At 60.4% G+C, this 57,671-nt stretch carries 49 protein-coding genes and 2 pseudogenes (1 of these 51 running past the window's edge); 27 read left to right on the top strand and 24 right to left on the bottom strand.

Annotated features, from left to right (window positions below):
* The 8 genes from FSO04_RS26435 to FSO04_RS26400 form a co-directional block, all read left to right on the top strand.
* On the top strand, positions 1–449 hold the 3' portion of the coding sequence (locus FSO04_RS26435) for an acyl-CoA carboxylase biotin carboxyl carrier protein subunit (RefSeq protein ID WP_154564061.1). It extends 211 nt beyond the left edge of the window; the window shows 449 of its 660 coding nt (coding positions 212–660); the start codon falls outside the window, past its left edge; it ends in the stop codon at positions 447–449.
* A gap of 86 nt (positions 450–535) precedes the next feature.
* A complete protein-coding gene (locus FSO04_RS26430; RefSeq protein WP_154564059.1) occupies positions 536–1,813 on the top strand; it encodes an MFS transporter in 1,278 nt (425 codons plus the stop codon).
* A 265-nt stretch (positions 1,814–2,078) separates the two neighbouring features.
* Positions 2,079–2,792, top strand: a complete 714-nt coding sequence (locus FSO04_RS26425) for a GntR family transcriptional regulator (RefSeq protein WP_166618251.1) — start codon at positions 2,079–2,081, stop codon at positions 2,790–2,792.
* A gap of 61 nt (positions 2,793–2,853) precedes the next feature.
* Complete coding sequence (locus FSO04_RS26420) at positions 2,854–4,443, top strand: class I adenylate-forming enzyme family protein (RefSeq protein WP_154564055.1); 1,590 nt, start codon at positions 2,854–2,856, stop codon at positions 4,441–4,443.
* Entirely contained in the window at positions 4,440–5,324 is an 885-nt protein-coding gene (locus tag FSO04_RS26415) for a TauD/TfdA dioxygenase family protein (protein ID WP_154564053.1), read from the top strand. The genes FSO04_RS26420 and FSO04_RS26415 overlap by 4 nt, the downstream gene beginning before the upstream one ends.
* 25 nt (positions 5,325–5,349) lie before the next feature.
* Positions 5,350–6,393, top strand: coding sequence for a biotin synthase BioB (bioB, locus tag FSO04_RS26410; RefSeq protein ID WP_154564051.1), 1,044 nt, complete (start codon positions 5,350–5,352; stop codon positions 6,391–6,393).
* 936 nt (positions 6,394–7,329) lie between these two features.
* Entirely contained in the window at positions 7,330–8,703 is a 1,374-nt protein-coding gene (locus tag FSO04_RS26405) for an FAD-binding oxidoreductase (protein WP_154564049.1), read from the top strand.
* A 31-nt stretch (positions 8,704–8,734) separates the two neighbouring features.
* Complete coding sequence (locus tag FSO04_RS26400; protein WP_154564047.1) at positions 8,735–10,162, top strand: cytochrome P450; 1,428 nt, start codon at positions 8,735–8,737, stop codon at positions 10,160–10,162.
* A 670-nt stretch (positions 10,163–10,832) separates the two neighbouring features.
* Here FSO04_RS26400 and FSO04_RS26395 read toward each other — a convergent pair.
* Positions 10,833–11,837, bottom strand: coding sequence for a trypsin-like serine peptidase (locus FSO04_RS26395; RefSeq protein WP_154564045.1), 1,005 nt, complete (start codon positions 11,835–11,837; stop codon positions 10,833–10,835).
* 313 nt (positions 11,838–12,150) lie between these two features.
* The gene (locus tag FSO04_RS26390; protein ID WP_154564043.1) at positions 12,151–12,369 is read right to left on the bottom strand and encodes a hypothetical protein; all 219 of its coding nucleotides are present in this window, start codon (positions 12,367–12,369) and stop codon (positions 12,151–12,153) included.
* Between FSO04_RS26390 and FSO04_RS26385 the strand changes: the two are divergent.
* A pseudogene (locus FSO04_RS26385) lies at positions 12,326–12,572 on the top strand (transposase); the annotation flags it as partial. The gene FSO04_RS26390 and the pseudogene FSO04_RS26385 overlap by 44 nt on opposite strands.
* A 282-nt stretch (positions 12,573–12,854) precedes the next feature.
* Here FSO04_RS26385 and FSO04_RS26380 read toward each other — a convergent pair.
* Positions 12,855–14,519, bottom strand: a complete 1,665-nt coding sequence (locus FSO04_RS26380) for an alpha-amylase family protein (protein ID WP_154564041.1) — start codon at positions 14,517–14,519, stop codon at positions 12,855–12,857.
* A gap of 48 nt (positions 14,520–14,567) precedes the next feature.
* Here FSO04_RS26380 and FSO04_RS26375 point away from each other — a divergent pair, with 48 nt between their 5' ends.
* Positions 14,568–16,145, top strand: a complete 1,578-nt coding sequence (locus FSO04_RS26375) for an alpha-amylase family glycosyl hydrolase (RefSeq protein ID WP_154564039.1) — start codon at positions 14,568–14,570, stop codon at positions 16,143–16,145.
* A gap of 565 nt (positions 16,146–16,710) precedes the next feature.
* Here FSO04_RS26375 and FSO04_RS26370 read toward each other — a convergent pair.
* Positions 16,711–17,673 (bottom strand): 2-hydroxyacid dehydrogenase, encoded by a 963-nt coding sequence (locus FSO04_RS26370; protein ID WP_154564037.1) that lies wholly within the window; start codon positions 17,671–17,673, stop codon positions 16,711–16,713.
* Between the two features lie 310 nt (positions 17,674–17,983).
* Here FSO04_RS26370 and FSO04_RS26365 point away from each other — a divergent pair, with 310 nt between their 5' ends.
* The 4 genes from FSO04_RS26365 (at position 17,984) to FSO04_RS26350 (ending at position 21,882) form a co-directional block, all read left to right on the top strand.
* A complete protein-coding gene (locus tag FSO04_RS26365) occupies positions 17,984–18,742 on the top strand; it encodes an SDR family oxidoreductase (RefSeq protein ID WP_154564035.1) in 759 nt (252 codons plus the stop codon).
* Between the two features lie 54 nt (positions 18,743–18,796).
* Positions 18,797–20,113 (top strand): MFS transporter, encoded by a 1,317-nt coding sequence (locus FSO04_RS26360; protein WP_154564033.1) that lies wholly within the window; start codon positions 18,797–18,799, stop codon positions 20,111–20,113.
* A 26-nt stretch (positions 20,114–20,139) separates the two neighbouring features.
* Positions 20,140–20,529, top strand: a complete 390-nt coding sequence (locus FSO04_RS26355; protein ID WP_154564031.1) for a VOC family protein — start codon at positions 20,140–20,142, stop codon at positions 20,527–20,529.
* Positions 20,530–20,637: 108 nt separating this feature from the next.
* Complete coding sequence (locus FSO04_RS26350; RefSeq protein ID WP_154564029.1) at positions 20,638–21,882, top strand: citrate synthase; 1,245 nt, start codon at positions 20,638–20,640, stop codon at positions 21,880–21,882.
* A gap of 406 nt (positions 21,883–22,288) precedes the next feature.
* On the opposite strand, the gene FSO04_RS26345 is transcribed toward FSO04_RS26350, so the two are convergent.
* The 4 genes from FSO04_RS26345 to FSO04_RS26330 all read right to left on the bottom strand — a co-directional run bounded on the left by FSO04_RS26345 (position 22,289) and on the right by FSO04_RS26330 (position 25,236).
* The gene (locus FSO04_RS26345; RefSeq protein WP_154564027.1) at positions 22,289–23,719 is read right to left on the bottom strand and encodes an IS1182 family transposase; all 1,431 of its coding nucleotides are present in this window, start codon (positions 23,717–23,719) and stop codon (positions 22,289–22,291) included.
* A 415-nt stretch (positions 23,720–24,134) separates the two neighbouring features.
* Positions 24,135–24,446 carry a hypothetical protein gene (locus FSO04_RS26340; protein ID WP_233464988.1) on the bottom strand — a complete coding sequence of 104 codons (312 nt, stop codon included), beginning with the start codon at positions 24,444–24,446 and terminating at the stop codon, positions 24,135–24,137.
* Positions 24,447–24,703: 257 nt separating this feature from the next.
* Complete coding sequence (locus FSO04_RS26335; RefSeq protein WP_154564025.1) at positions 24,704–24,988, bottom strand: H-NS histone family protein; 285 nt, start codon at positions 24,986–24,988, stop codon at positions 24,704–24,706.
* 5 nt (positions 24,989–24,993) lie between these two features.
* Entirely contained in the window at positions 24,994–25,236 is a 243-nt protein-coding gene (locus FSO04_RS26330; protein ID WP_154564023.1) for a hypothetical protein, read from the bottom strand.
* A 156-nt stretch (positions 25,237–25,392) separates the two neighbouring features.
* Between FSO04_RS26330 and FSO04_RS26325 the strand changes: the two genes are divergently transcribed.
* Together FSO04_RS26325 and FSO04_RS26320 are read left to right on the top strand one after the other, a co-directional pair.
* Positions 25,393–27,270 (top strand): recombinase family protein, encoded by a 1,878-nt coding sequence (locus FSO04_RS26325; protein WP_233464987.1) that lies wholly within the window; start codon positions 25,393–25,395, stop codon positions 27,268–27,270.
* A 70-nt stretch (positions 27,271–27,340) separates the two neighbouring features.
* Positions 27,341–28,234, top strand: a complete 894-nt coding sequence (locus FSO04_RS26320) for a hypothetical protein (protein ID WP_154564021.1) — start codon at positions 27,341–27,343, stop codon at positions 28,232–28,234.
* A 5-nt stretch (positions 28,235–28,239) separates the two neighbouring features.
* Here FSO04_RS26320 and FSO04_RS26315 read toward each other — a convergent pair whose 3' ends face one another.
* On the bottom strand, positions 28,240–28,602 hold the full coding sequence (locus tag FSO04_RS26315; protein ID WP_154564019.1) for a hypothetical protein: 363 nt from the start codon (positions 28,600–28,602) through the stop codon (positions 28,240–28,242).
* Between the two features lie 278 nt (positions 28,603–28,880).
* Between FSO04_RS26315 and FSO04_RS26310 the strand changes: the two genes are divergently transcribed.
* Positions 28,881–29,051 (top strand): recombinase family protein, encoded by a 171-nt coding sequence (locus tag FSO04_RS26310; RefSeq protein ID WP_154564017.1) that lies wholly within the window; start codon positions 28,881–28,883, stop codon positions 29,049–29,051.
* Positions 29,052–29,621: 570 nt separating this feature from the next.
* Here FSO04_RS26310 and FSO04_RS26305 read toward each other — a convergent pair.
* From FSO04_RS26305 to FSO04_RS26285, 5 genes are all read right to left on the bottom strand, one after another.
* The gene (locus tag FSO04_RS26305; RefSeq protein ID WP_154564015.1) at positions 29,622–31,274 is read right to left on the bottom strand and encodes an AMP-binding protein; all 1,653 of its coding nucleotides are present in this window, start codon (positions 31,272–31,274) and stop codon (positions 29,622–29,624) included.
* 14 nt (positions 31,275–31,288) lie between these two features.
* On the bottom strand, positions 31,289–32,053 hold the full coding sequence (locus tag FSO04_RS26300; RefSeq protein ID WP_154564089.1) for a nitroreductase: 765 nt from the start codon (positions 32,051–32,053) through the stop codon (positions 31,289–31,291).
* 82 nt (positions 32,054–32,135) lie between these two features.
* Positions 32,136–33,494 carry an MFS transporter gene (locus tag FSO04_RS26295; RefSeq protein ID WP_154564013.1) on the bottom strand — a complete coding sequence of 453 codons (1,359 nt, stop codon included), beginning with the start codon at positions 33,492–33,494 and terminating at the stop codon, positions 32,136–32,138.
* Between the two features lie 624 nt (positions 33,495–34,118).
* Entirely contained in the window at positions 34,119–35,807 is a 1,689-nt protein-coding gene (locus tag FSO04_RS26290; protein ID WP_154564011.1) for a tannase/feruloyl esterase family alpha/beta hydrolase, read from the bottom strand.
* Positions 35,808–36,361: 554 nt separating this feature from the next.
* On the bottom strand, positions 36,362–37,378 hold the full coding sequence (locus FSO04_RS26285; protein WP_154564087.1) for an AraC family transcriptional regulator: 1,017 nt from the start codon (positions 37,376–37,378) through the stop codon (positions 36,362–36,364).
* A gap of 367 nt (positions 37,379–37,745) precedes the next feature.
* Between FSO04_RS26285 and FSO04_RS26280 the strand changes: the two genes are divergently transcribed.
* A complete protein-coding gene (locus FSO04_RS26280) occupies positions 37,746–38,513 on the top strand; it encodes an SDR family NAD(P)-dependent oxidoreductase (RefSeq protein WP_168435853.1) in 768 nt (255 codons plus the stop codon).
* Positions 38,514–38,665: 152 nt separating this feature from the next.
* Positions 38,666–39,874 carry an acetyl-CoA C-acyltransferase gene (locus tag FSO04_RS26275; RefSeq protein ID WP_154564009.1) on the top strand — a complete coding sequence of 403 codons (1,209 nt, stop codon included), beginning with the start codon at positions 38,666–38,668 and terminating at the stop codon, positions 39,872–39,874.
* 746 nt (positions 39,875–40,620) lie between these two features.
* Here the strand turns inward: FSO04_RS26275 and FSO04_RS26270 are convergent.
* The 3 genes and pseudogenes from FSO04_RS26270 to FSO04_RS46470 form a co-directional block, all read right to left on the bottom strand.
* Positions 40,621–40,872 (bottom strand): hypothetical protein, encoded by a 252-nt coding sequence (locus FSO04_RS26270; protein WP_154564007.1) that lies wholly within the window; start codon positions 40,870–40,872, stop codon positions 40,621–40,623.
* A 32-nt stretch (positions 40,873–40,904) separates the two neighbouring features.
* Positions 40,905–41,104, bottom strand: a pseudogene (locus tag FSO04_RS47705) (DsbA family oxidoreductase); the annotation flags it as partial.
* 356 nt (positions 41,105–41,460) lie between these two features.
* Positions 41,461–41,637 (bottom strand): hypothetical protein, encoded by a 177-nt coding sequence (locus FSO04_RS46470; protein WP_166618250.1) that lies wholly within the window; start codon positions 41,635–41,637, stop codon positions 41,461–41,463.
* Between the two features lie 672 nt (positions 41,638–42,309).
* Here FSO04_RS46470 and FSO04_RS26260 point away from each other — a divergent pair.
* Positions 42,310–42,783, top strand: coding sequence for a helix-turn-helix domain-containing protein (locus FSO04_RS26260; RefSeq protein ID WP_154564005.1), 474 nt, complete (start codon positions 42,310–42,312; stop codon positions 42,781–42,783).
* A gap of 122 nt (positions 42,784–42,905) precedes the next feature.
* Here the strand turns inward: FSO04_RS26260 and FSO04_RS26255 are convergent, their stop codons facing one another.
* Both FSO04_RS26255 and FSO04_RS26250 read right to left on the bottom strand, forming a co-directional pair.
* Positions 42,906–43,835 carry a helix-turn-helix domain-containing protein gene (locus FSO04_RS26255; RefSeq protein ID WP_166618249.1) on the bottom strand — a complete coding sequence of 310 codons (930 nt, stop codon included), beginning with the start codon at positions 43,833–43,835 and terminating at the stop codon, positions 42,906–42,908.
* A 411-nt stretch (positions 43,836–44,246) separates the two neighbouring features.
* A complete protein-coding gene (locus FSO04_RS26250; protein WP_154564001.1) occupies positions 44,247–44,549 on the bottom strand; it encodes a hypothetical protein in 303 nt (100 codons plus the stop codon).
* Positions 44,550–44,982: 433 nt separating this feature from the next.
* On the opposite strand from FSO04_RS26250, the gene tnpA reads away from it, so the two are divergent.
* The 5 genes from tnpA to FSO04_RS26225 all read left to right on the top strand — a co-directional run bounded on the left by tnpA (position 44,983) and on the right by FSO04_RS26225 (position 48,243).
* Positions 44,983–45,405 (top strand): IS66 family insertion sequence element accessory protein TnpA, encoded by a 423-nt coding sequence (gene tnpA / locus FSO04_RS26245; RefSeq protein WP_154563999.1) that lies wholly within the window; start codon positions 44,983–44,985, stop codon positions 45,403–45,405.
* A complete protein-coding gene (gene tnpB / locus FSO04_RS26240; protein ID WP_154563997.1) occupies positions 45,399–45,746 on the top strand; it encodes an IS66 family insertion sequence element accessory protein TnpB in 348 nt (115 codons plus the stop codon). Before tnpA ends, tnpB begins: the two co-directional genes overlap by 7 nt.
* Positions 45,747–45,805: 59 nt before the next feature.
* A complete protein-coding gene (tnpC, locus tag FSO04_RS26235; protein WP_168435852.1) occupies positions 45,806–47,320 on the top strand; it encodes an IS66 family transposase in 1,515 nt (504 codons plus the stop codon).
* A gap of 15 nt (positions 47,321–47,335) precedes the next feature.
* Positions 47,336–47,827, top strand: coding sequence for a hypothetical protein (locus FSO04_RS26230; RefSeq protein WP_154563995.1), 492 nt, complete (start codon positions 47,336–47,338; stop codon positions 47,825–47,827).
* 113 nt (positions 47,828–47,940) lie between these two features.
* Positions 47,941–48,243, top strand: a complete 303-nt coding sequence (locus FSO04_RS26225; RefSeq protein ID WP_154563993.1) for a hypothetical protein — start codon at positions 47,941–47,943, stop codon at positions 48,241–48,243.
* A gap of 98 nt (positions 48,244–48,341) precedes the next feature.
* Here FSO04_RS26225 and FSO04_RS26220 read toward each other — a convergent pair whose 3' ends face one another.
* From FSO04_RS26220 to FSO04_RS26205, 4 genes are all read right to left on the bottom strand, one after another.
* The gene (locus tag FSO04_RS26220) at positions 48,342–49,004 is read right to left on the bottom strand and encodes a DUF1345 domain-containing protein (RefSeq protein WP_154563991.1); all 663 of its coding nucleotides are present in this window, start codon (positions 49,002–49,004) and stop codon (positions 48,342–48,344) included.
* Positions 49,005–49,485: 481 nt separating this feature from the next.
* A complete protein-coding gene (locus tag FSO04_RS26215) occupies positions 49,486–50,994 on the bottom strand; it encodes a DUF4331 domain-containing protein (protein WP_233464986.1) in 1,509 nt (502 codons plus the stop codon).
* Positions 50,969–52,108: a HupE/UreJ family protein gene (locus FSO04_RS26210; protein WP_154563989.1), complete on the bottom strand. Its 1,140-nt coding sequence runs from the start codon at positions 52,106–52,108 to the stop codon at positions 50,969–50,971. Before FSO04_RS26210 ends, FSO04_RS26215 begins: the two co-directional genes overlap by 26 nt.
* On the bottom strand, positions 52,105–53,277 hold the full coding sequence (locus FSO04_RS26205) for a tetratricopeptide repeat protein (protein WP_154563987.1): 1,173 nt from the start codon (positions 53,275–53,277) through the stop codon (positions 52,105–52,107). The genes FSO04_RS26210 and FSO04_RS26205 overlap by 4 nt, the downstream gene beginning before the upstream one ends.
* Before the next feature lie 1,234 nt (positions 53,278–54,511).
* Between FSO04_RS26205 and FSO04_RS26200 the strand changes: the two genes are divergently transcribed.
* Positions 54,512–55,090, top strand: a complete 579-nt coding sequence (locus tag FSO04_RS26200; protein ID WP_154563985.1) for a hypothetical protein — start codon at positions 54,512–54,514, stop codon at positions 55,088–55,090.
* A 722-nt stretch (positions 55,091–55,812) separates the two neighbouring features.
* A complete protein-coding gene (locus tag FSO04_RS26195; protein WP_154563983.1) occupies positions 55,813–56,856 on the top strand; it encodes a Vgb family protein in 1,044 nt (347 codons plus the stop codon).
* A 72-nt stretch (positions 56,857–56,928) separates the two neighbouring features.
* Here FSO04_RS26195 and FSO04_RS26190 read toward each other — a convergent pair whose 3' ends face one another.
* Positions 56,929–57,348 carry a DUF1810 domain-containing protein gene (locus FSO04_RS26190; protein ID WP_154563981.1) on the bottom strand — a complete coding sequence of 140 codons (420 nt, stop codon included), beginning with the start codon at positions 57,346–57,348 and terminating at the stop codon, positions 56,929–56,931.
* Positions 57,349–57,671: the final 323 nt, after the last annotated feature.

Here is a 57,671-nt window from a genome sequence, read left to right as displayed (position 1 = left end):
GCGACACCTCTTTCGGAGCCTCCCCTGTGACCACCGCCACATATTCAGAACAGTCTGAACAATTCGACGCCCGCGTGCGCCATGCCCTGGCGATGGGAGGCAGCGCCAAGCTCGAGCAGCGGCGCGCGACCGGCGCGCTGAACGCCCGGGAACGTGTCGAACGTCTGCTCGACGAAGGTTCGTTCAAGGAAATCGGCACGCTTGCCACGTCGGCAGTAGCCGCCGATCGCGAGTCGACGCCGGCTGACGGCAAGATCACCGGCCTCGGCCGGATCGATGCGCAACCCGGCGACAGCATGGATGAAGATCAGGTTGTTCTGACACTGGAATCGATGAAGATGGAAATTCCAGTGATAGCGCCCGAGACCTGCCGCCTGATCTCCGTACTCGTCAAGGAAGGCGAAGCGGTGCGTGAAGGCCAGGACCTCTCGGTGATCGAACACGACTGAGGACGCACGGCTCTGCTAAGGTATTTGGGGGCCAATGTGTCGACAATCATACGAATTCGGCCAATGTCGCCGAAAAGGAGACACGCATGAACTGGAAGAACAGGCCGGGCGCTGTGCTCGCCACACTATTGACGATTCATCTTCTGGGTCAAATCGACCGCAACATGCTGCTGGGCTTCTCGCCGCAGATCACGCGGGACCTGGCGCTCAGCAACGCGCAGTACGGCTTCCTGGTCGGTGCCGTGTGGGTCTTGAGTTACGGTGTGATGTCGGTGCTCATGGGAACACTCGCCGACCGCTTCAGTCGCCCCCGCCTGATCGCCGTCGGTCTCGTCATCTGGAGCGTATGCACCGCGGCTTCCGGCACGGCACACACGTTCGGGGAGATGGTAGCAGCACGCTTTCTCGTCGCCAGTGGCGAGGCCGCCTTGATCCCGGCCGCCGTGGCGCTGCTGTATGAAGTCTTCGCCTCTCAGCGGCGAAGCGCGGCGATTGGCCTGTTCTTCATGGGCATTCCGGTTGGCATCGGCTGTAGCTTCCTGCTCGCCGGCTCGTTTGGCGCCGAGCATGGCTGGCGCACGACCTTTTTTGCGCTGGGCGCGATCGGGATGGCTCTCGCGCTGCCGCTATCGCTGCTGCGCGAGCACCGCGACGAGCGGCCGCAAGACGCGCGCGGCGAACCTTTCGCCGCGCAGGTGCGTGCCGTCGTTGCCCTGCTGCGAGGGAACCCGGCGATCGTGCTGACGATCGCTGGTTTCGTACTGGTCCATATGGTCGCGGCCGGGCTTTCATTCACGCAACTATGGCTGGTGCGTGAGCGCGGCTTCGATGGCGCCGGTATCGCCAGGACGATCGGGATGCTGCAGATCGTCTTCGGCACGCTGGGTTCGATCGCCGGTGGCGCGCTGGGCGACCGCTATGCGCGCCGCCTCCCTGGCGGGCTCGCTACGTTCATGCTGATACTGGTGCTGCTGGCAGCGCCGCTGATGATCGCTTACCGCCTGGCGCCGGCCGGCTCCCCGCTGTTCTACGTGGGGATGTGCGCCGGATTCTTCCTCCCGCTGGCGCTGTATGGGCCGGCCATCACGGTCATCCAGAGCCTGACCCCGCCGCAGATGCGTTCGACCATTACCGGTTGCTGCATGCTGCTGATCAACGTCTTCGCCGTCGCCATCGGCAGCTTTGCCATTGGCTCGGTGAGCGACGCGCTGGCGCGCGCCGGCGTAAGCGCGCCGCTCACGAAGGTGTTGTTGGGGGCGGATATCGTGGCCATCGCGTCGGCGCTGTTCTTCCTGATGGCGGCGCGGCGCCTGTGTAGCAAGGCCCCGACGCCTCAGGGTGCCAGCGAGGCCGTGCTCCCATGATTTTCATGGTCACGCGTCCCGGGTTGGCGGCCTGGTTGACGCCAGCGCCGGAATCAGCATGAAGACGCGACTGAAGAAACTTGCGACCGTGAGCTGGAAGCCGATCCTGGCGAAATGGTGGTCCCTGAGGCATCGATTCAAGGGCGGTAGCAACTCGCGCAGCGGTCGGCTTGACGCCCAAGCAATATTGTAATATTGTCAACACGAATACGTTATGATAGACTGCTGGTGCAGTACTACAACCCTACATAAGCTAAACGGAATCATGTCGACCACTGACGACAACATTGCCGATGTTGCGGTCCCCACCGGTTCGCGCGGAGGCCGCGGCAGCCCGCGGCCCCTGACCATGCCGGAACAGATCGCAGAGAGCATCACCGACGCGGTGTTACGAGGCGACTACCAGCCAGGCGATCGCGTGCGCGAGCAGGAGCTGGCGTCGCAGTTCCAGGTCAGCCGCGGCCCGATCCGGGAAGCGCTGCGGATCCTCGAAAAGAGTGGCGTCGTGCGCATCTTGCCACAGCGCGGCGCGCACATCACGCAACTCAGCGCAAAGGAAGTCAACGACCTCTTCGAGGTTCGGCGCTCCCTCATCGGCCTGCTTGCCCGCAAGATCTGCCCTGCGCCGCCGGCACTGATCAAGGCGGTGGATCAGCAAGTTCGTGCTCTGGAAGCGCTCGGCGGTCAGGAGAGCGCGACGGAAGAGCACGCGAAAATCAGCATGCTGCTCAGCCGGCTGCTACTCGCCGCCTGCGACAACCATCGGCTGGTGGAGATGCTGGAGTCGCTCGTCAACCAGACAGCGCGATATACCCGGCTCGGATTGCGCGAACCGCAACGCCGCACACAGTCGGCCGCCAGCTGGCGCAGCTTCGTGATCGCCCTTGAGGCCGGCAACGCCGACCTCGCCGCAGCGGCTCTCGAAGGCCTCGTCGAGGCGTCGCGCGTCGCAGCCGTGAAGCACCTTCAGCAAGGCTGACGTACCGCACCGATTTTCGGTGCTTTGCCACCTACTATTGTAGACAATCGGACAATTTTATATGAGCACTCAGATTGCGGGCCGCATGATTTCCTGGGCATCGGCTCAGCACGCGAGCCGAACCGCCCTCGTCTTTCAGGGCCGCAACATCACGTTCGATGAGGTCGAACGACGCAGCAATCGGCTGGCCAACGCCCTGATCTCGCTCGGGCTGAAGCCCGGCGAGCGCATCGCGGCGCTGCTTGCCAATTCAGAAGAGACCGTAGACAGCTTCTTCGGAGCGGAGAAGGCCGCGCTGACCTACGTGCCACTGAATGCCCGCCACACACTGCATGAGCAGGTGGATATCCTCAACGACTGCGAAGCTGCCATCGTGATCGTAGGCCCGGAGTTCCGCGACGTCGGCGCGCGGCTGGCCGCCCGCCTGCCGTCAGCCCCGGCGCCGGCGCTCAGGCACGTCGTCGCGCTCGGATGGTCGGCACCGGGAACGATCGAGTACGAGACACTTGTCCGCACCGCGAGCGAGACAGCACCCGCAATCGAGGTCGGCTCCGAACATCTGCTACGCCTCGCCTATACCTCGGGCACGACCGGCAAGCCCAAAGGGGTGGCCTACTCGCTCGCGCGCTGGCAGGCCCGCCTCACCAATCACTTCGACGCGATGGAGTATCGGCTTGGTCCGGACGACGCGATGTTGCACGTCGGCCCATTGACGCACGCAGCCGGAGTCCACTTGCTGCCCTGCTACATGTGCGGGGCGCGCAACGTGATAGAAGACGGGTTCGACGTGGGGGCGGTGCTCGCATTGATCGAGCGGTACCGCATCACCCAGATCATGCTCGTGCCCACGATGCTGAACCGCCTGGTCGACGCAGTGGAAGGCGGCGCCAAGGCGGATCTGTCATCGTTGCGGCGCATCCACTATGGCACTGCACCGACGCCGCCCGCGCTCATCAAGCGTGCGATCGCCGCATTCGGGCCGATCCTGCGCCAGCAGTACGGCATGACGGAAGCGGCGCAACCGCTGACTGTGCTGTACCCAGACGATCATCTGGTCGGTGATGTGACGCAGGAGCACCGCTTGCTGTCGTGCGGACGGCCGACGGCCAACGTACACATCGTGATCCGCGACACCAGCGGCGCCGCGCTGCCGCCGGACGAGATCGGCGAAATCACGATCGAGCATCGCGGCATCGGCGAGGTGCAATTCTGGCGCCGGCCCGAACTGCTTGCCGAAACGGTACGTGACGGCTGGTACTACACGGGTGATCTCGGCTACTTCGACAAGGCCGGCTTTCTGTACATCGTCGGCCGCAACAAGGACATGATCATCTCGGGCGGTTTCAACGTCTACGCGCGCGAAGTCGAAGATGCGCTCGTCAGCCATTGCGCAGTGTCGGAAGCCGCCGTGCTGGGGCTGCCCGACTCCGAGTGGGGTGAGACGGTCGCGGCCTTCGTGGTCACGCGCACCGGCACGACGACCACGGCCGAAGAACTGCAGCGCCACTGCGCAGAGCGCATCGCCGGTTATAAGAAACCGCGCCTGGTGGAGTTCGTCGACGCGCTGCCGCGCAACGGCGCGGGCAAGGTCACGAAGAACACCCTACGAGACACATACCTGGCATCACGAAAGGAAGGAAGCAAACAATGAACGACTATGGATTAAGCGCCATCGAGGCGTGGAACAGCCGTCCTCGCCGGCACTACGAAACCATCAGCGTCAAGCCGCTGACGCACACGATCGGCGCGGAAATCGGCGGCGTGGATCTGTCCACCGAACTCTCGGATCAACAGTTCGACGAGATCCGTCATGCGTGGCTGGAGAATCTGGTCGTCATCTTCCGCGACCAGCAGATGACGCCCGAGCAGCACAAGCGCCTCGGCCGGCGCTTCGGCGCGTTGCACGTGCATCCGCTCAACGCCGTAAAGCCGGGCAAGGACCCGGAGATCTTCGAGGTCAAGGCTGGCAAGCACTCCAGGAGTGTGGCCGGCGAAGGCTGGCACACGGATGTGTCGTGCGATGCCGAACCCCCAATGGGCTCAATGCTCTACGTCACGCAGATGCCAGAGGGAGGCATCGGCGGCGACACCATGTTCGCCAACATGTACCTCGCCTACGACATGCTGTCGGATCGACTCAAGAGTTTGCTCGAGGGCATGACCGCCATTCACGACGGCGCGATTCCGTACGTCGGCAACTACAAACACAAGGCGCCGGAGGGAGGCTTTCCGACCGCCGAGCATCCGATCGTGGTGCGCCATCCCGAGACCGGCCGCAAGCTGCTGTTCGTCAACCGGGGCTTCACGTCCCGCATCGTCCAGCTCACCAGCTACGAGAGCAGGTGCGTGCTTGAGATGCTCTATCGAATGATCGAACTGACGCCACCGCTCGTCTGCCGGATCCCCTGGACGCTGAACTCGATGGTGTTCTGGGACAACCGATGCACACAACACCACGCGGTCTGGGACTACTACCCGCTCAACCGCTACGGGCAGCGCGTCACCATCGCCGGTCAGGCGCCGGGCGTCTGAGAAAGCTACGTAGAACGGAATAATCATGAAACCCATTGCCATCGTCTCCCTTGCCTCGCTGCGCGCCGGGGCCGCCGCAGTAACCGCCGCCACTGCCGCCGCGCAAGCGCGCGAGTCAGGTACCGTTGCGCGGTGGAGCGTGGAGGCCATCCTGGCGCTCTACGGCCTGCCCTTCATGGACCTGATGTTTCGTGCCCAGGAGGTGCATCGGCAGCATTTCAACTCCAATGAGGTGCAGTTGTCGACGCTACTTTCGATCAAGACCGGGGGATGTGCGGAAGACTGCGGCTATTGCCCTCAATCGGCTCATTTCGAAACGGGCGTAGAGGCCAGCAAGCTGATGCCGCTTGAAGAGGTCGTTGCCGCCGCCAACGCGGCCAAGGCCCAGGGTGCAACGCGCTTCTGCATGGGGGCGGCCTGGCGCAGTCCCAAGGAGCGTGACATGGAACGCGTTTCCGCCATGATCCGTGAGGTGAAGGCGTTGGGCATGGAGACCTGCGTGACGCTCGGCATGCTCAACGCGGACCAGGCGAATGGGCTGAAAGAGGCAGGGCTGGACTACTACAACCACAACCTCGATACCGCGCCGGAGTTCTATGAGCGCATCATCAGCACGCGCACCTACCAGGATCGCCTCGACACCCTGACGCACGTGCGCGACGCCGGCATTCATGTGTGTTGCGGCGGCATCGTTGGGCTGGGCGAATCGCGCGAGCAACGCGCCGGGCTGATTGCGCAACTCGCCAATCTCGACCCCTATCCCGAATCGGTGCCGATCAACAACCTGGTGCAGGTGGACGGCACCCCGCTGGCCGGCACCGCGCCCATCGACCCGTTCGAGTTCGTGCGGACCATCGCCGTCGCCCGTATCACCATGCCGCAGACCATGGTGCGGCTGTCCGCCGGCAGGGAGGCAATGCACGAATCCATGCAGGCGCTGTGCTTCCTCGCGGGCGCAAACTCCGTCTTCTATGGGGACAAGCTGTTGACCACGGCCAATCCGCAGTCACAACGGGACCAGGCCCTGTTCGCCAGGTTGGGGATGCGCACCTCGGGACAGGCCGCATGAGAGCCGCGGTAGTTGCCACCCGGACAGATCTGCCGGCTGCCTGCCGCCCATTGTCAACGCCGCTTTCCTGAACGATCCCTACCCCGCATATCGTGATCTGCGGGAAGCTGAAGTGCCCGCGCCTTGATTTAGTGGCGCCGCCATCACCATTGAAGGTGGCCAACCATACACGGCTTTTTCAGTCCCTTACGTTGCCCCTCCGAGATTCGCGCGCAGAGCGCCGGCGCCTTGAGTCTGCTGACAAGCGGAAACTTCGCCGGCGAGGAAAATTTGCGCGGTCCGTGCACTCGGAGTGCGGCGTTATCATGCATATGTCCAGTGTTGATCATAGAGCAGCCATTCAAGCATGCGTTCCGAACGGCGGGTCGTGGCCGAACTGAGCCGCATGACGTCCGGCTCAGTTCGACCCACTTCGGCCGAGCGACTCAACGCGACCATAACGGCGGCTTCTAGCATTCAACAGCCGCTCGCGGATTGGCTGAGTACCGGACATGCGAGTACGCCCGTCGCGAAACCCAAGTCCTTGCGGGCCAGCCCTGCCGCGTCTGCAAAGGGAGGGGTCTCCCCGCGGCAACAATCGGCGCGATTGTGAACATTAGTGTGAGCGTGGTTTCTGAACCTTTTTATCCCTGCATGCCGCTTCCAATGGCAGCGTGAGCCGACGAGTGACGAGCTAAGTGCTGGCTACTGAGACGGAACATTACTCTTCGATTTTGAGCCGCAACCATCGATCGGTACCGTGGTCGATCTGCACGATGCGGACCACGTGCTCCAAGGAGAACTACGTCTGACGTCTGTTCCTGAGAGCGGAGAAACGAGTGGCGGATTGCGGCTCGCATTAGTCTGCATGTGCTGTCGGTGGCGCCCTATAACAAACAAGCTACACAACTTCAACGCGACCGCATATGACTTGGGGCGGCTTCGAGGAGAAAACCCATGCTACCGATCCGATCCCTGGCCGACGCAGAGGCCGAGCTTGCTGCCACCTTCCGGGGGCAGATTCTGAAACCCATGGACGCCGGTTACGAAGATGCGAGAAAGGTTCACAACGGCCTGGTCGACAAGCGCCCCGCCTTGATCGCCAGATGTCAAGGCGTGGCCGACGTTGTCGGAGCCCTCGATGTCACCCGCAGGCTCGGCCTTGAGGTTGCAGTTCGCGGCGGCGGGCACAACGTGGCGGGACGGGCGACGATTGATGATGGGGTGGTGGTCGATCTCTCGTCGATGAAAGGCATCCACGTCGATCCAGAAAGCAGAACAGTCTGGGCGCAAGGCGGCGTTACCTGGGGCGAGCTCAATCGCGAGACGCAGTTGCATGGCCTGGCCGTCACCGGTGGCGTCGTCTCAAGCACGGGCATTGCCGGGCTTACTCTCGGGGGTGGGGTGGGCTGGCTGATGGGCAAATACGGCCTGGCACTCGATAATCTGCGAGCTGTGGATCTCGTCACAGCCGACGGCAAGGTGTTGCGGGCGAGCAAGGACCGGGAGCCTGAGCTGTTCTGGGCTCTTCGAGGCGGCGGCGGAAACTTCGGCGTCGCCACGAGCTTCGAGTATGAACTTCACCCAGTTGGGCCGACCATTATGGGCGGCCCGATCGTCCACCCGATCGAACGCGCGCGCGCCCTGCTGGAATTTTTCCGCGACATTGCGCCATCGCTACCTGATGAGCAGACGTTGTACGCAACACTGACGCATGCGCCGGACGGGTCCGGCAAGGAAGTGGCTGCCTTGGTCGCTAGCCATTGTGGGTCGTTGGAAGACGCCGAAGGAGCCATGCGGCCGCTGAAACAGTTCGCGCATCCTATCGTGGATGCCGTTGGGCCGATGCCTTACTGCCAGCTCAACAGGATGCTCGACGCCAATTTCCCGAAAGGCGCTCTTAACTATTGGAAGTCCAGCTTCCTCACAGAGCTGAGTGACGCCGCGATTGAGGCCATGATCAGATGCTTCGCGCGATGCCCGACGACGAAGGGTCAACTGCTTCTCGAACATTTCCACGGCGCGGTAACCCGCGTAGATGTTAGCGACACCGCGTTCCCGCACCGCCGCGAGGGCTATAACTTCCTGGTGCTCGCTCAATGGTTGCAAGCGGAGGAGTCCCACGCATGCGTCGCGTGGGCTCGCGAAACGTACGAAGAGATGCAGCCTTTCTTTGCCGCGGGTCGCTATGTCAACTATCTGGACGACGATGACACGGGCGAGCCGATTGCAGCATACGGTCCCAATTACCGACGGCTTCAGCAGATCAAGGCCAGGTACGATCCGACAAACTTCTTCCACATGAATCAGAACATCCGGCCGCTGGCCTGATGGGGGCGTGGCGGGCAAAGCGGAGGAAAGCATGGCAGACCTTCATCTCAACACGAATGAGGTTTCGCGAACTGTCGCAGATCTGCCTGGCCCACCCGGCTTGCCCCTGCTGGGAAACCTGTTTCAGATGGCGCCCGCAAAACTCCACGTGACCCTGGAGCGATGGGCCGGGCAGTACGGTTCACCGTTCAGGGTCCAACTCGGCACGATTCCGATAACAGTCTGGACGGAGGCGGAGCTGTTTCAGACTGTCATGCGCGAGCGTCCGAACCTGTACCGGCGTTTTTCGCCGATAGAATCCGCAATGACAGAACTTGGCGGAAACGGGCTCTTCTCTGCCGAAGGCCCTGCCTGGGAACCGCAGCGCCGGCTGATCATGCGTGCGCTGTCCTTTTCCAATATCAAGTCCTTCTATCCGGCGCTATCGTCGATTACCCAGCGTTTCCTCGTTCGCCTCCAGAGCGCCGCAAAGGATAATAGAACGGTAGAAATGGCGGACGAACTTAAGCGCTATACCGTGGACGTGACAAGTACGCTCGCCTTCGGCGAGGATCCGCATACGCTTGAGCAGGAGCGCGGTGTGATACAGGAACAGCTGGCGCTGATACTGCCGGCGCTCATGAGACGTGTCACAGCGCTATTTCCATACTGGCGCTATGTCTCGCTACCGGAAGACCGGCGGCTCGCGCGTGCAATGGTGGAAGTGCATGGTTACATTAAAAAAATGATTGAACGAGCACAGGACCGTATGCGACAGTCTCGTGATTCGCCGCCGCACAATCTGCTCGAAGCCATGCTTGCGGCGCGCAATGAGCCCGATTCAACGGTAACCGACGAACTGGTCTCGGCCAACGTCCTGACGCTGCTGGTCGCGGGCGAAGATACGACGGCAAATGCAATTGCCTGGGCGCTAATGTACATTGCTGCGGATTTACCTTTGCAGCATCGGCTCTTTGAACAATCATCTGCAGCACTCGGTGGATCCCCGGTCTGTCCGGACTACGATGCACTAAAGCACCTCGATCTTTGTGAGGCGGTGTGCAGCGAGGCCCTACGACTGCGGCCCGTTGCAGCGATACAGACGTTCGAGCCGCTATCCGATGTGTGCTTAGATGGTGTTGCCATACCTGCGGGAACGCGCATGTTCTTCCTAACGCGCCCGAGCATGCTGGACCCGCAGAATTTCGTGCATCCGGAGGTATTCAACCCTGACCGCTGGAAGCATCCCCGGGATCCGTCTGACGGTGCGCATGAACAGAAGGCTTACCTGACATTCGGCGCGGGCCCACGAGTTTGTCCGGGCCGCTATCTGGCAGGCGTCGAGATGAGACTCGTGATATCAATGTTGATGAAGCATTTCAGAGTCGAACTGGCAATCGACCCGGAGGAAATTGAAGAGATTTCTGCCTTTACGATGGTGCCGAATAGAATGCCAGTGAAGCTTCACCCCGTCACCTGAGTTGCCGACGGCTGACAGAGATCGGCTGAATCATGCCTCGGCTCATGCCACGTGCTCCAAACCGTTGGACCTAGGGCAGTTCAGACTCACGAAATGAGGGAAAATCTGGCATCGCAAACCTGCGATTCATCTAGTTGCTGGACTGAAGTCAGCAAAGCCCGTCAAGGCCGTCGGCGAATGGTCGCGCCAGCGGCTGCTAAGGCCGAATTGTGCGCGTACCTCGTCCGTCAGGTTCCGGAGTAATGCAGCCATTCCAACTGCAAGTTTCCCCGCTCGCCGAACGTCTGGATGTGGCCGCGTTTTGCCTTACGTTGCTTGTTTCCCGCCACGAGTCTGCCCAGTCTTTAAGAGCTTGGTCTTGGAAGACTGTACGTCCCGAAAACCTATGAGATCTCTAGACACGGACATGGTTGATGCGGTAACCCGGCCAGCGACGGCTTCCGCCGAGAGGAAGTGTCGCGCCAGTTGAGAAGTTGTCTCGGCTACGTTGAACGACGCGAGCGTCCTGCGACGAGTCCCGGGCGGCGCTGCGGGCGCACGCATCCTATGTAAATTGGCGCAACGGACGCGGCTCAACCGGCCACGCCATGAACGGAGCCCCCTTCATTTGCCGGCGACGTGTGTTATTCCCGGCCCGCTCTCATCGCGCGTGAATCAGACCGACCGCGTGTCAGGGGAACGCGGTAAGCGCCTCCTTCACCAAATTGACGATGTCGACTCCGCCACCGGCAAGGTTGGTGCTCGGGTTCTGCGCGCTCTGCACGCCTGTCACGCTCGGGCCCTTGTCACCGGTCCACCAGCCGAAGAACGGCCCGCCGGACTGCCCCGGGAAAACGTCGGCGCGTTGCTCCTCGGCCTCGTCCGTCGTGCTTCCGTCCGTTTTGTCGATAGCGATGCCGTTCTGGAATGTAGGTCGCCTGCCGCCGCTGATGTCCGCCGGATAGCCGATATGACTCCAGACCGTCTGGCCGTTCCAAGCGGGCGAATATCCTCGCGTGCCCATCCAGCCACAGACGTCTCCGAGGCGATTGCTCAGCACGAGGACGACGTAGTCCTCCTCGATGTCGTCGATGCCAACGTTCGGGCCGACCACCTTGCGATACGCGTACCAGTGCACGATGGCGGAATTGCCGAACGGCGCGTTGCCGTCGAACGATGACGGCGTGAACGTCACCTGATTGACTGTGCCGTCAGCGTTCCAGGTCATCATGTGCGAGGCGCACAGCAAATGGCGCGGGCCGACCAGACATCCGCTGCCGAAGCCGCCGCCGAGGTCCACCTTGCCGACCGTGCTCCACGGGTACGCCGTGTCGGAAAAGACAATTCTCTGATCCGGGGGAAATATGGTGGTCGTGCGGTATTTTCCCGGGGGCAGGTCAAGATGGAGATCGAAGAATCCGTGACGCCGGAATCGCTCGTCGAGCGCCGGACGGTGCGGATTGAAAGCAATGTGCTCCGGCACATGAGGCGCGAGCACCGCATCGCCGGACGCCTGAGCGCGCACTTCCGCGCGGTTGAGCAACGTGCCCTTCACTGGTGCGGGAAAAGCCCGCTCTCCCGCTATGGCGGGGATCACCGGCGGCTCGAATGAGATCGGCGCCGCCGCCCGGCGCGCCGCGGCGCGAGGCTTTAATTGCTGCTCGAGTTCGCTCATGGTCATGGGTTTATCAGTCATGTCAAGTCTCGCATAGTGAGTTGCTCGTGTGGCAAGCCCCCGTTGATGTCGGGCACCGCCGCGACGAGGCGTCGGGCCGGGCCGCGTGTGCGACCCGGTTCGGCTCCGCCTCGGACTGCGGCCAGTCAGACAACGCCGCGGTCAGCCTTAGAACGATGGATGCGCACGCGTTTTGAACAAGAGCCTGCCCGACAATGAAACACTATCCGTCGTCGTGCCGAAGATCGTCGGAATCCCTGGCATCGGGATCCTAAGCGTTCGACCGTTCGCTCGCGAGCCATCGCGCTACGCCGACGATCGGAGTCTCATCGCATCACGGCGCGAGAATGAAAATCCGGCTTACGGAAACCATCTGCACCTGCGACAACTGAAACACCATCAGCATGCCTGATTTATCGCCCGCTCCTGATTTGCCACTGTCACCCGATCGTTCGCGGAACGTATTGCGGTCATTCTTGTTGGTCTCCACGAACGGCTTGACGTAGTGCGGACTGTCGATGAAAGAAGGCCCGGTGGTTGACGCGACGATCATCGAAGCGCCACCGTCGACCAAGGACGCCGAGAAGAGTCGTGACCCTAGATGCATCAAACGAAGAAGGGAAACGAATGGCACTTTGGGATGAAGCCCACATTGGCGTCGATGCCGATTCGGGCCTGATCGACGGTGTGGTTGGCACGGCGGCCAACGATGCAACTGTTCCGGCAGCAGATTCCGCTGCCTTGCATGGGAGCGAAACCACTTCGACCATTCTGATGTACGTCGCTCGGTGTTCCCGCTGTTACGCGCTGACGCAACAGCCTCCTTCGCGGGTCACTTGCCGGTGACGCAATGTTATTCAGGGATATGGTCGAAATTCTCGCGTTCAGCATCGGGCGGCTTTCGGAGTTAACCAGCCGTTCGAAGGACCGCTCTATGTGACGCACGAATGGCAGAAACTGGCCCGGTCCCCGCCCGCCGGCAACAAGCAGACCTCGACCTCCGCTAGCCATTCGCTCGACTGGCGGACGGTCACACACCTAAACCTCGCTTCGCTTCAGCAGGTAATCGAGGCCGCCCACCCGATACCATCGATACCCGTACGGCTCGAGCACTACGGTATGCCGCCCGCCATCGGCTTCCACACTGTGGTCGTCGGAGAGGAGGTTGATGAGGCGGTTTTCGCCCTGCCCGCTGCAGCCCGAGCGGAACTTCACCGTGCAGGCCTCGGGTCCGAAGTTATGCACGCAGATCACCGAGTTGTTTCGCCAGTCGTAGCGCAGCGCGAGGACCTCGTTGCGCGATGTACGCAGGACCGCGAAATCGCCCCAGCTTATTTCCGGCACTTCCCGGCGCATGCGGATCACGCGCTCGGTCCAGTTCAGGAACGAATTCGGGTCCCGCCGCTGGCTGGCGACGTTCACTCGCTCGAAACCGTAAGCGCCGCCCGATATGACCCGGCACGACGGCTTCGGGTGCTTCGTGAAGCCGCCATGGGGTTCGGTCGACCATTGCATGGGGGTGCGCGTACATTCGCGCTCCGGCAGGCGCAGGTCGTCGCCCATGCCGATTTCATCGCCGTAGCGAAATACCGGCGTACCTGGCGAGGTCAGCATCAGGCTGTAAGCGAGCTCGAGACGGCGCCTGTCGCCAGAGAGCATCGGCGCAAGCCTGCGGCGAATGCCGCGCTCGTATAGCTGCATGTCGGGGTCCGGGCCGAACGCGGCGAACACGGCGGCGCGCTGGTCGGGCGTCAGACGGCCCAGATCCAGTTCGTCGTGATTGCGCAGGAATACACCCCATTGAGCGGTCGCGGGACGTGGTTTCGTCGCTGTCAGCGCTTTCTTCAAAGGACCCGTATCGCCGGTCGCGAGGGTGTAAAACGTGTTCTGGTTGACCTGGAAATTGAACATCATCTGCAGGCGCTCGCCGTCGTCGCCGAAATAATCGAGGTCGGTATCGGGCAATACATTCGCTTCGGCGAGGATGATCGCGTCGCCCTTGCGCCATTGCAGAAACTCGCGGAAGGTCCGCAACATGTCGTATTGCTCGACGGGCTTGCGTACTTTCGGGCCCTTCGTGGCAATCACGAACGGCACGGCGTCCATCCGGAATCCCGACACGCCGAGCTGGATCCAGAAGCCCATCACCTGGAGCAACTCGGCCTGCACATGTGGGTTCGCGGTGTTCAGGTCCGGCTGGAAGTCATAGAAGCGATGGAAAAACCAGCGTTTGGCCTGCTTATCGTAGGTCCAGGTCGATTTCTGAACGCCGGGAAATACCACCCCGTCTTTAGCGTTCGGCGGTTGCTTGTCGGCCCATACATACCAGTCGCGATACTTCGAGTCAGGATCGCTGCGTGCTTCCTTGAACCACGCGTGCTGATCGGACGTGTGATTGACCACGAGGTCGATCATCACGCGCAAGCCGCGCTCGCGGCACGCATGCGAGAACTCGGCGAAGTCCCCCAGGGTGCCGTATTTCGGGTCGACGTTGTAGTAATCGGAGATGTCGTAGCCGTTGTCGCGGCCAGGCGACGGCTGGAAAGGCATCAGCCAGATGGTCGTGGCGCCGAGCCCCTGAAGGTAGTCGAGCCGGCGGATCAGGCCTTGGAAATCGCCGACGCCATCGCCATTCGCGTCCATGAAAGTGCCGACGGAGAGACAATAGACGATTGCATTCTTGTACCAGAGGTCATTTAGCATACGGTCCGCGCGTGGCTCCAAAACAATCGATCAGTGAGAGGAACAGCAATGCCTGAACTGGTGTGGTGGCAACGCGGCGTGATCTATCAGGTCTATCCGCGCTCGTTTCAGGACACCAATGGCGACGGCATCGGTGACCTGGCGGGCATAAGTGCGCGTCTGGCGTATCTCGCGCTGCTTGGCATCGATGCAGTCTGGATCTCCCCAGTCTACCCGTCACCCATGGCGGATTTCGGTTACGACGTCGCCGACTATTGCAATATCGACCCAATGTTCGGCACGCTCGACGACTTCAAGCAACTTGTGGACCGCGCCCACGGACGCGGGTTGAAAGTGCTGCTCGACTTCGTGCCGAATCATTCGTCGGACCGGCATGTGTGGTTCGAAGCAAGCCGGTCCTCGCGCGACGACCCGAAGCGCGACTGGTATTTGTGGCGCGATCCCGTGCCCGGTGGTGGGCCGCCGAACAACTGGCTGAGCCGGATGGGAGGGTCCGCGTGGCAATGGGATGCGCACACTGGCCAGTATTACTATCACACGTTCTTGCGCGAACAGCCCGACTTGAACTGGCGCAATGCCGAGGTGCGTCGCGCGATGGACGATGTCCTGCGCTTCTGGCTGGATCGCGGCGTGGACGGTTTCCGCGTGGACGTGCTGTGGCTGCTGATCAAGGACGCCCAGTTCCGTGATAACCCGCCCAACCCCGCGTTCCGGCCGGGCGAGCCGGATCATCACCGGCTATTGCAGACTTACACTGAGGATCAGCCGGAGGTGCATGAAATCGTGCGGTCGATGCGTGCCACGCTGGATGAATACGGCGAGCGTGTGTTGATCGGTGAAATCTATCTGCCCGTGCCGCAACTGATGACGTACTACGGCACGAACGGCGATGGTGCCAACATGCCTTTCAATTTCCAGCTCCTGAACCCAGCGTGGAATGCGGCCGATATTGGAAGGATGGTGTCGGATTACGATCGCGCATTGCCGGAGCACGCCTGGCCAAACTCGGTGCTATCCAATCACGACAACCCGCGCGTGGCGTCGCGGCTGGGGGCGGCGCAAGCGCGCGTGGCCGCTGTGCTGCTGTTGACACTGCGCGGGACACCAACGCTCTACTACGGCGATGAAATTGGCATGATCGACGGCGAGATTCCGCCCGACCAGGTTCAGGACCCGGCCGAGCTTCGGCAACCGGGTATCGGTCAGGGCCGAGATCCTGAGCGTACGCCGATGCAATGGGACTCATCCCTGCCCCATGCCGGTTTTACAAGCGGCCAGCCGTGGTTGCCGGTAAGCGCGGCAACCAGCGTTAGCGGCCAGGACGGCGAGGCGTCGAGCATGTTGTCGCTGTATCGCCGGCTGTTGTCAATTCGGCGGAGCAACGCGGCACTCCTGGAAGGCGCGATTGAAAACCTCACCGCGCACGGCGACGTGCTCACTTACGAGCGGCGTTCTGGCGATCAGCGGCTTTTCATGGCGCTAAACACGGGCGCCGCCGACGCCACCACCCCGTTGCCATCAGGCACGGTGCTGTTATCGACTTTCCCCGGCCGCGACGGCGAGTCGATCACGGAAGGCGCAAATCATCTCGCCGCCGGCGAAGCACTGATCATCAGGCTCGCCTGATCGCCGATGGTAGACAGCCCCCGTGCTGGCTCGCTCGTCTGGGCTCCAGGGCTGAACGGCGAGGTATAACGCGCCCGCCGAATTGTTGGCGTTCCAGAAGACGGCGTGCAACGGCCGCTTCTGGCCACGAGGGGCGCGCTACGACGAACTTCCGGTACCGACCCACTCCCGCCCTTCGGCGCGGTGCGAAACCAACGGCTGCTTGCGGTGTACAACGGCCGTTAGTCGATTTTATCGGGAGACGGGCGGTCAGTTCTTCGCCACCGCTCGGAATTAACTTGCGATCGTCTGTCGCGCGCCGTCCTTGACCAGATGGCCATCTCTGCCCAAGGCGCAGACAGACGTGGCAGGTTAGACGGCGTTCAAATCGATTTCGGCCATTACCCCGGCTGGCCGCCTGACATAGGCCGAGCATTAATACCGGGTTGATGCCGATCAACCTCATGAAAGCGGGAAAACGGCGGCACGCTCAAGAACGCTGCAGCGGTGGCCAATCATGCGTCGATGCGTACCACGCCGTTTTTCGACCGGCGTCGCAACGTTACTGCCCCGATGAGGCCGAGCCTTAGACAGGATTCGAGGCGGGCCGCCCTTCCAGCACGGCGGCGACATTATCCAGCGCCGTAAAGCCCATCTGGTCGCGGGTCTCAATCGTTGCGCTGGCCATATGGGGCGTCAGGAACACGTTGTCGAGTTCAGCGAAGCGCTTGTCGACATTGGGCTCGTTCCGGTACACATCCAGACCCGCGCTGAATAGATGACCCGAAGTCAGGGCGTCATAAAGCGCATCTTCGTCCACCAGGCCGCCACGCGCCGCGTTGACAAAAATCGCGCCTGCGGGAAGGAGTCCAAACTCTCTTTTCGTCATGAGTGGAACGGCTCCGCCCGGCACGTGCAGCGTGAGCACCTGGCAGTGCGGCAGCATTTCGTCGAGAGTGGCATAGAAGGTCGCGCCATTCTCCACCGACGGACCCGCACGGTGCATGTCCGTGTAAATCACGCGCATGCCGAATGCCTGCGCACGCTTGGCGACTGCCCGTCCAATACGCCCGAATCCAACGATGCCGAGCGTCTTGTCGTTCACTCGCGTACCCAGCATCTCGGTCATGCCGAACGATTTGCCCCATCCGTTGCGCATGATCCGTTCGTATTCTGAGGCGCGACGGCACGCAGCCAGCAAGAGCAGCATGGAGAAATCGGCCGTGCACTCGGTCAACGCATCGGGTGCGTTCGTGACGACGATTCCCCTTTCACGGGCCGCCGCTACATCCATGTGATCGAAGCCCGCGCTCGCGTTCGCAATGATCTTGACCGTCGAGGGCAGCGCGGCAATGTGTTCCGCCTGCAGGCCGGATTTTTTCCCGATGAGTACGGCCGGCACATCGTGCTTCTTGCAGAAGTCGACGACAGACCACGAGTCCATATCGGCCTCGGTCACGAAGGCATGGAATTCGGCTGCGGCGCGTTTCGCCACGGCTGTGGGAACCCTTCGCGCAATCAACAGGCTGGTGCGTTTATCTTCCGACATGGTTTTTCCTTTGGTAGGCAGACGTCGAGAGACTACGAAATCGCAGACCGGACCGTCAATGTTGATTGGACGAATCAACTCCTCGGTAATGATTAGCCCCTTATTGTTCGCGGCGCCTGCGCGTTGCGATTCGTTTCCGTCTTGCCCCTCTTCCATCTTGCTCGCGGCAACACGCGCATCAGGAAAACCCTGATGCGATCCCGGTCCGCAAGGCCCTCGGATGTTGATTCAATGAATCAAGATTGCTCACCGCATAGCGCGGATGCAACTCTCTTTCCCGTGTTCAATTGAATCGTTGAGAGGAAGTCAAATGTCTGCATCAAAGAAGTTCGCAGCCGTTACGGGCGCCGGCTCCGGCATCGGCCGCAGCGCCGCCCTCGCGCTCGCCAACGCGGGATTCGCCGTCGCGCTGATCGGGCGCAGAGCCGAGCCGCTGCTGGAAACGAAAGAGGCCATCGGCATTGCCGGCGGAGAATCACATGTTTTCCAGGCCAACGTTGCCGACGCCGCGTCGGTCCAGCAGGCGTTTTCGCAGATCGCCGAGGCATTCGGCCGGCTCGACGTGCTCTTCAACAACGCAGGCCGCAACGCGGGGGCCGTCCCCCTTGAGGATTACGAGGTCGATTTCTGGAACGACGTCGTGGCCACCAATCTGACCGGCGTCTTCCTGTGCGCTCGGGCAGCTTATCGCCTGATGAAAGAACAGTCCCCTCAAGGCGGACGAATCATCAACAATGGATCGATCTCAGCCCACTCGCCGAGGCCGCATACCATCGCCTATACGGCAACGAAACATGCGGTCACCGGCATCACCAAATCGATCGCGCTGGACGGACGCGCGTTCAATATCGCCTGCAGCCAGATCGATATCGGCAACGCGGCGACATCGCTCACGGAACGCATGAACCGCGGCGTACTGCAAGCGGATGGCAGCATGGCACCCGAAGCAAGAATGGATGTGACGCACGTGGCGAATGCGGTCGCACACATGGCCAGTCTTCCGCTCGAGGCCAATGTTCTCAACATGACGATCATGGCGACCACGATGCCGTTCGTCGGCCGCGGATAAATCACCCTCGCGCCAACAATAAAAAAACAACTGGCGAATGTTCTGGAGACACCGATGAAAGCCGTAGAGGAACAAACATTGCCGGGCCGAAACCTGGTTTACGCGGATACTGCGAAACGCTCCAGGGTGCGGTACGTCGTGCTCTCGATGCTGCTCGCGGCAACCATCCTCAATTACGTCGACCGGTCGGCGCTGGGCATCGTTGCGCCAGGCCTCTCGAAAGGCCTCGCGCTCGACAAGATGGAGATGGGCGAACTGTTTGCCGGTTTCGGCCTTGCCTATTCCATTGCTCTCGTGCCCGGCGGCATGCTGACCGATATTCTCGGCTCGCGCCTCGCCTATGGGTTGTCCCTCCTCGGCTGGTCATTCGCCACGTTGACGCAGGGTTTCGCGAACGGCTATCAGATGTTGCTCGGATCGCGGCTCGCAATCGGCGCAATGGAGGCGCCGGCGTTCCCTTCGAATGCGCGCTCCGTAACGTTGTGGTTTCCGGCCCGGGAACGTGGCTTCGCGACCAGCGTATATGTCATGGGGCAATACATCGGGACCCCCTTGTTCACCGGCTTGTTGCTGTGGATCTCCGCCGCGTACGGTTGGCGTGCTGTCTTTTTCGTAACGGGCGGCGTCGGTATTCTGTTCAGTCTTCTCTGGTACGGGGTTTACCGCGATCCGCATCAGCACACGGGTGTGAATGCGGCCGAACTGCAGTACATCAATGAAGGCGCCACTGCGGCGCGCAAGCCCCGCGAGAAGTTCGATTGGCGCATGGCACTTAAGCTGCTCGGCTACCGGCAGATTCTCGCGATCTGCATCGGCAAGTTTTGCAACAACACCTTGCTGGTCTTCTTCACCACGTGGTTCATGACCTATCTGATCGAAGCGCGCCACATGTCGATGATCAAGGTCGGGATCTTCCAGGCACTCCCATTTATCGGCGCGACAGTCGGCATTCTGCTTGCTGGTTTCCTCTCGGACTTTTTCATTCGGCGCGGGGTGTCGATTTCCACTGCGCGCAAGGCGCCGCTCATTATCGGCACGCTGCTCGGCGCGTCTATCGTGCTCGTCAATTTCGTCGAGTCTAACGAGGGGGTGATCGCCATCCTGACTATGGCGTTCTTCGCGCAGGGCGTCGGGTCGATGTCGTGGGCCGCCGTCTCCGAAATCGCGCCTCGACAGTACGTGGGACTGACCAGCAGCATCACCAGCCTCGCGGCCAACATCGCGGCCGTCACCACGCCGCTCATGATCGGCTACATCACCCACCACACCGGCCACTTCTATTGGGCGCTCAACCTGATGGGCGCGATATGCCTGCTCGGCGCGCTCTCGTACTCCGTGCTGCTGGGGAAGCTTTCCCGCATCGAACTGTGACGCTTTTGACTATACGGTGAAATCGAATGATTGAATTCAAGTGGGACCATCTGCAACTGTGCTCGGCGGACGCCGAAGCCACTGCCGCGTGGTTTGCGCGCTGCCTGAACGCCGAGATCGTGCGTCGCCCGGGGCGGGTGGATTTGCGCATCGGCAGCATCAACCTTTTCATCACGTCGCTGACGAGCGCCCAAACCGGGCGCCCTCATGGCGAGCGGCAGCAGGGCATTGATCATTTCGGTGTGGTCGTGGACGATATCGACGCCGCGTTCGAGCATCTGTTGCGCTGCGACGCGGAAATCGTCGAGCCGATCAAGCAGGTTCGCCCCGGCGTCAGGGCCTGCTTCGTGCGGTCGCCGGGTGACATTCTCGTCGAGATCCTGGAGCGGCGACCCGTCGAGATGACTTTTACCTGAAAAAACGTCAATATTGGCGCTGGATCGGTCGTGCTCGAATGCACGGCGCGATCCACGTCGTCACTCCCCTGTTGCTCCGTTCCGCTGCAACTCCTTGCTTGCCATCCCATGCGAAACTGGATCACTCTGACTGAAGCGGCTCGACAACTCGGAGTGCAAGCGCAGACTGTCTATGCGTACGTAAGTCGAGGCACCATCGCGGTCATGCCGGATCCGCTCGACCCGCGCAAGAGCCTCTACCGTGCGGAGGACGTCGCCGGTCTGTGCCGCAAAAAGCAGGTGGGACGCAAGCGCGAAGCGCTCGCCGCCGGGACCATATTCGGTGCGGAACCCTGCATTTACAGCAGCATTACCACCTTCTCAAAAGGTCGGCCGTACTACCGGGGGCGGGATAGCATCCGGCTTTCGGACACGGCGACGCTTGAAGCCGTGGCGGCCATTCTCTGGAATGCGCGCGAGCCCGTTTCCTTCGAAACGGGTGACATGCCGCTACAGGGCGACGAACGAGGCAGGCAATGCGCGTTTACATCGCTGGCGGCGCTCGCGGCCTGCGGGCACTCGACCCTCGGACGCACGGACAGCGCACTGCACGTCGAGGCCGGCCGGCTTGTGGCGCTCATCGCGCAAGCGTTTGGCGCGCGCTGTGACGCGAATGCACAGAGAATGCATGAACGATTCGCGCTCGGCTGGGGCCAGGACCGCGATGGCGCTGAGCTCATCCGCCGTGCCTTGGTCCTCGTGGCCGACCATGAGATTACGAGTTCGGCGTTCGCCGCCAGGATTACCGCCTCCACCGGCGCGTCGCTGCCGGGATGCCTGCTTACCGGACTCGCGACTCTCTCGGGCCCGCTGCACGGCGATGCGTCGGGCCGCGTGCGGGCCGTGTTCGACGACGTCGGAAGACTCGGTGCGGAGCACGTGGTTGCCCATCACTTGCAGTCGGCCATTCCGATCCCTGGGTTTGGACATCATTTGTATCCAGACGGCGATCCGAGGGCGGCCGCATTGCTCGAAGTGCTGAATCCGCCTCAAGAGCTCATGTCGTTCATCAACAAGGTGGTTGAGCTGACCGGGCTCAAGCCAAATATCGACGTTGCGCTTGCGGCCCTGGCGGCTCAGCTGGCGTTGCCGCGCGATGCATCGTTCGCGTTGTTCGCAACAGCCCGGAGCGTGGGTCTGCTCGCGCACTGTATTGAGCAACTCCGGGTGAGCAAGGTCATACGGCCACGAGGGCGCTATACCGGGCCCGCGCTGGAAGACGCCGCCCCCGCCTCGCCAGCGGAAGGCGGCGAGAATACGCTCGATCCAGTCACGCTCGACAAGAATCGGGTATTCAAAACGGTTGGGCGCTGAGAGGCCCGTCAAAGCGGATCTTTCCCGAAACGAAATAAACCTCGACGCCAATCGGCTCTCGCCGAAAGGACCGGCTTGTTCCTGCGGACGTACACACTTTGAGCGAAGCGGCGTCGGTAGCTTCGAAAACGTTGCCAGAATGCTTATGACGATGGTGCATGCGACGCCAGACCATGGCCAGACTGCGGACGGAAGGTCTGGAGTCTGCACTGGAGCCGACATTCCAAGCGTTGCATCGAAGTGCGCCCGAGCGGCCGCTCATGGCCCAGAGTGTGTCAAAACGCACAGCCGGCGGAAATTTGAGGGCGCGCTGGCTCGTTGGTAGATTGGGGCGTATCGATTGTGGCACGACAAACGTCAATTCAGTGCCGAATGTATTGCGGAGACGGTGAGTCACATACGGGTTTCACACCCGCATCGCTTTCATAACCGTTTCTGAACCGAGAAGCTTGATAACCCGCTTCATGTTGTAGGCAAGCACGTGCAAGCTCATCTCCGTGCTCACCGGTCCGATAGTACGGGTCAGGAAATGAGTCGCGCCCATCCAGCCCTTGATCGTGCCGAAGGGATGCTCGACGGTCTGTCGTCGGATACGCATCATGTCGGGGGCGAGATCAAGCCGGGCCTGCATCTCTTCGAGCAATCCTTCGTGCTCCCAGCGCGTTACCCGGCGTTCGGTGCTCGGAGTGCATTTGTCTTTCAACGAGCACTGTTGGCACTGCGAACTCCAGTAGCGATCAAACTTCAGGCTACGTTCGGTTGTTGTATAGCGCCATACGAGACGCTCGCCTGCCGGACATCGATACTCGTTCTTCTCGGCATCGTAGATAAAATCGTCTTTGCTGAAGCGGCCGTCAGCGGTCGCGCCCGAGGTCTTTGTCTTAGGAACAAACACCGTGATGCCGGCCTCGTGGCATGCGAGTATCTCTTCGCTCTTGTAGTAACCGCGGTCGGCAACTGCCGTAAGTTTATCAACGCCCATTTCCGTACGCGCCAGCCTGGCCATCGACGTGAGTTGGTCTCGATCAATTCCATCATTGGTGACCTGGTGCGCGACGATCAAATGGTGCTTTGCATCGACCGCTACCTGGACGTTGTAGCCGACGACTCCGGTTCCCCGAGTCTTCATCGAACGCGCGTCCGGGTCCGTGAGCGACACCTGCTTGTCCGGTGCCGCGTCGAGCTTGACTTCGACCTGCTTGAGGATTTGCATCTGCTCCTTGAGAGCCGCAATCTTGTCTTGCAGCCGTTCTGTCTTCGCCTTCGCGATCGTCGGCTCCTGACGATCGGCGGTGTCCATTTCTACCAGATAACGGCTAATGCTTGCCTCGATATCCCGCATGCGGCGTTCCAGTTTCGCGCTCGTGAAGTTGCGATCGCGATGGTTCACAGCCTTAAACTTGCTGCCGTCTATCGCAACGAGCGCCTCGGAGAACAGGTTCAGGCGTTGGCACAGCACAACGAACTGGCGACAGACGCTGCGGATCGCCTTGCCATTATCTTTGCGGAACCTCGCAATGGTCTTGAAGTCGGGCACCAGACGACCCGTGAGCCACATCAATTCGACGTTGCGCTGTGCCTCGCGCTCAAGCCGTCGACTGGATTGAATTCGGTTCAGATAGCCGTAGATGTAGATCTTAAGCATCACATCCGGGTGATACGCAGGTCGTCCGGTAAGCGCTGGTTCGACGCCCTCAAATCCAAGCTGATGAAGATCCAGCTCATCGACAAAGACGTCGACTACGCGGACCGGATTGGTATCCGCTACATAGTCGTCGAGCGATTCAGGAAGAAGGATTGTTTGAGTACGATTGTCGCCTTGAACGAACCGCTTCATCTCGCTCGCCTCCGCTATCGGACGAGATATTTTAGCAATTCAAAAAGGTGTTTTGACACACTCTGGGCCGGTTGTCGCCGATCATTAATTCCGGACACCTCGATGCGATCGCGGATTTAGTTCGAAGCGATTTGCCTGTACACGCGGCCCCGCTCGCGCGCGACGTCTGCATGTAGTTTGGATTCCTATCCGGTCAGCATCGTCGATGTGACGATGTTTGCATCTGTAGCGTGTTCTGCCCGATCAACGCACTCGCTGCGATCCTGCTGCCGGCACGCGTACACGCGGCGCGACTGCGCTTGTCGAGGCAGTCGCTCAGCGTAGGGGCAGACACCTCGACCGGTACGGTCGCATATGTGCGGCCGTTTTCAAGTCCTGCGCGCGGTGTGCGGACTGAATGTCTCTGATTGACTCGCTATTGAGTTGCTGTGAGCTTGAGTCCCGGCCGCGACACCTGTGAGGATTCGTGCTGACCTTTGCGCTGATCGGCTACCTGCTCAATGCCGTTTTTTATGACCTCTTCGCAAAAGGCCAGACGTGCACGGTAGTAATCTGCATGCAACTGCGCATCGAGGATTCGCTGCTCCGCCTGGAAAAGCTCCAGACGCAGGTCCCGCAACGCTTTTCGGCCTGCTTCTCCGGGGTGAGTGCGTTGTGCACAGCCCAGTTCGCGATCCATCTCAGCATGGCGAAGTCCTCCCGTCGTTGGATGCTCGTCCTCTGCCACGACCCAAGCCTATCAAAATACGATCCAGGTGTGTGTTAAATAAAGTTTGAGCGTCGCCTGTGACAAAAACGACACACTCCTGCTTCGAAGTGTTCGTATTGCATACACGGTCCTTCGCGGCGAACGCCGTGCCCTACCTGCACCGGAAGCTCGGCGAGTAGCCCGTAAGTGCTCACTGACACGCGCCCCGGAAGAGACAGTCGACTTGCTCTATTGCAGCTACTCCCTGAGTTGCACCCGCCAAGAACGTCGAATTATTACCGACGACCGATAAGAAACTCCTTCGAGTCCTTCCCGAGCAACCAGACAGGGCGCGCGCCCCATCCAGTCCAGGTTTGCCCCGTTTCCGGATTTCGGTATCGCGGCGGTGCGGGAGTCCGTCCTCGCTTGCGTCCGACGAGTTCACTGGGCGTGATGCCGTAGTCCCTCATCAAGCCACGGATCTGCTCAATAGCTGCGACGCGTTCAGTGCGCCATGCGAATTGAATCTGTTTATCGAGCGCGGCGAGGTCAGATACAAGTTCCAGGTAAGTCTTGTTCATCGCACTTATTGCAGGTTTTTCGCGAGTTGGGCACGCAAGGTGATGGCCATCTGTTGAAGAATATCCGGGAGCAGAACCTGTGCGTCAAGCGGACCGACTACCGAGTATCCCGAGCCAGAAACACCGTCGATGACTATGACGGCAGCGCAGCGTGCGCCGGTTGACTGCCGCACGTGATTGCAGGCAGCTTCGAATTGACCCGCCGCTTCACCACCTTGCTCGACCTTTGCGTCAATGTTGCCGATCATGAGATTCTCCGCGTGTCCAGATGGGCCCGCGGAACATTCTAAGCCCACCAATCGGATTGGACGTTGCTTACGGCCACCAACAGGTGGTCCACCGGGGCACCATGCCACTGGAACGTGGCGCTAACGGATAACTGCACTGCGTTACCTTTTGGACGATTGCTCAGCGCGAACTCGTTCACCCAACGTAGTGACGCAGAGATCGGCAAGTTCCTGCCGGATGTTGGCCAGCAACTCGCCATGCTCGTTGCGACTGAGGATTCGCAGGGCTGCGAAAACCTGGCAGGTACGATTGGCAGCCAGGCATCTGATGGATTGAACTGCCGTTGCTTGCTAGACACGGCTTGCCGCACGCGTGAAACCTTATTATCGCGAGAACACCAATCAAGTGGCCTTGACTTTCAAGGCAGCATCGCTATCAATAATCATTGTTGTCAACCGGTAAGCCGAATGCCGTCCACTCAGGACCGTCGGTCCGGCTTCACCGCGCCGATACGAGCCGCGCAATACGTGCGCATGTCTACCGACCATCAGCAATGCTCGCCGATTTTCCAGAGGCAGGCGATTGCTGAGTACGCAGCCGCTCACAATATCCGCATCGTTCGGGACTATGAGGATGCCGGTATCAGTGGCCTCACGCTGCGCGAGCGCCCGGCACTCATCCGGTTGCTGGTGGACGTTGAAGATCCAGCCCGCAAATTCTCCACAATATTGGTCTACGACGTAAGCCGGTGGGGGCGATTCCAGGACGTTGATGAAGCTGCGTTCTACGAATACACCTGCCGCCGTGCCGGTGTGAAAGTGATTTACGTCGCCGAGCCATTCGAGAACGACGCCAGCCCGACAACATGCGTCATGAAAGCGCTTAAGCGCGCGATGGCGGGCGAATTCAGTCGCGAAATCTCGCGCAAGGTTTTCCTGGGTCATTGTGTCAACGTTCAGCGCGGCTACCACTCCGGCGGGCCACCTGGGTATGGTTTGCAGCGTGTGCTGGTGGACGCCCATAGCGGCACCCGCCGACCGCTGGCACCGTACCAGTACAAAAACCTACAGACCGACCGTGTGATCCTCGCGCCGGGGCCCCCGCATGAGGTCGCCATCGTGAGAAAAATGTTCGAGTGGTACGCCGCCCGTGGGACCACCGCTACGGACATAGCGCGCCGGTTGAATGACTTCGGTATCGGCAACGGCGCGGGACGGCCATGGTTGCCCCGGAACATCCTCCAGATTCTGCGCAACGAAAAGTACATCGGGACCAACGTCTACAGCCGGACGTCTTCAAAGCTGGACGCCCCATGGGTGCAATTGCCCACGGCGGAATGGATACGTGTAGCCAGTGCCTTTGAGCCCGTGGTCGGCAATCAACTCTTTGCGGCCGTTCAGCGCAAGCTCACCCGCATCAGACAGATTCCCAGCCGGGACGAAATCGTCTCAGGCCTGCGCAAGGTCGTCGAAAGGACCGGCAACCTGAACCAGGCAACGCTGCGGCGCTACCGAAGCGCACCCTCAGTTGAGCGCGTCATGCGGGAATTCGGCAGCATGTACGAAGCGTACGAGGCAGTCGGATACGCACCTCGCCTGAATCCTGAGAGATCCCGGAACAGGTATGTCGAACGACGAACGGAGCTTTCAATAGCCGATATCACGACGGAGAAGTTGCGCAGGTTGGGACATGACGTCAGATTCGAAAAGCACACCAATGTCATGTGCGTGGACAACACGCTTCGGTTTCAGCTTCTAGTGAGGAGTTCATGGCTCATCCACAGGCATTCCCCGTATTGGGTTGCGCGCTGGCCAGACTGCTTCGCCATCGACTTTCTGGTGTACGCCCGCATTGAGCGCGCGAACCCGAACCTGCTCGACTTTCACGTCTTTCCTCGGGGTAGCCTCACGCCCGGCGCGTACACCGTGATCCACAGAAACGGCGCTTCGAGATTTGAAGATTTCCGATACCCCGACCTGAAGTCGATCGTCGAGCTTTCTGAGGTGGTACCCCTCGAAGTGCTGGGTTACGCCCCACGTGCTGGTGCCACATGAATCCTCGCACCTCAAAGTCCGGCTCAGAAGACGCAGTGGCAAGAGTCTGCTCACGACATCCGGAGGCAGCGTGCACGACGAAGTAGCGGCACCTGAACGGTCTCGGGACAAGCAGGTTGAACGCAGGCCCGCTGGAATCAGAATACGGGAAGCGATCGAGGATGAGTGTGAACGACAACGTGCCGCACTCGCGCGTAAAGAAGCCGCAAACGCTCAAATGACGCTGCTTGGAAGTATTCTCGGAGAACTGTTATCTCAGGCCGACTTCGTTGCCGTGCTCAAGGTCGCGGGATTTACAGCCATACCCTGTCTCGTTCAGCAGCGCCTGCAGCCGCGATTCCCAGAATTCCGAGAAACCTGTGCTGTTCCGGCGAAACAGGACACGGGTTCAGATACCGCCCCTTTCACGCAAGGCAAGGCGGTCGATGCGCCTGAGGACGCCGCTGCGATCCTCGCGGGACAAGCGCTACCCGTAAGGACAATTCACGCACTTGACCGGATGGTGCCGGCGCGCCGGTCAGCCATCGCCAATCTGATGTCCGCCGTGGGTAACCTGACGGGAGATTTTGCCCGCGCGCTTCTGGCGGCTACACCTGAGGGCATGAGAGCAACCGTCGCGCGGTCGCAGCGAGTCGACAACAGCCATGCGAGGAGCTTCGCGAGGATTGAAAAACGACTGATGGGCTTACACACGAAAAACCAGATGCTGTCCGCCGGACACAATGACAATCTCCGCTGTCTGGCGGTCTGCGCCAGCTACGTCCGTAGCTGGACTCACAATCGTCACGTACTCGCCTGGCTACGTTTGCATTATCCGGTTCATGCCGCATCGCTTGAGCAGATCGCAGAGGAAGCAGATTGTGCAAAAGAACCGAAGCGGGCAATGAAGCTGCCTTACGCACGCGACAGGACCCCCGGTGCTACGAAGGAAATCAGGCGGCGAGTTCGTTCACGCGGGTCGTAATCACGTCAATACCAGCGGGTATGAAGGAGGTGGGTCAGGCAGTGCTGGTAGATGTCCCTTGCGATCGGCGAACGAAAATCGAGCCGCAGATTCTCGCAGAACATCGAAGTGACCTGTCCGGGATCGAAAGTGAGCGGCGATATCAGCTCCATCTGTTCGGCGATCTCGCGGGCACGACTCGCAAGCATCACACGCTGCAGGATATCGGCACCCCCGCCGTTTGCATCCAGCCAGATTTTCGTCGATTCCACAACGTGATCAGACGACAGCCATTCCCCCGTCAGCTGCCGGGCGACAAAGTGAGATGCGACCAGGTACGTAAGCAACTCGGCGCGAGCGCGAAAGTCAAGGTTAAGCGGATTGGTCAAGGTAACGTCGTCCTCGCATAAGCGACTATGCGAGTTTAACGCGCAGACGGATACGGCTAACTATTTGAGGCATGCCGGGATCATCTCTGTAACCACACACGCGACAGACACGCCGCAGTTGCGACCCGAGCACGAAACTAACTTCTACGACCAACCGGAGCGCCAGCATGCTCCCGAAGATAGGGCCGCACAGCGTGTCTTGCGGACATTCACCGTTGTGCCTTGACGTGGCGTATCGCCGACCTATGACTAAGTGCAGCGGCAGACTGGAGACGACGATGCCACAAGCCGCCGGTGCATCGACCTTTCTTGCTGGCGCGCGTGCTGCGCAGTATGTCTGCATGTCCACGGACCACCAGCAATACTCAACCGACAATCAGAAGCGGGCAATCGCCGATTTCGCCGCATCGCAGGACGTAATGGTTGTTGCCACGTACGAAGATGGCTGAGCAGGAGCGCGCCGATCCAATGCGCGGACGAACCGCCGGAGATGGTCGAACTGCTGCAGATACCGACCGTCTCAGTTCGACCCATAGGCGCCCCTCCCGCTTTCATCGTCTCAATGTCAGCTATTGGACGGGGAGCCGCCCGTCACACCGCGTTTGGCAGGTGGGGGTGTCTCGGTTTTGTGTGGCACATAGATTCGATTCGGGGTTATGCAGCCGTGTCTGTCGCCTGTCGCTTCGAACGGTATCGGCTCCCGGTTTCGTTGGCGGCTGATGATGCAAGGCCGCTATAAGATCAAACTGCGCTTGCCCTACGTCCCGAGCAGAGCGATTGCTTCTCGTGACCGGATTTGCGGGCGGCGCCATTCCGTCGCTCCGGGTCAATCTCGCGCGTCAAGAGCACCCCCCTGCTGGAATCGATGTGCGGTATTTCCTGGCGGACCGGCCGGAAATGGCACGGCGTGTACGCACTGCGCTGCTCCATGATGAACCCGCACGAATACGCGCGACTACAGCCGCACTTGACCGTAGTCACACTTTACAGCGCATGGCGCGCTCAGCGCACCAACAGCTTCATCCCGCCAACCTCGTGATCGCTACCTGGCTGCCCGCTTGCTCCCGCAGACGAAACTTCTGGATCTTGCCTGTAGCGGTCTTGGGCAATTCCCCGAAAATCACGCGGCGCGGGCATTTGAAATGCGCCAGTCGCTCCCGGCAGAACAAGATGACATCCTTCTCCGTTATGTTAGACGCATCCGGCTTCAGTTCGACAAACGCACAAGGCGTCTCGCCCCATTTGTCATCCGGCTGAGCGACCACGGCCGCGTTGAGCACGCCTGACATGCGATAAATGACCTCCTCCACCTCGACGGACGAAATGTTTTCTCCGCCCGAGATGATGACGTCCTTGGAGCGGTCCGTGATCTGGATGTAGCCATCTGGATGAACGACAGCAAGATCTCCGCTATGAAACCAGCCGCCGGCGAAAGCTTTTGCCGTTGCGTCGGCATTCTTGAAATATCCCATCATCACCGTATTCCCCCGGACGAGAACTTCGCCGCAAGACTTGCTATCGGCGGGCACTGGTTCGAGCGTCGCAAGATCGGCGACCGACATGTTCTCGAACGCTGCCGCACGTACACCTTGTCGCGCTTGCAGTTTCCCTTGCTGCTCGGGCGGCAATGTATCCCACTCGTCGTGCCAGGCACAGCTGATGGGCGTGCCGGAGATCTCGGTAATGCCAAAGACGTGGTCGACGTCGAAACCCATTGCGTCGACGGCCTCCAGAACCGCTGCCGGCGCCGGCGAGCCGGCGGTAAGAACCCGCACACGGCGCGGCAGCGGCTGCCTTTCCGATTGAGGCATGCTCGCAATGCCTGAGAGCACGATCGGCGCCGCACAAAAATGATCGACACCGTACTCGACGATGGCGGAGAGAATATTCGCGGCATTCACCTTGCGCAAACAGACGTGCGTTCCCGCCGCGGCAGTAATCGCCCATGTGAAGCACCAGCCGTTCGCGTGGAACATAGGAAGCGTCCACAGGTAAACCGGCGCACGCGGGAGCGGCCAGTTCGTCATCTGCAACAGGCTCATCAGATAGGTGCCGCGGTGGCTCGGAACGACGCCCTTCGGATCCCCGGTCGTCCCGGACGTGTAGTTCAATGCAATGGGCGTCCACTCGTCGAGCGGGCGGCGGCCCGCAAATGCCGGATCACCGCTCGCCAGCAGCGACTCATAATCAGTTTCCCCGATGGTGGGGCCATCGGGCGCTTCGTGATCGTTGATGTCGATCACACGCGGCGGATTGGGAACTGACTGCAATGCTTTCTCGACGAGCGGTGCAAATTCGCGGTCTACGAGCATGAGCTTGCATTCGCCGTGGCGCAGAATGAAGGCGACACCGTCAGCATCGAGTCGGCAATTGATGGCATTGAGAACCGCCCCCGAGAGCGGTACGCCGAAGTGGGCCTCAAGCATGGCCGGGGTGTTCGGCGCAATGATCGACACCGTGTCGCCCGGTTCGATGCCCAACTGAACGAGCGCCGACGCGAAGCGATAGCAACGCTCGCGCGTCTTCGCCCATGTCTGCCGGAAGTCGCCATGAATGATCGCGGTTCGATTCGGATAGACGTCGGCGGTTCGATCAAGGAAGGTCAAGGGCGTCAATGGAACGTGGTTTGCCGCGTTCTTCTCAAGTCCTCGAGAATAGGCCGTTGCACTCATGACTTTGTCTCCATTCATTCTTGGTAGAAAGTAGTGAAATCGCCGACCGCACTGCGCTCCGTGACCAGAGTGTTCTCGATGCAGTTGGGATCCGCATAACCCAGACTCATTCCGCACACCAACATGTGGTTGTCGGGAATGGACAGTTCGTTAGCGATGACACGGTGGAACTTGTTGAAAGCCGCCTGCGGACACGTGTCGAGGCCCCGCGCGCGGGCGGCGATCATGACGCTTTGCAGGAACATGCCCGTGTCCAGCAGACTTCCTTCACGCATGATCCGGTCAACCGTGAAAAACAGGCCCACCGGTGCATCGAAGAAGCTGTAGTTGCGACCGTGCTGGACGTGCATCCGCTCCTTGTCACCCTTCTCGATGCCCAGCAGGCCATACAGGTTCCAACCAACCTCACGCCGGCGGTCCACATACGGTGCGATCCATTCGCGCGGGTAGTAGTCATAGGGCTCGTCCAGGTCGGAGCTGCGAACGGGATCGTCATTGATCTCGTTGATGGCGGCAGACAGGCGGGACTTCATGGCGCCTGTCACGACATGCACATGCCAGGGCTGGATGTTGACGCCGGTTGCGCTGAAGCGAGCCACGTCGAGGATGGACTCGATCTGCTCGCGAGGAACCTGCGTGGGCAGGAAAGCACGGACGCTGCGCCGCGTGACGAGCGCCCAATCGACGGCTCGGTTCACGTCGGCAAACGAGCTCAAGGGAGGAGGAGATAGACGGTCCATTTCGATGCCGGGATTGAAAGTTGCGCTGCACTGAATCATGTAGCGTTTGTTGAGGGTAACGCCCGTACGAGCCGCGTTGTTCGCAAGAATCTCGGCCACGAAGCTGCATATGGCGGAAATGTCAGCGCCCCGCGCCGCCCTGAACCGCGACAACAGGCACGCTGTTTGAGCGATGCGAATCGGCACGTGTCTGGTTGATCAGCGTCACCGCCGCCGCGCCGATGAGGCCGGCCAGGCCGATTGCCATGAAATTCTGTTCCAGCGGCAACTTCAGGGAGACGAGCCAACCAATGAGCACCGGAGCCACAATCGCGCCGATCCGGCCCACGCCAGAAGCAAAGCCAACACCGGTAGACCGGATCGCATGTGGATAGAAGTCACCCGCATAAGCGTAGGCAAGCAATTGCGTACCGAGCGTCGATGCGCCGACAACGAATACGACGGCAAACAACGATACGGTCGACTTCGTGTAGCCCATCAGCGACAGCGCAACCGCCCCGACGATGTAGAACGCAATCAACACCCGCTTGATGTTGACCTTGTCGCTGAGCCAACCGCCGAAGATCGCACCGGCGATCGCGCCGACGTTGAAGACGATCACGAAGTTCAAAGCTGAACCCAGGCTATACCCAGCCATGGCCATCAGCTTGGTCAACCACGAACTGAGCGCGTAGACCATGAAGAGGCCCGTCATGAACGCGACCCATATCATCGTGGTACTGAAGCCGCGGCCATCCTGGAAGAGTCGTCGCACCGAAGCGTCGCTGGCTTTGTCTGACAAGGAACCTGCAAACTGCTCTCGACCGCTCAGCGGATAGTCGGGCACCAGCCGCTTCATGACTGTGCGCAGTTCGTCGTGCCGGCCGCTTTTGAGCAGGAAAATCATTGAATGGGGCATCGTTTTGATGATGAATGGGATCAACAGGACAGGCAGGCCCGCGGCAAAAAAGACCGATTGCCAGCCGTAGCTGTCGATAAGCTGCTTTGCAGTCAGCGCCACCAGAATCCCGCCAATCGAATAGCCTGCGAACACCAGCGTGACCAATCGGGTACGCAACGCATTGGGCGAAAACTCCGCCATCTGCGCGGTGACAATCGGCAAGACTCCGCCGATGCCCAGGCCGGCGACAAAGCGCGTCACGCTGAAACTGATTGGATCGCTCGTCAACCCGGCGGACGCCGTGAAAAGACTGAAAAGGGCCACGCAAACGCACATCATCGTTGGTCGTCCGAAACGGTCCGCCAGCGTGCCAAGGAAAATGGCCCCGAGCATGACCCCAACAAGTGTCGAACCAGCCATGATGCCCGCGCTGGTCGCGCCGATGTGCATGTCTTTCATGATCGATGGCAGCGCCGCGCCGACGACGGCAAGATCGTAGCCATCGAGTATCAACATCAAGACACACCAGAACAGGACAAGGGTATGAAAGCTATTGAATCTGGCCCGGCCGGCGAGTGAATACACGTCTATCTGGTTCATGTCGTCTCCTTGGTTTTAATCTCGTGCGTGAAATCCGCGCGAGCTGTGGGCGCCATCGATGGGGCGCCTTTATCGCGCCCCAATCAACCGCTGCTGTCGTGCTGCCACCAGTGTCAGGCGGACGCAAGTGGCAGTCCATGTCCATCAACTTCAACCTGGATGAGGTCATCGAACACCAGCGATTCCGGCGTTGCGCCGCCGGCGGTAGCCCAATCTCTGTTAGGCGAGGGCACCGATTTCCAGTTGGAGAAATCGCTTCTCGTGACGACGGATTGACGCAGTCCCTCGGACAAACCATGCCCCCGTTGCGACTGTCCGCAGCGCACTGGTTATTCGTCTGAGTACGGGCGTAAAGATGGACGCTGCGGATCAGCTCGGCGGGATAGTCGAGCCGCGCGCTATATAGCGCAGGATCCGCGAGCAGCGGATCGACGCAAAGTTCCTGCGCAACGAAATGCGGTGAGCCCGCTCAGTGTGGCCGCAAGCCGGATGCCGTTGCAGGTCGTTAACGGGGTGGGGCTTTGCATCGGGCCGGAACGTGCGCACCCAGTCGCGTCAGCGCTGGAAATTCCGGGTGGAAGGTGGCCGTCCGGCACGGCCAATGGGTGCGCACGGCGAACCGGACTAATTCGAGCACAAGAAGCTCGCCGCCAGATTCTGGTCGCCACCGATGTATTTGGGCCACTGTGGGTATTCGCACATGGGCCTGGTACGTCCGGCTGTTGTCGGAGTCAGGTCGGTGATAGTCAGATCTTTGGGCTCAATTCCTTTCGTCACCCAGTTGTCCAACGCCGTCAGACCGTCATATGAACCATTGAATTGTCCGCCGAAGCCGTGGGCCGCGCCCGGAACCAGGTAGAACTTCAGAAATTGACTAAGTGGCCCCTGCCCGAATCGGGATACCAGCCGGTTATAGTAATCAATCGACAACTGCGCCGGAATGAACTGGTCTGATTGCCCGTGCTGGAGAACGATCTTGCCGCCGCGGCTCTGGAATTGACTCAAGTCAGTGCTGGTGCTGTCCATGAGTGCGCTCACCGCCTGGACGCGCGAAGTTAATGATCCCGGGTTGGCAGAATTAAAATTCAGAATGCTTGATCCAGCGTCGCGAGCGACCGCAAACCGGAGCATGTCATTTGAAAACGTGTAATAAAATGCGCTCTTGCCGATCACCCCAGGCTCGACCATCGCATCGGCAGCGGAAGTGCCCCAGGCCAAGCTAGTGGACCAAAAATCCGCCCCGGTGAATGCGTTATATGCTGGAAATGTCTGTATTCCGCTTGCCAGATTGAAGCTAAAGTTAAGCGGTGTGCCAGCGGTGGTTAGCGTATTGATTTGTGCGTCTGACAAGCAACTGTCACCGGTGTCGCCCCCGCCGGAGCAGCGAATCACTGCTGGATCGAACGCGCATGCTGCAGGGTTACTGATAATGCCGTCAGCGACGCCATCCAGAGCGTCGCATTGCTTCATGACCGCTGCGAGAACGGCCTTGCCTTTAGCAGGCGTGACGTATCCTCCGGGTGCCAGCAGGGATTGCGAGATCCTGCCCATCTGGAGCCATAGTCCTGTTATTCCTGAAGCTGGATATGTCGAAATGATACCGTCGTAGTCTTGCGGGAACCGTTGTGCCGCAATCAAACCTTGTCGTCCGCCACTCGAACCACCAATAAAGTAGCTGTGCGCGAAGTCCGAGCCATATCTTGCCTTTGCGATGTAGGCTGCGAAGTCATGCGTCTTCTTGATGTGGTCGCCAGCATAGTTGGCGAGTGCCTCATCGTTTGTTGCGAAGGAACCGTCTAGGATGGTTCCCTCATGCCCACTGTCGCTCCCGACAGTCACATAACCCCTGCGCAACGGCGTACTGACGCCTGCGGGCTCTGCCCCGGATAAGAACCCGTCAAATGGTGAGCCCTCGGTATTGGCGATGGTGCCGTCAAATCCCCCGCCACCGAAGTGAACAGCTTTTCCGTTAAAGTTAGTCGGAAGGTCCACCTTCACCCGGATATCGGGCGCATTGAAATCGACCGGATGGATAGTTCCGAGCACTTTGCAATACTCACCATTGCTGTTAGCAGAATCAGTATCAGAAACGAGCGTCGCTGACACGACAGTGGCACCGGTTGTCGGCAACCCAATAGAGCTGGCAGGAACAGTCATACCAGCCAACGCACTACACTTCGCGGCTGGCGTCACGACAGCGGCGTTTGCCGGTGCCGCGTCATTGCCGCCGCAGCCAGATACGGTAACGGCTGATGCTGCGAATAGAACACTCACAATAGCCGGGCTTCGGCGAATTCTGAACCGGGTTCTCATTCTCGTCTCCATATATTTTTTTGCTACCGCAATGCGCTGCTCATCGAGGGCAATTTTTATTTGCCGCCGCCGATTCGGTGACGCGCTGGCGGGAAAACTGGTGCCCCAGTAAGCGATGACGCTTCACTTATTTTGCGGTAGCGATCAAGTGCGGGGCTCTTGCGGAGCCAGCTATGAATACTCTGCGCAACCGGGTGCGAGGCTTGTTCTGATTTGCCGGACGCGACTGTAGTGTCAGCCTGGCTGGGACGCCAATCCATGTCCGCCGACTTCAGTTTGCATGAGGTCTGTGGACACGTTGGGCTTTCGTTGTGCTTCATGCGTTGGCGACCCATCATCCCGAGAATTCAAGTGAGGATGAGTGCAATGCCGCTGGGGCGCTGCCCGCCTGTATGCGATTCATCGGTTGCCCGGCTTTACTTTGCCTTGCCTCGGCAGCTATGCTTTTGCGCAACGCTCGTTCGGAAACGAGGATCGAGCCGTTTCGACAGCTCAGACGTACAAGCAAGTCGGAACGCTCGAATTCCGCTATGACAACGGTACGAGTTCTAACGTTAAGAGTTGGCCTTGCCGTGGCGGTACATTCCCGGGCTGGCCCCGGTCCACTTCCTGAAAGCCCTGTGAAAAGCACTGGTTTCCTGAAAGCCAGTCCGCGCAGCGACTTCGGCGACTGTGAGAGAACTGCTGGAAAACAACTCGATTGCGATGTCACGGCGCAATTCGTCTTTCAGTTGCCGGTAGTTCGTGCCTTCGGCCAGCAGGCGGCGTTGCAGCGTGGCCGCGGATAGATTCAGTAACCGCGATAGCGCGTCGAGGTCCGGCCAGTCGTCGGGGGCCTGGTTTCTTAGTCGGCGCCTGACCTGGGCCGTAGTGCTCGATTCATTGCGATACTTGACCAGGATATTGGCTGGTGCGTTCTCCAGGAACACACGCAGGCTCGCTTCCGTGCCGGACAGTTTGAGGCCGAGGAAACTGCGATCGAACCGGATCAGGGTCTCCTCTGCGGAGAACGTCACATCCTCGCAGAAGCGCATGCGGTAGTCGCTGTCATCGATTGGTGGGGAGGCGCGAAACCGCATCTCGATCAGTGGGATCCGTCTGCGTGCGAGCCAGCATGCAAGACCGTGCACGAGGATGAACCACGTCCCGTAGGCAAAGAGCCGGCGTGTCCGCCCATCGTCATGCAGGATGATCACCGCATGCTCGCCTTCGCAGCGCAACTCCCCGTGAATGTCGTCGAGAACCGCTCGCAGGAACTTCAGCATGCGACGCAGCGCGTGTTCCAGATTGTCCGCATGCAGCACCGCGTGACACATCAGAGCGTAGCTACCCCGGCGCAGTGCGTGGCTGTCGAGGCCAAAGAACTCGTCGTCCATCAAGTCGGCCAGAGCCGCCCACAGTCGCGAAAAGGCCAACGCCGGCACACGGGCTCTCGGCGCATTCAACAATTCCGCCGCGATTCCAGCGTGCTGGAGGACGGCCGACACATCGAGATTCCGTTGTGTCGCCGCGAGGATTGCCTCGCGTACCAGGCTGATAGAGGTTGTGCCCTTGTCTTGAGTGTCATTCATAGTCAGGCGTACCCACAGAAAGTGTGGTGATGTTAATCGCTGCCGGGCGCAAGTCAAACCTGCTACCCGACTGAACGCGGGCAGTCATCGGCCGAAGAACGCTGGCGGGCGACCCATGCCCCGACCGATATGTCCGACGGGCACACGCATGAAGAGGTCTATGGGCATGTGCGTACGCTCGCCTGCCGCTTACCATGGCCGTTCAGTTCGTCGTCGCGAGTGTGGCACTGTTGGACAAGGTCATACAGCATGGCGGCCATATCACATGAACCATGCAAGCGGCATCCATGGCTTCGGAATCCAGAGCTTCCGGCGAAGCACGGGCCTGGCCGTTGCGCGTCCGGATACTTGCTTTTGGGAGACAGCGGTGCAGATTCAACACAAAGGATTCGTCATCACGGGTGGCGGCTCAGGGCTGGGCGCCGCGACGGCGCGCCGTCTGGTGGAGGGGGGCGCCTCGGTGCTGCTTGTAGACCTGGACCAGGACGCCGGCACTGCGCTGGCGGCAGAACTCGGCCGCAATGCTCACTTCGCCAAGGCTGACATATCCGACGCAACGAGCGCCGAGCGTGCGTTGAACGCGTTTTGCGACACCGTCGGCGCGTTGCATGGGCTGATCAATTGCGCGGGCGTTGCCCCCGCCGAGAAAGTGCTTGGACGCGAAGGCCCGCACCGGCTAGAGAGTTTCGCGCGCACCGTTCAGGTCAACCTGATCGGCGCTTTCAACATGGTACGGCTGGCCGCAGCCTGCATGGCCAGAAACACGCCCGAGACCGATGGCGAGCGAGGGGTGATCATCAATACTGCTTCAGTCGCCGCGTTCGATGGCCAGATTGGGCAAGCAGGCTATGCGGCCTCCAAAGGCGGTGTCGTGGCGATGACGCTGCCTATCGCGCGGGAATTGGCCCGCAATGGCATTCGCGTACTTGCGGTCGCGCCCGGAATCATGGAGACGCCGATGCTCAAAGGCATGCCCACCGAGGTACAAGACGCTCTTGGGAAGATGGTCCCCTTTCCCGCGCGCCTTGGTCGGCCAGAAGAATTCGCGGGCCTTGTGCTGCACATTCTCGAAAACACCTACCTGAACGGCGAGGTGATCCGCCTTGATGGCGCCATCCGTATGGCGGCAAGGTGAACTCGGCGCCTTGAGCGCACGTCATTGTTCCGGCTACCGCCTTGCTTGAGTTCGTCGAGTCGCCGAACCCGGAAGGGCTCAGATGACCCGTGAACTGCAAAACTTTCCGAACCCCTTGCAACGCCGCCGCGGAGCGGCGAATGGAGACTCGTATGCTTGCCTCTTCGACCTCAAATGATCCCGTCGTTATCGTCGGTGCCGCACGCACGGCGCTAGGCGGCTTCCAGGGCGACTTCGCGTCGCTCACGGCGCCGCAACTCGGCGCCAGCGCCATCCGTGCCGCATTCGATCGCGCAGGGCTGCAGCCAGAGGGGGTGGACGAGATACTCATGGGCTGCGTGCTGCCGGCGGGCCTGGGGCAGGCGCCCGCACGCCAGGCGGCGCTGAGCGCCGGTTTGCCGCTCTCTGCGGGGTGCACCACGATCAATAAGGTCTGCGGCTCGGGTATGAAGGCAACGATGCTGGCGCACGATCTGCTGTTGAGTGGGAGTCCGCAAGTGATCGTGGCCGGCGGCATGGAATCCATGAGCAACGCGCCCTACCTGTTGCCCAAGGGCCGCTCGGGCCAGCGCCTGGGACACGGCCAGGTGCTGGACCACATGTTCTTCGATGGCCTGGAGGATCACTACAGCCTCGCCTCCCGCGGCCGTCTTATGGGCACTTTCGCCGAGGACTGCGCGCGCCACTTCGGTTTCACGCGCGAGGCGCAAGACGCCTTTGCTTCCACCTCCACGCTGCGCGCGCAACAGGCGCAGCGTGACGGCCTGTTGCGGTGGGAGATTACGCCAGTTGCCGTGCCGGGCCGCAGCGGCGAGAAACTCGTCGCCGAGGACGAGGCGCCAGCGAAGGCAGAACTGGCCAGGATCCCCAGCCTCAAACCCGCCTTTGGAAAGGACGGCACAGTCACAGCGGCGAGTTCGGCCTCGATCGCCGATGGAGCAGCGGCCGTGGTGCTGATGCGCCGGTCCACCGCGCACGAGCGTGGTTTAACACCGCTGGCCGTTATCCGCGGGCACGCCACACAGTCTCAGGAGCCGGCCTGGTTTACCACTGCGCCCGTGGGTGCGATCCAGAAGCTGCTAGCCAAGATGGGGTGGCAGGCGGCCGATGTAGACCTGTGGGAAATTAACGAGGCATTTGCCGTGGTCGTCATGGCCGCCATGCGCGAACTATCGCTTCCGCACGAGCGCGTGAACGTGCATGGAGGTGCTTGCGCGCTGGGTCACCCGATCGGCGCAACGGGCGCGCGCCTGGTCGTGACGCTCCTGAGCGCACTCCGCCAGCGCGGCGAGACGCGAGGCGTCGCGAGTCTGTGCATCGGTGGTGGTGAGGCCACGGCGCTGGCAATTGAGATCGTCTAAGCAACATGATCGGCGCTTAGGGAACACCGGAAACCCACCGCTCGCGCAGCATATCGGGCTTGAATTCGCTCTCAAGATACTGACTGTCTGATCGCCGGCGAAGGTCGCTCGGATGCTTGGGCGATGCGCGGAAGCACCGGTTGTTCCGGCCGGAACGCATCGACTTCTAATGCTCAGGCGGGGCCAGCGTCGGGTGCCATCGCCGGGCGGTGCTTGCGTATCCCGGTGAAATCTTTGGTAGGAGATTTGCTCGCGGCATGGGCAGACCGCGATTGCCTCGCCATCAAGGTTATTGTGATGTTGTGGCAAAGCCAGCCGAACAGATAGCCGGGCGTCGATACAGTATGCGCTGAACCCCTGCGGTGGGCGGGCACCTCGAATAGATGCGTGGCGCCCGTTGCCACGGATCGGCAGCTTCCGCGATAGGAGCCGCCGTTCGAGCGGCCAATCAATTAACTCACGAATGGCGCCTTCTGGCCGAGGGTGTGTGAAAACGCATGCCGAGAGTGGCGTTCGAAAAAATCGACCCTTCAGATCGCGCCGTATTGGCTTGGCAGCAACTCGGGAAGGGTAAAGCGACACCCGAAAACCGAGTACTTTTGCGTTTTCACACACCCTCGGCCGGCTTCTGCCCGATGACGCCACACGCAAACTGCCGGGAGTCGAACCTCACGTGACGTAGCTGCAGGCCCCCTGGTTCCACGACAGTTGGATACGGTCGGGCGGTCGTGGCCGCGAAGCGACCTTTATGCGTGCCCCGTCACGAACTTTTTCGTCGCGTGATAGCCGTGCTTTGTTGCACCGGCAACGGCATGGCCGGCCGTCTTCGCACCGCGGCCGACCGCGTGCGTGGCATCGCGCACAGCATGCCCGCTCGTCTTTCCGGCCGTCTTGACATCGTTCTTGAACTCATGGGCACCTGTAGCCAGGCTCGCATGCGCCAGCGGGCTGAGCACGGCCAGTACGAACAGGAAGATCGAAATTCCCGTCTTCTTCATCACTCTGATTCTCCCATGCAAGAGATGCCACTCTACGCTTCGGCCAGAATCTGTTGGATAACTTGCTCGAAGGCTCCGACGGGTTGTCCGCCGCTCACCAGATAGTGACGATTTAAATGATCGCCGGCTCCGACTGGATGCCCATCGCCTGGTATCGCCGTTCTTCCGCACGACCCTCATCGGCATAGTCTCCGCTTTGCAGTACGGCACGTCCCTCCGCGGCGTCGAGTCCCTGCAAGTGATGGAAGACCACTTGCGTCCGTCGCGATGATCATCTCACTCTTCCATTCACCACGCGGACCCGGTTTGAAACACATCCACCACAACACGGGTATAAGGACGAGGCCTTAGAATATGACCTGGCCCGCTATTACCCTTGTTGCGTGAATCCTTGCCGCCGAGCGGAAAACGTTGTGCGTCGGGAAGATCTGGACTGCCGATCGAAACTGTTCATTGCGGCGCCGATCTTTCGGTTCTCAACAATAGGTGCCCCGGTCAGGGCAGTGGATTGGAACCGTCTTAAAGAATGCCGTGCCTGTATTCGACTAGAGCGACGCGTTCGTCAACGGAGCCGGTGCCGCAACAAAGCTATCTTCGCCAGCCGTGCCCGTAACCGCCGAAACCGATGCCGACATCGACGGAAGGCGCTGCGTAGTACGCTGGCGCATATCCATAGACCGGCGCAGGCGCATAGCCGTACGGCGGAGCGACAATGCAGCCTGACAGGCTAGCCGCAAGCGCAACGACACACAAAAGTCTGATCATGGTTTTTCTCCGTGCGCAGATTGTAGATGGCGGGCGCATTCTGATTCGCAACGAAGTGTGTCCGAACGTAACCGGTCGGGCACAGACATTTGATCTGTTTGCCAATTGGCGTTTGCGTGTTCGCCTGGTTGTGACAGTTGGCATTCGTCGTGAACGCGGCATGAACTACATCACTGGGTAGACGACGCGTTCTCAGCAATGCGGAATGACCAGTAAGGTCTGGACAGCTGCCGCTCAGGTCGGGGCGCCGGTTGGTCCCTTGTGGCCGACCCGGGACGAATGGCGGCCGTCTCAGGTCGACCCTCAACAGCCGCTCAAGTACGTAAGACGTCCGTCCGATTTCGTCCAGCAAACGGCCATCCACTTTCCAGCAACTCGTGCCATTCGCAGCGTTGACGCATCTCAGGTGCCAGTCCGGCTGCACGCCTATCACAATCAGGCGTACTGCCTCGACGCGACGCACAAGAAAAGCTTCCACCGGGCCCACCCGTTCGCCTTTTTGCCGGACATGCGAAACTGATTGCGTCAACATCCTCCATCCTGACACGTTTGAAAAATGCTTTCGCACGAAGACTCGCAGTTTTGCCATTCGCTTGTACAACGTCCAAGTTCGATATTTTCTGTCGACTGCACGGGAGAGGAAATCAGAACTGTTGAGAAAGGAAGCAAGTCATGATCGCAATTCAAACCCCACGTCGCTGTCCCAGATGCGGCCAGACAAAAATCGCGGAACTGGATTTCCATCGGAAGGGGCTTGGCTACGCCTCTTACTGTAGGCCCTGTGTAACTTTATGTCAGGCGGAATGGCGAGCCGGGAACCGCGAGCGGACCAATATGACCGCGCGGCGTAGTTATGAGAAAAACCCGGATGCGAAACGGCGCTACGCCAAGGAGAACAAGGAGAAATTCAATACGGCAAAAAGGGAGCGCACCCGCCGCAGATACGAAGAACAAAGACTTACCAATCCCGATCTGCCCATTCGATTTCGCAACGGCACAGCCAAACTGAACGAAACCAAGGTGTTATTGATACGCCAGCGATTGGCGGCCGGAGAATCAGTTGCTTCGCTGGCGCATGCATTCGGAGTGCATGTCGTGACCATCTATGCAATCAAAAAAGGTGAAACCTGGAAAGACGTTACCTGACGGGTGCGGTGGCACAAGGGGCACTACCTTAACATCACGAATCCGAGACACTCCATAGGGGGCGCCGCCACGCTGCCGCTGCGGCCACACATGACGAGGCGGCCAGGGCCAGAATGAATTGATCAGCTACGGAGTTTTGTAAGCAGGTCCGCCACGCCGGCACGGGTGGCAATTTCCCAGATATATCCTCGAGAATAATCGACACCCACCCGCCGATGAAGCACGGTGCGCAATCGGCCGTTCGTCCAGTGATCAGCGTCTATGCCGTGCACTCTCGCAGACTCCTTAACCGTTGCGGCAACCCACGCCAACGTTTCATCATTGATCGTCAGGCGCTTCTTCTCCGTGCGTAGCTTCGGTGGTCGCATCCTGTGCTCCAGCCCGAGCTTCCCGACGAGCGTCCTGACGTGTCCGCTGGAGTGGTAGACGCCGAATCTCTCCTTGATCAGCTTTTGAACATCCCCGTTTCTCCAGAGTTCGGTTTCATACCCGTGGGCCATGGGGCTGCCCTCCAATGTCGCCCGTAACCATTTAAGGGCCTCGGGGCCAAGCGTGGCACTGCGCCCGGATGCCTTGATCTGCTCAACAGCCTCGACGCCGTCAGCAACCACCATTGATCTGTATTTTGTAATGGTGCGCACACTGATGTTGAGCGCTTTCGAGACGCGCTCGACACTGTCCCCATCCAGCAACATTTTCGCAGCAGTCTTTCGGCGCGCGGCATAGACGTCGCTCGGTGGTTTATGAGCGGTAGCAGGTGACGCCTTTTCTGAAGTTGAATAGGTGAGTCGATAGGCGAGGCCATAACCTCGAACGAGGTAGCCAACATGCGAAGGTGAAAACTGGACGCCGAGACGCCGCAAGATCAATTCGCGCAGTTGGCTAATGGTCCAGGTTGGCCCGGGATAGCCGTGAAGCCCTGGCGAATGCTTGATCGCGCTAACGAGCCAGCTTTGCGAAGCATCATCCAGTCTCGAGGGGCCCCCGTGGATGCGAAGGCGAGCAAGGGCGTCGGCTCCGTCCCTTTCAACCAGGTCCTTGTACTTGCTCACGGTTGGAAGACTCAGTCGAGCCTTCCTGGACACTTCGCTAATACCCTCACCATTTAACAGAAGCCTGGCGGCAAGAGCCACACGTTGTGCGAGAGGGATATCGTCTTTCTGTTTGCCCATCGTCGTGCGCGCAAATGAATTGGTTGTTATGTCGCATTGCGGTCTCCGTATTTATACACGAATCGAGACAGATTCGGGGCGGGAGGGCCAAGCAGGCTCACGATCAGATTTGCGCTCCTATCCCAAACGAAAGTCCGACATCAGATCAACTTCGCGACGCAACCGCATGGTTACCGACCTTCTTGAATGGCCGTTAAGCAGAAGTTTTTGGGGCGTTCGATTGCTGTAGCCGGGTGTCTCTTGATGGCCGAACTCGTGCATTCGTACTGCGCACCACCAGTTCATTCGATCCTAGCCGTGCTGAAGCGTTCTCTGGACCTGAGAAAGAAGCCAGAGGACAATCCAGATCCGCGCGAGGTACATCCAGACACGATGTTTCACGTTCGGCGCGCAGATCCAGGCTGTGCGGGTCCATGCGGCGAGCAATACGATCTCCACGACCAGCGCCGGTATCCAGATTGCGTAAGGCGTCGGCAGCGGCAGCGCGTACATGACGTAGGCGTTGATCAGGATCAGGATTGCGCACGTGGGAATCCCGAGACCCCACCAGACCTTCCAGAGTGGTTCCTTTCCGCCCCACGCATTCTTGAACATCGAAAACCCCGTGATTAATAAGTGGTTGCGGCGTTGGCGGCAGTCCGATTAACGATCGATGCCAACAACCGATGTCCGTTATTTCGGCTTCGCGCGCGCTAACTTGAATGTCGAGCTTTTGCCGCCGTTTTGGGCCAGATCAAATGCGTCGTTAGACCCGGTGAACGGACAGAACCATTGAGCGTCAACCAGCATCAGCACGATAAGTGCACGCGTCAGAATTTTCGCGTGCAAGGGCGACTCACGACCCGTTGCTGCCGGTCGAACCGTCGAAGTCCCAAGGGCCGATTTCGATTGTTCAACGGTCATTCGTGAAGATCGTGGGTGTAGCACGCAATTAGGCGAGCAGATCTGTAAGCGTCAGCGGATCCCGTCTTGAATCGCGGCATCCCGAATGTGAAGGTAGTGCCTTCGTGAGAACGAGGGCAATGCGATGGAAGACGAGAACATTAAGGCTGCAACGGCGATGGGCACACGTCGCCCACGGCAAGGGGAAGCGTTCTGGGGAGAAATGCTCACCACCTGGAAAGCGAGTGGTATCGGCGCTCGGCGGTTTTGCCGAGAACAAGGTCTCGCGGTAAGCACCTTCAGCCTGTGGCGTAAGAAGCTTTCAGGTTCCGTCAAAGAGATTAAGCCGCCGCTCGCGGTTACTGCGGATGCGGCATTCATCGCTTCGAATCTGGATTGCGAGTTGGCGCCCCAAGTGCCGGCCGTCGCACTGCCGGCGGCTGACGCACCGGCGTCACGTGATCGAGTGACGCTCTCGCTCGCGGGCGTTCGCATTGAACTGAGCGGCGTTCACGCCGAGCGCATCGTGCGATTTGTGCTTGGACAACTCGGAGGTGATCGGTGCTGATTGCCTCGGACGTTCGCGCTTACATCTGTCGCGACCCGGTCGACATGCGCAAGGCGATCGATGGGCTGTCCTATCTCGTTGAGCCGCTACTTGCTCAGAAACCTGCATCGGGTAACCTGTTCGTCTTCGTGGCGCGAGACCGCTCCAAAGTGAAGATTCTTTATTGGGATCGGACCGGTTTCGCGCTTTGGTATAAGCGTCTCGAAAGAGGCCGTTTCCCGTCACCCTCGTTACTCGCTCAGCGCGGCTTCACGCTCGCGGAGCTCAACGCATGGCTCGAAGGCATCGAGATTCCGGCGCGAGAGCCGCACCACACCGTGGCAGTGACGCGCGTGACGTGAGGTGCTCCAGCGCAGCCTCGAGCTTGTAAACGTGGCTTGAGTTAGGCATCATGGAGCACATGCCACCCAACGCCGTCACTGTCGCGGATCTTCCCGTCGAGCCCGATGCGCTGCAAGCGTTCGCGCTCGAACAGAACCGGCTTGCACGGGTGTTGTGGGAGCAGTTGGAAATCCTCCAGCATCAGATTGCGCAGTTGAACCGTGCGCGCTTTGGCGTGAGCTCCGAGCGCCTGGCGGGCCAAGCTGAGCTGTTTGACGCCGCCACGGATATCCCAGCACCGCCTGCGGTTGACGCCATTCCCGTAGGGAGTCACACCCGTAAAGGGCGTCCCGTGCTACCGAAGGACCTACCGCGTACACGCATCGAATACGATCTGAGTGATGAACAGAAGATGGCGTTCGATACGCTTGAACGGATCGGCGAAGAGCGCAGCGAGACGCTGCACTACGAGCCGTCCAGGCTCACCGTCATTGAGCACATCCGCTTCAAATACGTGGCGAAGAAGGATGGCGAATCGACCATCGTGACCGCAAGCGCTCAGCCGTCGCCGCTGCCAAAGAGCAATGCGAGCGCGAGCCTGCTCGCCAATGTCCTGATCAACACCTATGTCGATCACCTGCCGTTGAATCGACAGGAAATGCGCTACGCGCGCCGTGGCGTGTACTTGCCACGAGCGACGCTGTGCGAATGGAAGCTGGCATCGGCCGAGCTACTCTCGGTACTGCTGCCTGGGTTGCGCACCCATCAGTTGAAGGCGCCGCGAATGCACGTGGACGACACGACACTGCCTTTGCTCGAACGAGGCCACCCGTCAACGCGTACAGCGCGATTATGGGGCTACCTGGGAGCGGGCCAGCGCAACGAGAATGGCGTCTGGATCGACCACCCGCCGGCGGTCGTGTTCGAGTTCGCTGAGTCGCGAGCGGGAGCACATCCGCTGCTGTACCTTAGCGAATACAAAGGGTACCTGCAGGCCGACGCGTATAGCGGTCATGGTGCGCTATACGAGCGAGGCGATATTATCGAGGTCGGATGCTGGGCCCATTGTCGTCGACGGTTCTTCGAGATTGCCAAGGCTCAGAAAGGCCCGGGGCTCGCGACGCAGGCGCTGCAGTGGATCGCCAAGCTGTATGCAATCGAATCGCGGGTTAAAGACCAAACGCCCGACATCAAACTTGCAGCCCGGCAAACTGAGGCGTTGCCCGTGCTTGCGCAGTTTCGTCGATGGCTAGACGCGAACAGCATTGGTTTGCTCCCACAAGCACCGCTCGCCAAGGCCTTCGGTTATGCGTTGCGACATTGGGAGGCGCTTGTCCGATATACAGAGAACGGCGTCCTGTTGCCAGACAACAATGCGCTTGAGCGCCAGATCAGGCCCGTTGCCCTCGGAAGGTCGAACTGGCTGTTCGCGGGTTCTCCACGCGGTGCCCGTGCGGCCGCAACGATGTACTCACTCATCGGAACGGCTCGCCTTAACGGTATCGAGCCCTACGCGTGGCTCGAACGAACGCTTGAGAAACTGCCGTCGTATCCCGTCAATCGCGTGCACGAGCTCTTGCCGCTCGCCCGTTAAAAACACCTCAACACCATGGACATTCTCGACTCGCTTCGACAGGCGCCCAGTGCCGAGCTATATCGCCTCTATCTTGCTATCGGCAAAATGCTTGATGACCCTCGACGTATTCTCGAAATACGTCAACGCCTGCATCTGGGGATGGCCGTCAACTACATCGGCGACAACCCGCTTGGGCCGCCGGAGAAAGGCACCATAGTTGAACTCCGGCAGACCCAGGCAGTGGTTCAAGACAGCACAACTCGACGCCGTTGGGGCGTGCTTTATGCAGCGATCATCCCGGAAACATCAAGTGCTCCGCCTCACGTCGAGCCGGCACCGCCGCCGAGAACGCAGCGTGAAGAATTCTTCATCGGTGACACAGTTAGCTTCACCGACAAGCACCTAAGCGAGCGCGTCGGAGTCGTCGTAAGGCTGAATGCCAAGACCGCATCGGTCGCGGTTAATGACACCGATGGTCACTGGCGCGTTTCGTACTCTCTACTGCGAAAGATCGTCGACATTTAGCCGCGCAAGACCGCCTCAACGGGTTCCGCTGACGGATACGCAGATCTGAGGCGTTTTCGCTTTCCACCTCGCGCCACAATTGATCAATATCCTCGCTATATCGGTGATTGCCCATGCCACGTCGTCATGCGAGGTATGGATTGCAGCGTGAACAGAAGAAATTCAGTTGGCGAGATATTCGTATGCAGGCGTCGACTATTGACGCGATGGAATGGCGACTGGCGACTGGCGACTGGCGGCTGGCGTCAGGTGGTCCGCGGGCGCTGGACACCACCGCGCATCGGGCGGCCGGCCCTTGCGATAAAGCGTGCATCGTCATGCTCGCTCCCGGGGGGCGGCATGGAAAATGGCCGGAGTTAGGCCTCGGCGTGTACCGGTTTTGCACGGACGGACCGACGATGCTCGAGTCCGCCTGAAGTGGACGCGCGCAGCTTGGGCGGCACCCGCGTCGCAACTCTCAGGCACGCGCGTGGCGTTCGCGTGAAAATCGTCCGACCACCGCGCAAGGGCAGTGTCATGAGCCCAGCAGCCCCGCCGCGATGTTCACGCACAAGCCGAGCACGGCGACGTTGAAGTAGAACGACAGGATCGATTGAGCGAGCGTCGCGCGGCGAATTTCGCGCGAGCGTAGCACGACGTCCGAGGTCTGCGACGCAACCGCGATCGTGAACGAGTAGTAGAGGAAGTCCCAGTAGTTCGGCAGCAAATGGTGGTCGGGGAACTTCAACGCGGTTTCCCGGGCGTCGGTGTCGTAGTAGAGCCGCGCGTAGTGGAGCGTGAAGATTGTCGGAATCAGAAACCATGCGCCCATCAACGTCAGACCGGTCAGCAGGTAGTGCGATACGATCGACGCGCCTCCCGCACCCTTCGCCGAGGCGAGCTCTAGTACGATCGCGGCGATGCTCGCGACCGTCGCGATACAGATTACGAACAGCACGACGCCCGCGTTTTCGTCGTCGCGTATCGCGTATTCGCGCACGCGGTGTTCCTCGGTGAGGGCCATATGTACCGAGATCATCAGCAGGTAGCTCCAGACGGCCGCGTCCCAACCGAGCAGTGTGCGCGTCAGCGGACTCGTATGGCCGGGAATGAGGAGCGCGACGACGACGCCGATCGCGAGGCCGATCACCGTGCGGGGACGATTGCGAAGAAGCTGCGGATAGTATTTGATGGACATGGGACTCGATGAACGATCTTTCGCAGCGGCCTTACCCGTCGCTTTCAGTAGACAGTCGGTTGCGCGGCCGCCGCGCAACCCGGGTCGTCATACCGCCATCATTGCAATCATGCATGCAACACCACGCACGCGGTGCGCGTGAATCTCCGCACGGATACTAGACCGCTTTCCGGCGCGGCTGAGTTGCCGCATTCCGTGAATACTATAAGCTATGGTCAAGACGGCCATCTATGATCAGGCGGGTTATTGGGCGTTCGAGAGCTGCCGGTGAGCACAGTGCACAATTCAGTCTTCATTGTCCTGGAACGGCCGGTGTGGACTTCCCCGGCCGCGGTCAATTGTGGGCCAGCGCGAACTCGCCGCGCGCACAATCTGATCACAGTGCCGGCCCAGGTCTCTGCTTAAGCATTGGTGACGTTTTGTGCAACTGTCGACCGCCGCGAACACCTTATGCCAAATCGCGGCGGATCTCAATTACCATTCAGCAGGGATTGGCACCCGCTTCACCGCAGTCGATGTGGCGGCGATTTCTCCCGTCGTGGGGTGTCGGCAGGTGGGGGAAGACCGTGTAGATGCCGTTCGCGGTCAAGTTGCTGCCTTCGGCACCGATGTTGAAGTTCACGCCATCACCCAGCAACAGGTTGCCCGTCGACGCGCCTGTCAGCCGGCCCGCAATGACCCGCAGCGCGATATCGGTCACGTCGTCATTCGGGCGCCGCCCATTGGGCCAGCCGGCGTTGTCCCCGGCAAGAACGGCGAGGCGACGCTGCTGCGCAGGTGGTGTCGGAGAAACACCCAGATTAAGCCGCAGAAGTTCCGAGCAATCGCGTGCGCCGCACGTCCCAGTCTGCGGTTGGGATGGATACTTGAGAAGCACGTTTACCAAATCGGTCCGGTTGGTCGTCGGAATCGTCAAGCCGAACCGGAGGTTGAGTGCGGTCGCCAGCCTGGAGTTGAGATAGAAACCCAGGAATTGCGCTTCGTTGGCCGGATTGGTCATGTTCCATTTATCTTTCGTATCGGTCCCAATGACCAGTTCGTTGACGAGTGGATTGCCCATGCGGGACACCTGCACCCAAGGTCCGGCGTTGTCCTGACCGTCGCCCATTCCGCGGCCCTCATGACGCATTGTGGACACATAGGCGCCGATTACGGCATTGGGTTTGGACGTCACCGTGCTGATTGGGACTTCGATCGCAATGGTGCTGATGTTGAAGCCGGAGAATGTGTCGTTGCCAAATGGATTCACGTGATCGTTGGCATCCTCCGCCGCCGTCAACACAGGTGGCGTGCGGCGAAGATTCACCGTGTCGAACACTGCGCCCAGGTCGATGTAGAACGTCTCACCGCGCTGGCCGGCGAAGACCTTGCCGCCGTTCGCCAGCAAGTAGATACCCTGTGCGGCTAGCGCCTCGTAATTGGGCATCGTTAGCGGTCCCACGTTGGACGGGACCGCGAACATGCTCCGGGTACCCAGGTCGGTGCGCTCGCCGTGACGCACTTGCGTCACCGTGTAGCTCTGGCGCAGGATCAGGCCGTCCGAGCCCGGTCCGTCGAGCGCAGTGATCGGCGGCAGTGCGGCGTATGACAGCGGCAGCTGTTGGTTCGCCAGGGGCCCGCGCAATTCGGTCTTGAAGCGGATTTCGTAGACCAGGTCGTCGGCCTTGCCGTTGCCATTGGTGTCGACGTTGATGCGATAAATCACGTCATCGCCGAAATTGAAATAATTCGGTCCAGCGCCAGGGTCCTGCATGGGAATCACGTTCAAAATGAAAACGACGTTGTTAGGATTCGTCCAACTCCGGAACATGTAAAAGTCGGTGTTGTCGGCGGTCGGGTCGTTCGCAATCAGGGGTGCCTCGCGGTGACTGGCAGCGTACGTTCCACTGCTCCAAAGCGCAGCGGCGCAAAGCGCGACGGCCCCCATGATGCGGGCAATAGATGTCATGATGTTCTCCTTCAGGTTATAAACGGGCGGCCAACGAGCCAAATATGGCGACGTTAAGTGCGCGCTCGACTAGCCAGATCATGGCGATGGTCGCGGTCACCGCTGAGCCGCCGGCAAGCACCACGCGCCGGTATGCCCAGGTTGCCCGCAACGAGAACGCCAGTGGCAGATAAACGAATACGATGGCGAGTTGCCCTGCTTCGACGCCAAGATTGAATCCGGCGAGCGACAGCGCAAGCGAACCGGCCGGCAAGCCGAGGTCGTGCAGCGCGCCTGCGAAGCCCAATCCGTGCAGCAGCCCGAAGCCGAACGCCGCCATCCAGCGTCCGTTCGCCATCAGCGGAAACAGGTTATTCAGCGCCGCCAGCACTACCGACAAGGCGATGCCCGATTCAACGAGACGCGAAGGCAGCACGACGATCGATAGCGCCGCGAGCGTGAGTGTGATCGAGTGCGCCACCGTAAACGCGGTCACAACCTTGGTGACATCTATGAATGCCCGGCGAAACGATGCGCCCGGCTGCCATGCATGCCCCTCACGAATCAGCACCGCAGGCAGCAGCAGCGAGAGCAGGAACAGGATGTGATCGTATCCGGTCCAGATGTGCCAGACGCCTTCGTTCAGATACATCGCGAACTGCGTCAACGGGCCGCCGGTATCGGTGCCGACAATGCGGTGCGGCACGTCAGCGCTAAATACGACGCTTCGGCTTTGGCCGTTCTCGACGAAGTTGAGAAGTCCCCGATGCTGGGGATCAAGGCCTTCGAACAGCCGGTAATCGATAGAAAGTGTTGGGCTCGCCCGCGGACATTGTCCGGTGAACGTCAGCACCGCGTAGGTGCCATCGGTGTGCGAGTCGATCAGTTGCCCGGTCGGTTCGAGCGCACAAAGCTTGCCGGCGGAGGACACCTGGAGATGTGCAAGTGCATACGCCGCGATATCGCGCTTTCGGGCACGTACTTCACCCCATGTGATGTCTCCATCGCCGTTCTCATCGAGCCCAAGCGCGTTGTCGAGATCGCGTAGCGCGATATCCCACTGACCGCGCAGGGCTTGCCCGCTGCGCTCCAGCGTGAGGTAGGCGTCGCTTGCCTTATGCGCAAACGCGGGCGCTATCAGCAACGCAAGCACAAAGGCGAGCAGGACGCGTTTCATTGCCGCACCTGCAGGAGCGTGACGATCGCCGTATCTTCGAGATGCATTGCGGCGACCCAATCGGATGCGATCTTTAGGGCATCCGCATCGCCGGCCGCACGCGCGGCTTCGATCAGAATCCGCAGGTCTGACGGCTCGCGTTGGACCAACCAGTTTTCACGCGCGAGAATGAGTGCTGCTTTGACGTCATGTTCCACTGTGAGACGAAAGCGCGCCTCCTCCCTGCGATGCAGGCTATCCCCGCGGCGACGCGCGGCGTCAAAGCGCGCCGAGAGATCCTCGCGGTGCGCAGCGAATGACGCGCGCAATTCCGGCAGCTGTTGCTCGGCCAGCACTAAACGAAGCATTAGCATGTCGTTTTTCGTAGCGTCACGCAAAAGCGGCAACAACTCTCGCGGACGACCGCGATCCAGCAGAAAATCGGCGTACGCCCCCTGCAGATAAGCGTCACCCGGGTCGAGCGCAAGTGCGTCGCGGAAATGTCGCTCGGCTGCAGCGAAGTCGCCGCGGCGAGCGGCAATTTCCGCGGCGAGCGTCAACGCCCACTCGCGCACGTCCAGATTGCCGACGCCTTGCGCAAGCACCTGCACGAGCGCCCCGTATGCGGCGGCTGCGTTGCCGGTCAGGCTCGACGATGTCGCATCGCACCCCATGACGACGATGGGTGCAACGAGTCCCTTCAGTTGCTCGCAATCGTGCCGCGCGTCCGCGTAGCGCCCGCGCACGCTGAGCACTGTGGCGCGCGTCAGTCGCGCCTGCGCGAGCGCTGGATGCGCGGCCAGCAACCTATCCAGATCGGCAAGCGAGCCTTCGAAATCATGCTGGCTTTGCTTGAGCGTCGCGCGCAGCAATAACACGGTCGGCGGCACATCCTCTGCGCCCCACCACGGCGCCAGCGCCGCCTGCGCCTGGCCGAAGAAGCGCGGATCGCCCAGCCTTCGCCCCGCTTCGAGAGCGCGACGGACGACGGACACTGCGAGGTTGAGATCGCGCGGGTTCATCATCAGCGTCGCGCGCATGCGCTTCAGTTGCGCAAGCGCCGGATCGTTTTTTTCCGGGAGGTGTTCGAGCACCACTCCGTCGCTTTCGGGTACATACGGCTTCGCCCAACTCTCGCCTGAGAGCAGGACAAGCGCGGCTACCACCGATACGAATCGCCAACCCGACATCGAACTTCCCCTTCTGCATTGGGTTATACGCGAAAGGTCCCGATCCGGATGCAGTCGGCGGTCACTGTTGCTTCCAGCGTCTTGCTTTTGGCTGCGCAATTTGCGCGTCCGCCACGTCAGCGTGGTTCAGCATGATGGGTTAGCCAGAAGTAGAGCTGGTTTCGCTTGACGTTGATGTTGGTTGCACCAGGTCAATCACAGCCTGCGACGCCGCCTGCGCGGGCGAGTGAAGAGCGAACTAATTAATGTCGATCAGGTGACGATACGGCTGCGCTATACAGCCGCTCTACCCTGAATTAGATCCGTCTGTAACGCCCTGCACATAGCGCACGCGCGAATGGGCTTTTTCAGGGTTCGAGTTGCATTTTTGGCTTTCCGGTTCGATTTATAGGCGACTTCTCAATCACATTCAACGCTTAAGATCTGTCATGAACAGTCAATACAATGATGTCCCAAGCCACAGCGCGGGGGCGCTGCTATGGCCAGAGCAGACATTCGCGCGTCAGAGCACGGGATGGCAAGCCGGGCGGTGTCCATATAAAACTGTGTCAAAACACCTAGGGGCTCCGACCATGGCGACGTTCGTCGCTTTCAAGGCCCCCATTCTCGGGAACGGAGGAGCGACTGAATAATTTGGCACCCTAGGAACCGCAGCGCCGTCAGCTGGCGGCGTTACCCCTGCAACGTCTCGATCAGCCGTTGTGAACAAGGAGCTTAATAACGCGCTTCATGTTGTAGGCAAGCACGTACAGACTCATCTCCGTGCTAACTCGCACCGTCGCCATCAAATTTACAGCAACGACCGGAGTTGGCCGCACTCCGACCGACGATGCCCTGTCGGTGCTCGGCGACGCGCGCACGGCGGGCGACCCGAAGAGGTCCTTAGCCCAACGAGAAAAAGGACGTTCACAGACCGCAGGCCCGATCGATTTCCCGCCTGATTCGTGCGATCGGCGGTAGTCGGCCTTCCGAGTCGAATGTTCTGAGCGGGTCGGTGCGGAAGTTCGCTTGGTGGCTTCAACTATTCAATCATCTGAATAAACTGACCCTGCCAGACCGAGGTTCGCTCACTCCGGAATAATCCAGCGTGCTTCATCGTTTAATCGTGAGGCAACCACGTCCTCGGCCGCGCGCCTTTTTCGCGGCGGGTTGAATTTGTGAAGCACACCGATGTGCCGGGCGACGCCGACGACTCCGCGCGTCGAAACGTGGGAGATACATGCAAGAGTCCATCATGGACAAGATACTTGGCTTTGGGGCATTACTCGTCTATGTCAGCTTTTCTGCCCCCGCGTTCGCGCAAGCATATGACGGTTTACCCATACAGGCCAACAGCACCAATTGCCGCGCGGTCGCCGGGCAGGCGAACATCGACGGTTCGATGCAACAGATCATCGGGCGCGCGTGCCTGCAAAGTGACGGGACATGGCAGTTCGAGCAGAGTTCCGACGGCAGCGTGTTGTGGTATCCGGTTGCCGCCTACCCATATCCCGACCCGTGGTGGTGGGGGCCGCCGATTTTCATCGGCGCGGGTGTGAGCTTCATCTTCGTCGATCGTTTCCATCACTTCCACCACTTCCATCACTTCAGTCATTTCCATCAGCTGGATCACAACCACTTCGGCAAGCCAGTGGGAGCGGGCCTTCACCGCGGACCTTTCCCGGGCGGCGGCATGCGCGGCTTCGGCGGCGTTCAAGCGTCCGGCGGCATGCGCGGCTTCGGCGGCATGCAAGCGTCGAGCGGCATGCGCGGCTTCGGCGGCATGCAAGCGTCCAGTGGCATGCGTGGCTTCGGCGGCATGCGACGGCGCTAGCCCCACCCGCACTTCAACTCCATAGGGTAGTTTCTTGCCCGGACCCTCTGCCTCAATATTGACCACGCAAAACTGCGTGCTGGCGTTCCCGGCCCAGTGCCCCAGCATTGTTGTTGTAGTCGCATCAGCGGGGTCCTCCCATTGGGGCTCAGGGTTCCATGTCGTTCGGACAGTCGGCACCGAGTGTGACGAGTGACAGTTTGCGGATGCTGAGCCGACGTCCGAATGTCCGACCGGCGGTACGAGCGAATGACCCTTCATGGCCGATACTGTTGAAAAAGTCGTAGCGCGTCGCCCTAACACCAGGAGTGAAAAATTCGACCTCTCAGATAGCCCCACTAACCGCTCGCGAGCATCGGTTAAGGGTAAAGCGACCCATGAAAACCGGATTAGAACGACCGTCACCGACTTTTTCAACAGCATCGGCCGAACACGGTCTCATGATTGACAGTCGCAGCCGCCTCCCGGCCACCCCTTCGTTAAGGTGCCACTCGAGAAAGGGGAACCTATCCACATGAGCTTGGACAACCGCGTTCGGCCGTGATTTGAGCCATGGCCATCGACATGATCCTCCCTTCGATGTTGACCTTCGCCACCGTGAACATGAATTGCCACCGGGGCCGGCGAGGCGAATGAGTCGGCGCAGCGACGGCTACAGATAAGTGCAACAATAAAAAGCCTTCAACGCCCTTTGAAACTCATCCTGTCACACGGAGGCGACCATGTTGGCGATCGCGAGAAAACGGGTTGTGGCAACGGTGAACAAGATTCTCGAAGCACGGCTGGCACCGTGGTTTGCGTCCGCTCTCGCGAGCGCTGCGCTCACCATCGGCTCGGCGCAGGCGCAGCCGCCGTCGTTCGAGACCTTCGCCGTCCCGACCGGCAGTGCGCCGCATGACGTCGCGCCGTCGCCGGACGGCGCCGTGTGGTACACCGCACAGGCGCTGGGCGCGGTCGGACGGCTGGACCCGCGTAGCGGCAGGATCGACAAGATTGCGCTCGGCACCGGATCGGCGCCGCACGGCGTGATCGTGGGTCCCGATCGCGCGGCGTGGGTGACTGACGGCGGCCAGAACGCGATTGTGCGCATTGATCCGAAGACCCTCGCCGTCACGCGTTTTCCGCTGCCGAAGGAGCGGCCAGACGCCAATCTGAACACCGCCGTGTTCGACAAACAAGGACATCTGTGGTTTACCGGGCAAAGCGGCATCTATGGCGAACTGGATCCGCAGCGCGCCCGCATGCGAGTCTTCGATGCGCCGCGCGGGCGCGGGCCCTACGGCATGTGCGTGACCCCGGGCGGTAGTCTGTATTTCGCGTCACTGGCGGGGAGTTATCTCGGTCGCATCGATCCTGGGAGTGGGGCGGCGCAGGTCATCGAGCCGCCAACGTCGAAGCAGGGCGCGCGCCGCGTATGGTCCGATTCGAAGGGGCACGTCTGGGTCAGCGAGTGGAACGCAGGAAAAGTCGGCGTATTCGATCCCGTGACGCATCAATGGCGCGAATGGCGATTGCCCGGCGACGATCCGCACGCGTACGCAATATTTGTAGACGACCAGGATATCGTCTGGCTCAGTGAATGGAGCGCCAACGCGCTAGTGCGCTTTGACCCGCGTGCCGAGCGGTTCGACGTGTTTCCGCTGCCGCGCCCGCACGCGAACGTACGTGAGATGATGGGCCGCCCGGGCGAAGTCTGGCTGTCCGAATCCGGCACCGATCATCTGCTGCTCTACCGCTCCCGCGCAGCTGGTGCGAGCGGGAAGTGACGACTCACTGTGCCGACAGTGAAATTCCGAAGTCCGCTCCGCCACGCGCGCTAGTCCAGCGCAAAAAACGGCCTAGAGCAACTGCAGAGTTTGCGGATCGGCTTCACCACCGAAATACTTGCGCAGCGCTTCCACAAATACATCGTTGTCGCTCGTGGCGCGCGCGAACAGGCTGATCGACGATCGAAACTTCAGGTAATCCGGATATCCGAAAATTTCCTCGATGGAACGCTCTTCGACGAGGTTGACCAGTCGCGTCGATTCGCGCAGCCGTGGGCCGAGTAACGGGTGGCGCAGATAGGCTTCGGCCTCGGCCAACGACGAGATCGCGAACCGCTGCGCCATTGCGCTTGCCCCGAGGCCCTGGATTTGCGGAAACACGAACCACATCCAGTGGCTTCGCTTACGTCCATCCGTCAATTCATCGCATACCTGTGCGAACACCGGATCCTGGGCGTCGACAAAGCGCTGAAGGTCATATGGATCGTCCATTTCGTATTTCCTTGATACCGGCGTGGAAATCCAACCGTGAACCCGATTCTCGCACCTGTTTTCCACCTCGACCGCCGCCCGCCGCGGCAATTACCTGCTACCCAATACGGCATCGAGAGTTGCGCTTTTAACGATAGCGCATTGGCGGCCTTCGCGCTCCCCCACCATCGGCAGCCCGGTGCGACCTGCTGAGTTCGACCCACAACTGCCGGTCGCGCTGTCTGGGGTTCAACGGCGGTTAACTGAGTGGTCCGGTCATCCAAGCCAGCTCGCCGGGGGCAGCGGTTCGGCCAATCCGGACATTCGCACTTCTCGAGCCTATT

It is taken from the genome of Paraburkholderia madseniana (assembly GCF_009690905.1).
Classification (GTDB): Bacteria; Pseudomonadota; Gammaproteobacteria; order Burkholderiales; family Burkholderiaceae; genus Paraburkholderia; species Paraburkholderia madseniana.
Note: the sequence above shows the minus strand (reverse complement) of the source record. Positions and strands in the feature narration are given on the sequence as shown.

Bases quoted from the DNA above. Each gene is read 5' to 3' on its own strand.
- FSO04_RS26430 (WP_154564059.1), top strand. From the start codon at position 536: ATGAACTGGAAGAACAGGCCGGGCGCTGTGCTCGCCACACTATTGACG.
- FSO04_RS26425 (WP_166618251.1), top strand. From the start codon at position 2,079: ATGTCGACCACTGACGACAACATTGCCGATGTTGCGGTCCCCACCGGT.
- FSO04_RS26420 (WP_154564055.1), top strand. From the start codon at position 2,854: ATGAGCACTCAGATTGCGGGCCGCATGATTTCCTGGGCATCGGCTCAG.
- FSO04_RS26415 (WP_154564053.1), top strand. From the start codon at position 4,440: ATGAACGACTATGGATTAAGCGCCATCGAGGCGTGGAACAGCCGTCCT.
- bioB (WP_154564051.1), top strand. From the start codon at position 5,350: ATGAAACCCATTGCCATCGTCTCCCTTGCCTCGCTGCGCGCCGGGGCC.
- FSO04_RS26405 (WP_154564049.1), top strand. From the start codon at position 7,330: ATGCTACCGATCCGATCCCTGGCCGACGCAGAGGCCGAGCTTGCTGCC.
- FSO04_RS26400 (WP_154564047.1), top strand. From the start codon at position 8,735: ATGGCAGACCTTCATCTCAACACGAATGAGGTTTCGCGAACTGTCGCA.
- FSO04_RS26395 (WP_154564045.1), bottom strand. From the start codon at position 11,837: ATGACTGATAAACCCATGACCATGAGCGAACTCGAGCAGCAATTAAAG.
- FSO04_RS26390 (WP_154564043.1), bottom strand. From the start codon at position 12,369: ATGATCGTCGCGTCAACCACCGGGCCTTCTTTCATCGACAGTCCGCAC.
- FSO04_RS26380 (WP_154564041.1), bottom strand. From the start codon at position 14,519: ATGCTAAATGACCTCTGGTACAAGAATGCAATCGTCTATTGTCTCTCC.
- FSO04_RS26375 (WP_154564039.1), top strand. From the start codon at position 14,568: ATGCCTGAACTGGTGTGGTGGCAACGCGGCGTGATCTATCAGGTCTAT.
- FSO04_RS26370 (WP_154564037.1), bottom strand. From the start codon at position 17,673: ATGTCGGAAGATAAACGCACCAGCCTGTTGATTGCGCGAAGGGTTCCC.
- FSO04_RS26365 (WP_154564035.1), top strand. From the start codon at position 17,984: ATGTCTGCATCAAAGAAGTTCGCAGCCGTTACGGGCGCCGGCTCCGGC.
- FSO04_RS26360 (WP_154564033.1), top strand. From the start codon at position 18,797: ATGAAAGCCGTAGAGGAACAAACATTGCCGGGCCGAAACCTGGTTTAC.
- FSO04_RS26355 (WP_154564031.1), top strand. From the start codon at position 20,140: ATGATTGAATTCAAGTGGGACCATCTGCAACTGTGCTCGGCGGACGCC.
- FSO04_RS26350 (WP_154564029.1), top strand. From the start codon at position 20,638: ATGCGAAACTGGATCACTCTGACTGAAGCGGCTCGACAACTCGGAGTG.
- FSO04_RS26345 (WP_154564027.1), bottom strand. From the start codon at position 23,719: ATGAAGCGGTTCGTTCAAGGCGACAATCGTACTCAAACAATCCTTCTT.
- FSO04_RS26335 (WP_154564025.1), bottom strand. From the start codon at position 24,988: ATGAACAAGACTTACCTGGAACTTGTATCTGACCTCGCCGCGCTCGAT.
- FSO04_RS26330 (WP_154564023.1), bottom strand. From the start codon at position 25,236: ATGATCGGCAACATTGACGCAAAGGTCGAGCAAGGTGGTGAAGCGGCG.
- FSO04_RS26310 (WP_154564017.1), top strand. From the start codon at position 28,881: ATGCCACAAGCCGCCGGTGCATCGACCTTTCTTGCTGGCGCGCGTGCT.
- FSO04_RS26305 (WP_154564015.1), bottom strand. From the start codon at position 31,274: ATGAGTGCAACGGCCTATTCTCGAGGACTTGAGAAGAACGCGGCAAAC.
- FSO04_RS26300 (WP_154564089.1), bottom strand. From the start codon at position 32,053: ATGATTCAGTGCAGCGCAACTTTCAATCCCGGCATCGAAATGGACCGT.
- FSO04_RS26295 (WP_154564013.1), bottom strand. From the start codon at position 33,494: ATGAACCAGATAGACGTGTATTCACTCGCCGGCCGGGCCAGATTCAAT.
- FSO04_RS26290 (WP_154564011.1), bottom strand. From the start codon at position 35,807: ATGAGAACCCGGTTCAGAATTCGCCGAAGCCCGGCTATTGTGAGTGTT.
- FSO04_RS26285 (WP_154564087.1), bottom strand. From the start codon at position 37,378: ATGAATGACACTCAAGACAAGGGCACAACCTCTATCAGCCTGGTACGC.
- FSO04_RS26275 (WP_154564009.1), top strand. From the start codon at position 38,666: ATGCTTGCCTCTTCGACCTCAAATGATCCCGTCGTTATCGTCGGTGCC.
- FSO04_RS26270 (WP_154564007.1), bottom strand. From the start codon at position 40,872: ATGAAGAAGACGGGAATTTCGATCTTCCTGTTCGTACTGGCCGTGCTC.
- FSO04_RS46470 (WP_166618250.1), bottom strand. From the start codon at position 41,637: ATGATCAGACTTTTGTGTGTCGTTGCGCTTGCGGCTAGCCTGTCAGGC.
- FSO04_RS26260 (WP_154564005.1), top strand. From the start codon at position 42,310: ATGATCGCAATTCAAACCCCACGTCGCTGTCCCAGATGCGGCCAGACA.
- FSO04_RS26250 (WP_154564001.1), bottom strand. From the start codon at position 44,549: ATGTTCAAGAATGCGTGGGGCGGAAAGGAACCACTCTGGAAGGTCTGG.
- tnpA (WP_154563999.1), top strand. From the start codon at position 44,983: ATGGAAGACGAGAACATTAAGGCTGCAACGGCGATGGGCACACGTCGC.
- tnpC (WP_168435852.1), top strand. From the start codon at position 45,806: ATGCCACCCAACGCCGTCACTGTCGCGGATCTTCCCGTCGAGCCCGAT.
- FSO04_RS26230 (WP_154563995.1), top strand. From the start codon at position 47,336: ATGGACATTCTCGACTCGCTTCGACAGGCGCCCAGTGCCGAGCTATAT.
- FSO04_RS26225 (WP_154563993.1), top strand. From the start codon at position 47,941: ATGCCACGTCGTCATGCGAGGTATGGATTGCAGCGTGAACAGAAGAAA.
- FSO04_RS26220 (WP_154563991.1), bottom strand. From the start codon at position 49,004: ATGTCCATCAAATACTATCCGCAGCTTCTTCGCAATCGTCCCCGCACG.
- FSO04_RS26210 (WP_154563989.1), bottom strand. From the start codon at position 52,108: ATGAAACGCGTCCTGCTCGCCTTTGTGCTTGCGTTGCTGATAGCGCCC.
- FSO04_RS26205 (WP_154563987.1), bottom strand. From the start codon at position 53,277: ATGTCGGGTTGGCGATTCGTATCGGTGGTAGCCGCGCTTGTCCTGCTC.
- FSO04_RS26200 (WP_154563985.1), top strand. From the start codon at position 54,512: ATGGACAAGATACTTGGCTTTGGGGCATTACTCGTCTATGTCAGCTTT.
- FSO04_RS26195 (WP_154563983.1), top strand. From the start codon at position 55,813: ATGTTGGCGATCGCGAGAAAACGGGTTGTGGCAACGGTGAACAAGATT.
- FSO04_RS26190 (WP_154563981.1), bottom strand. From the start codon at position 57,348: ATGGACGATCCATATGACCTTCAGCGCTTTGTCGACGCCCAGGATCCG.